This is a genomic window from Roseomonas sp. WA12 (assembly GCF_054165765.1).
This window is the reverse complement of record NZ_CM135108.1, coordinates 1,385,618-1,442,223: the sequence shown is the minus strand read 5'-3', so window position 1 is coordinate 1,442,223 and position 56,606 is coordinate 1,385,618. Positions and strand designations below refer to the sequence as shown.

The window sequence follows — 56,606 nt, the reverse complement described above, 5'->3', positions numbered from 1 at the left end:
AGCACGGAAACGCGCTCCGCGCTGAAGACCGGCGGGAACGGCTTGGCGAAGACCCCGAAGATCCACTTCATCAGCGCCTGGAAGAAGATGCCGAGCCCGATAGTCGCCATGATCACGCTGATCACGGGCTCTCCGATCAGCGGCCGCAGCACCAGGACCTGCAGGATGACACCAAATAGCGTCATGAACACAAGGGTGAAGAGGAAGCCGGCCCAGAAGGGCAGCTGCCAGTCCGTCAGCAGCCACCAGCACACCCAGGCGCCAACCAGCAGGAACTCGCCCTGGGCGAAGTTCACGACCTGACTGGCCTTGTAGATCAGCACGAAGGACATCGCGACGACGCCGTAGAGCGCCCCGACGATGAGCCCGTTCAGCACAAGCTGGAACAGCAGCGCGCCATCCATCAGGCCATTTCCTCTTGTCGCGCGCCACGGGCAACCTGCAGCACGGTGCGGATGCGCTGCTTCGTGCCATCCTGGAACGCGATGGTGGTGTCCACGGGGATGGCGCCCTCGCCCGCATAGATCGCGTCGATGATCGTGCCGTACTTCTCGTTGATCACGCCGCGCCGCACCTTGCGGGTGCGGGTCAGCTCATCATCGTCCGCGTCCAGCTCCTTGTAGAGAAGCACGAAGTCGCGGATGCGCTGGGCAGGCGGCAGGCTGGCGTTCACGCGCTCCACCTCCCCCCGCAGCAGCTCCAGTACCTGCGGGCGGGAGGAAAGGTCTGTGTAGGTCGTGAAGGCAATTCTGTTGCGCTCCGCCCATTTGGAAACGATGGGGAAGCGGATGCAGATCAGCGCGACGAGGTGCGGGCTTCCATGGCCCAGAACGACGGCCTCGGCGACATAAGGGCTGAACTTCAGCTTGTTCTCAATGAACTGCGGGCTGAAGCGCTCGCCATGCGAAGTGGTCGCTATGTCCTTGATGCGGTCGATCACCACTAGGTGCCCGGCCTTGTCGAAATAGCCGGCATCGCCAGTGTGCAGCCAGCCCTCGCGCATGTCGGGGATCCCCTCCACGCCATGATAGCCGTCGAACATGTTGGCGTGGCGTGTGAGGATCTCGCCCACGCCATTGCGGTCGGGATCCAGCACGCGCAGGTCCACGCCCTGGAAGGCGATGCCGACCGTGTCGAAGTCCACATCCTGCGGGCGGTGAATGGTGTAGGCGCCCAGGCTCTCCGTCTGGCCGTAAAGCTGGCGCAGCGGCACGCCCATGGCCTGGAAGAAGCGGAAGGTATCGGGTCCCAGCGCGGCGCCACCAGTTGCGGCCGAGGTCAGACGTGTGAATCCCATTCTATCGCGCAATGCGCGAAACAGCAGGAAATCCGCGAGCCGCGAGCGGCCGCCTTTTGCCTGCGCCGCAAGTCCGAGCTTCATGCCCCATTCGAAGGCCCGACGCTTGAGCGGGGAGGCATCCATCACCCGCGCCCGTACCTCGGCCGCGAGCGACTCCCACACGCGGGGTGCGAAAAGCACGAAGCTCGGTCCGATCTCGCGGAAGTCGGCCATCATCGTTTCCGGCTCTTCCACGAAGGAGACCCGCATGCGCGAGACCAGCCCGAAGCCGAGGACGTACATCTGCTCCATGATCCAGGGTAGAGGCAGCACGGAAACATACTCGTCCCGCGGTCCCTTGGGATCGGCAGCCAGATAGGTCTCGGCATGCCGCACCAGCGCGCGGCCGCACAGCATGGCCAGCTTCGGCCGCGCCGTCGTGCCCGAGGTTGTGCAGAGGATGGCGGTGCGCTCGCCATCGGTCGCGTCCACCAGCCGGTCCCAGGCCGCCGCGTCGACGGCGTGAACCGCCTCGCCGCGCGCGACCAGATCCGCCATGGGCAGCAGCCGGGGATCGTCATATTTCCGCATTCCGCGCCGATCGGAATAGATGATGTGCCGCAGCCCCGGCACCTGCTCCGCGATGTTGAGCAGCTTGTCGACCTGCTCCTCATCCTCGGCGATCACAGCGGTCGCGCCGGCATGGGAGAGAAGATAGGCCACCTCCTCCTCCAGCCCATCCCGGTACAGGCCGAGCGAGCGCGCCCCGATCGCATGGGCTGCAATCTCGCCCATCACCCAGTCCGGACGATTGTCGCCGATCAGTCCGATAACGTCGCCCTGTCCGAGCCCCAGCCCGTGCAGGCCCAATGCGATGGCCCGCGTCCGCGCCTCGTACTCCGCCCAGGTGAAGGCGTGCCAGATGCCCAGATCCTTCTCGCGCAGCGCGACCTCACCGCCATGCCCGCGCGCGTTCCGCCGAAGCAGCTTCGGCAGTGTGTCCTCGGCGCCGCTCATGCCGGCACCGTCTCGGCCGGCGCGGCGTCATCCTCGCCCAGATAGGCACGGCGCACATCCGGATGCGCCATCACCTCGTCCGGCCGGCCCTCTGTCAGCTTTCGACCGAAGTCGAGGACCATCACGCGGTGCGAGATGTCCATCACCACGCCCATATCGTGCTCGATCATCAGGATGGTCATGCCCCACTCCTCGTTGAGGTCGAGAATGGTCCGCGCCATGTCCTCCTTCTCCTCGAGGTTCATGCCGGCCATAGGCTCATCCAGCAGGATCAGCTTCGGCCGCAACGCTACCGCGCGCGCCAGTTCCACGCGCTTGCGCAGGCCGTAGGAGAGCGTACCGGCCTGCGCCTTGCGGATGTGCTGGATCTGCAGGAAGTCGATGATCTCCTCGACCTCGCGCCGATGCGCCAACTCCTCCTGCTGCGCGCCGCCGAGCCAGTACACCATGCCGGAGAGGAAGCCGGATTTCAGCAGGTGATGACGGCCGACCATGATGTTGTCGAGCACGCTCATATGCCCAAACAGCGCAAGGTTCTGAAACGTGCGCCCAAGGCCGAGCGCAGCGCGCTTGTTCGGCCGCACCCGCGTGATGTCGGCCCCGTCGAACAGGATTCGTCCCTCGGTCGGGCGATACCGGCCCGACACGCAATTGACCATGGAGGTCTTGCCCGCGCCGTTCGGCCCGATGATCGAGAATACCTCGCCGCGGTTCACGGCGAAGGACACATCGGTCAGCGCCCTGATTCCGCCGAAGCGCAGGGACACGGATTCCGCCTGCAGGATTGGCGCGTGATCGCCCACCCAGACGCTCCCTTATGACTTATCGTTAAGGGAAGCATGCGGGCCCGGGGCGGCCCCGGCAAGTACCGTTCTGCGAGTGGCCGTGGCGCCGCGCCCCAGGCAGGCCCGGGCCGCGCGTAAACTGGCCTAGCGGCCGTTCCGCATGGCGAGGGCGAGCACCGGGTCGTCCGTGGCGATCGCATCCAGCTCCAGCGACAGCATGCGCCCGATCGAATCCGCACGGTTCGCCGCCCAGGCGCCGACCCGCAACCCGGCCCCGCGCAGTGCGGACAGCAACGCCTCGTCCATCACCGACTCATGGGTCTCCACCATCGAGACCCCAGCTTGCCGCGCGACCGCCACCACATTCTTCACTCCGAGCTGCCGGAGGGTCGTCGGCCCGAAAAGCCAGGCCACGTTCCGCAGTCCCCCGGCCTGCACAGCTGCCGCCGCGATCTCGGCCTCGAACACGATGATCTCCGTCCGGGCCCGCAGGCCGAAGCGATCCAGCTCGGACAGGGTATGGGCGAGCAGGGCGGGGTCCGGCCGCCCGTGCCGATTTGCCTTCACCTCCACCTGAAGCCCGGTGGTTCCAGCCGCCACCAGGGCGAGGAGGTCGGACAAGCGCGGTAACCCCTGCCCCCCCGCCGAGATCAGCTTCACCTCCGCAAGTTCCGCCGCGCTTCGCTCCGCGATCGGCCCGCGGCCGTTGCTCGTTCGGTCGAGGGTTGCGTCGTGCATCACCATCGCCTCCCCGTCAGCCGACAGGTGAACGTCGCACTCCACCGCATCTGCCCCGGCGGCAATCGCGCCGCGAAACGCGGTCATGCTGTTCTCGGGCCAGAGAGTGGCGCCGCCGCGATGGGCGATGATCTCGGTCATTGGGCCTCCGGTTCAGCTTGATCCCGGCCGCGCGCCCTGGGATGCTCCCGCGGGCGGGCGACAGGTTGTTCTAGACGCCGCCCCAACCCTCGAAAAGAGATCGGGAATGTCCAGGGGGATCGCAAATTGGCCCTATGCCTCGTCATGCACGAGCTTCCCGCCGGTGGCGAGGAGGCGATCGAGGCCTCCCTCTGGCAGTTGAGCGAGAGTCACTGGGGCCTGCCCGGCGCGATGCTCGTCGAGACCGGCGTCTCGCCCAGTTATCTGCTCTCCTATCTCCGCCAGGCCCTCGCTCGAGAGGGGATCGAGGGCCGGCTTCTTGTCACCAGCTTTGCCGGGCAGGTGCACACCACTGGGCTCGACACGGGTATCCTTGCCTGGATCCAGGCCTCCCAGTCCGCTTTGGCGGAGTAGCGGCCGGTTCAGGGAAGCCGCGCGAGCCGCGTACCCAGCAGGGCGAAGAAGCCGTTCGCGTCCAGTACCTCCGGCAGCGTCACGTCCTGCGCAGCGCCGGTGCGGCCCCATCGGTCCAGATGCGTGCGGCCCCGCCCGGGACCGGGGCCGAGATCGACCTCCGCGGCGACCCGGCGCACCTCGAACAGCGCTGGCGCGACAAGCCATGCGATCGCGCAGGGGTCATGGAGCGCATGCCCCTTCCCGCCTAACCTTCGGGATGGCGGGACGGCGCCGAGGATGTCGCAAGCGGCACGGAGGCAGGCCCCGCCGCCCAGGGCGCGCATTGCAGCGACCCGGGCGGGGGTGACGAGCGCCTGCATCGTCAGGTCCAGCGTCACCATCGTCACAGGGGGCCCGGCGCGGAGAACGATGTCCAGCGCCTCCGGATCGCTGGCCGCGTTGAATTCGGCCGAAGGGGTCCAGTTCCCCTCCCCCCAGGCGCCCGTCATCAGCACGATCTCGGCCACCCGGTCGGCCAGCGCAGGCTCGGTGGCAAGCGCCAGGGCCAAATTCGTCGCGGGACCGATACCCACCAGAGTGTGGGAGCCCGGCCGTGCCACGCGCAGCAGCGCCCGGATCGCATCCGCGGCCACGGCCTGCACCGGCTCCGGCCCGGGCGGCAGGACCACCCCGCCCAGCCCATCCGCCCCATGCACGACATCGTCGCCCGCGAAGCCGCCCCGCAACGGGCGGTCGGCCCCTGGCACGACAGGCACTACGGAACCCGCCAGCCCGACCACAGCGCAGGCATTCGGCGCCGTTCGTGCCAGCCCGGCATTTCCGCCGGCCACGGTCACCATCCGCAGGTCGATCTCGGGCGAGGCCAGGGCAAGCCACAGCGCCAGGGCGTCGTCCGTGCCGGGGTCGCAATCCAGGATCACCTGACGGCGTTGGACACCGCTCACGCTCCCAGCTCCGCCTCGACCACGCCACAGAGGAAGGCGGCGCCGGTGGAGAGCGCGGCGTCGTTGAAGTCGAAATGCGGATTGTGGTGCCAGCCCTCGGGATGGGCGGGGTCGCCGGTGCCGAGCCAGGCATAGGCACCGGGACGCGCCTCCAGCATGCAGGCGAAGTCCTCCCCGGCCGTGATAGGCGGATGGTCGTCGCGCGCACCGTCCGGGCCCACGGTCGCCGCGGCGGCACCGTGCATGATCGCGGCCTGAGCGGCGTGGTTCACGGTCGGCGGAAGACGGCGGGTGTAGACCGGCTCAACCTCCACCCCGTGGGTGGCCGCGATCCCGCGCGCGATGCTGCCGATCCGCGCCTCCAGCAGGTCCCGAACCCCGGCCGAGAGGGCGCGGGCGGTGCCGCGCAGCAGGACCTCGGCGGGAATGACGTTCGGCGCCTCAGGGTTCCCGGCTGCCATATGGCCGACACTCACCACCCCGGTCAGCATTGGGTCCAGCTCCCGCGCCACGATGCATTGCAGGGCGGCGATGAACTGCGCGGCAGCCAAGGTGGCATCCGTGCCTTGATGCGGCTTCGCCCCATGTGTCCCACGGCCGCAGAAGGTGACCTGCCAGGTGTCGGAGGAAGCCAGCACCGCCCCCTTGGGCACCGCGATCGTGCCGAGCGGCAGCCCCGGCAGGTTGTGCAGGCCGTACACGGCATCAACCGGGAAGCGCTCGAACAGCCCCTCCACCAGCATGGCCTGCGCGCCGCCGCGCGACTCCTCAGCGGGCTGGAATATGAGGTGGACTGTCCCGGCATACCGGTCCCGGTTGGCGGCCAGCCACTTCGCCGCACCCAGCAGCATCGCCGTATGACCGTCATGACCGCAGGCGTGCATTCGCCCGGGCGCCCGGCTCGAATAGGGCGCACCGGTCGCCTCCGTCATCGCCAGCGCGTCCATATCGGCCCGCAGTCCGACGGCGCGATTGCCCAATGATCCATTGGGCCGGGTGCCGCGCAGGGATCCGACCACGCCGGTTCCGGCGATGCCCTCCGTAACCTCGATCCCGGCTTCCCGCAGCTCCCGCGCGACGAGGGCAGCGGTGCGATGCTCCTCGAAGCCCAGCTCGGGATGGGCGTGAATGTCCTGTCGCCAAGCGGTCATGGCAGGGGCGAGCGGCTCCAGGGCCTCGACGCTGGGCATGGGGCAGGCTCCGTTGCGGGGGGTGTGCCGAACATGCCAGCTTGCCCCCCTCTCCACCAGACATCGCCCAGATCCCCGAGGTTACCGCATGCGCCTGCGCGCCGCCCTTCTTGCCGCCGCCCTCACCACCCCGGCGGCGGCCAGTGCCCAGGATCTCCTCCGCATCGGCGTCGAATCGGGCCCGACCAGCTTGGATCCCCACTACGCCAGCCTCATCACCAACATCGCCTTTGCGCGCCACGTCTTCCAGCCGCTGGTGCAGCAGGACGCGCGGCAGGAGCTGCGCCCGGCCATTGCCAGCGCCTGGCGTGTGGTGGACGACCTGACCTGGGAGTTCACCCTCGACCCCCTGGCCCGTTTCCACGACGGCGCGCCGGTGACCTGGGAGGATGTGGCGTTCACCATCCAGCGTGCCGGCAACGTGCCGAATTCCCCCTCCTCCTTCGGCTACGCGACGCGCGTGGTGACGGCGGTCGAGGATGCGGGCGGCGGCGTCATGCGCATACGCACCCGCGTGCCTACGCCCCTGCTGGCGAACAACCTTGCCCTGGTGATGATCGTCTCGAAGAAGCACGGGGAGACGGCGACCACGGCGGATTACAATGCCGGCCGCGCCATGATCGGCACCGGCCCCTTCCGTCACGTCTCCTGGCAGCCCGGCAGCCCCTTCGTCGCGGCGCGGAACCCGGATTTCCACGGCCCCGCCCCCGCCTATGCGCGCGTGGAGTTCCGCCCCATCGCCGCCGCGGCCTCCCGCGTCGCCGCGCTGAATGCGGGCGATGTGGACCTGATAGAGATCGTCCCACCCGAGCAGTTCGAGCGGTTCCGTGCCGATCAGCGGTACACGACGAGCGAGAGCCCCTCCAACCGCCTTATCTTCCTCACCCTGGACAGCGACCGGGAGACCAGCCCCTTCGTTCGGGGGAAGGATGGTTCCCCCCTGCCCAATCCCATGCGCGATGCCCGCGTGCGTCGCGCCCTCTCCCTCGCCATCAACCGCCAGGCGCTGGCCGAGCGTATCCTTCGCGGCCAGGCGCTGCCATCAGGCGACCTCGGCCCGCCCGGATATTTCGGAACCTCCCCCGACCTCCCCGCCGAAGCGCTGGACCTCGATGCAGCCCGCAAGCTTCTGGCCGAGGCCGGGTACCCGCAGGGCTTCGCTGTGCAGGTGAACGGGCCGAACGACCGCTTCGTGAATGACGAGCAGGTGGTGCAGGCCATCGCCCAGATGTGGACGCGGCTGGGCATCACCGCCACCGTCGAAACCAAGCCCCGCGGGCTGTGGCTCAGCGAGGCGGCGGGGCTGCGCTACAGCGTCAACCTCGCCGGCTTCTCCCCTAACCCGGAGGTGCTGGGGATGCTGGAAACTCAAGTGCACGGCTGGGACACCGCGCTGGGACTGGGAACCGCCAATCGCGGCCGCTTCCGCGACGCTGGGGTCGATGCGTTGATCCAGCAGGCCCGACAGACCATGGACAACGACACCCGCGCCCGCCTGACTCGCGAGGCGACGCGTCAGGCGATCCGGGAGAAGACCGCCCTCATCCCCCTGTATTTTCAGGTTAACACCTGGGCCATGCGCCGCGGCGTCACCTATGAGGCGCGGACGGATGAGATGACCCTCGCCCAATCCGCGGGCATCCAGTCCGCTGGCCGCGCGCCGTGATCGACGGCCCGATCACCACCGAGACCCGCCGCGCCGCGATCCGCGCCGCCCGGGGCGAGGTGGCACTCGATCTGCTACTCACCGGCGGCACGGTGGTGGACGTGGCGCTGGGCGAGCTGCGTCCCGCCGATATCGGCATCACCGGCGGCCTCATCGCCTCCGTCCACCCGCCCGGCAAGCGCGCCGATGCGACGGAGATCCACGACCTCACCGGCCGCTTCCTCACGCCCGGCTTCGTGGACAGCCACCTGCACTTCGAATCCTCCCTCATGGCCCCGGCCGATTACGCATCGGTCGTCGTCCCCCACGGCACACTGACCGCCGTGTGGGACCCGCATGAGCTGGCGAACGTCCTCGGCGTGCCCGGGGTGCGCTGGGCGGTGGAGAGGTCGCGCAACCTCCCGCTCCGCGTCCTCGTCGCCGCTCCCTCCTGCGTCCCTTCCGCGCCCGGGCTGGAACTCGCCGGCGCCGAGATCGGGCCGGCGGACATGGCCGAGATGTTGTCCTGGCCCGAGGTCTCGGGCGTCGCTGAGGTCATGGACATGGCCGGCATCCTTGCTGGCACTCCGCGGATGGAGGGCATCGTCGGAGCCGGCCTGGCGTCGGGGAAGAACGTCAACGGCCATGCCCGCGACCTCTCCGGCCCCGCGCTGCAGGCCTATGCCGCCTCCGGCGTCACCTCGGACCATGAGATCATGGGCGCCGCAGACTTCCTCGAAAAATTGCGGGCCGGCCTCACCATCGAGCTGCGCGGTAGCCACGACGCGGTGCTGCCCGGGGTGGTCGCGGCCATCAACGCCCTTCCCTCCCTGCCCGCCACGCTCGTCGCCAGCACCGACGACGTCTTCCCGGACGAGCTGGTGGCCAAGGGCGGCCTGCGCGACACTCTCGCCCGCCTCGTCGGCCATGGCCTGCCTCCGATCCACGCGCTGCAGATGGCAACCCTCAACGCGGCCCTGCGCCTCAAGCGCGATGACATCGGCCTGATCGGCCCCGGGCGCCGGGCGGAGATCGCCGTGCTGTCGGACCTGCCCGGAATGGTCGTGGAGCGCGTCTACGTCGCGGGCAGGCTGGTCGCGCGCGCCGGCGCGATGCTGGAACCGATCCCGCGCACCCTGCCGGCCGACTCCCCCCGCGACACCGTCCGCATCCCGCCGCAGCCGGCCAGCGCCTTCGCCCTTCGCCCGCTTGGAATCACCAACGGCACCGCGCGCCTGCCCGTGGTGGGCGGTGCCCGGGTGGTGCACTGGGCCGAGGCCGAGGTGAATGTGCGCGACGGCGTGGCCGAGCTTCCGCCCGGTCACGCGCTCATTGCCATCCTCCACCGGCATGGCCGCCGCGACCCCGCGCCCGTGGTCTGCCTGGCGAGTGGCTGGGGCGAGCCGCGCGGCGCGGTCGCCACCACCATCGCGCATGACAATCACAACCTCCTCGTGCTCGGCCGCGACCCGGCCGACATGGCTGCGGCAGCCAACGCCCTGATCGCCGTGGGCGGTGGGATGGCGGTCGCGCGCGGCGGCAAGGCTGTCTCGGTCTTACCCCTACCCATCGCGGGCCTGCTGGCCGAGACACCGCCTGCCGAGACGGCAGCCGCCTTCGCCCGCCTGCGCGAGGCCGCGGATTCGGTGATGGACTGGAGCCCACCCTTCCGCGTGTTCCGGGGCATCACCGGCATCTCGCTCGCCTGCAATCCCGGCCCGCATCCCACCGATCTCGGGATTTCGGATGGTGGAACGAACGCACTCGTGGATCCGGCATCGCCGCTGCCTGCCGAACAGGCAGGTGTTGCCCCAGCGTAACGCTCGGCAGCGGGACGTACGTGCAGCCCCGTCTCATTTTCCCGACGCCGTTGCAGCAGCTTTGTATATTGCTCTAGATCGCGGCTCTGCGCCCGAGGCATGAGGCTGAAGCGGCGCTGGAGCTGTCCCGAATGCAGTCTGCCCTTGCCGGCCTCTCACTCCTGGTGCTCGGTGACAGCCATTGGGCAACGGCGGGCTATCTTGTCAGCAGCCTGCAGGACCAACTGATTGCGCGCGGCGCGACGGTGAACTCCTTTGCTGCCTGCGGCTCGCCGCCGAGCGTTTGGCTTTCGGTACGCGTCGCCTCCTGCGGCACGGCCCAGCGACTGCAGCGCGCCAGCATCGAGAACCGCACCGGCTCTGCCGCCCGCACGGTTCCGATCGAGGAGCTGGTGCGCCAGTACCGGCCGAACCTCATCGCCGTCTCCATGGGCGACACCATCGCAGGCTATGTCCAGCCCCAGATGCCGTCGGACAGTATTCGCGAGGAGGTCATGGCCCTCACGGACCGCATCAAGCGGCTGGGCATCCCCTGCGTCTGGATCGGCCCAGCCTGGGGCACCGAAGGCGGCCCGTTTCTCAAGAGCTTCGCCCGGGTGCAGGAGGTGAACGCCCTCCTCGCCCAGTCCGTCGCGCCCTGCGCCTATGTGGACAGCACGAAGCTATCCCGCCCCGGGGAGTGGCCGACCTTCGACGGGCAGCATTTCACGCTGGATGGATACCGCGCCTACGGCACCGCGCTCGCCCAGACGATCGCGCAAATGCCGGAAGTCCAGGCCGCCGCACAGCGTCACTAGATTACACTGAACGGCATGTCCGGCCTTCCGGGGGGAAGGTCGGGCGTGCCGAAACGGGCGCGGCTCCAGGACGGTCCGCGCCGATGTCGATGGGGGATGAGCATGACGGCGGTGGACGGCCCTGACAGGCAGCCAGCGCGCGGCCGGACCGGCTGCGTGAGCGGGGCGCACGCGCCATGATCTTCGCTTCCTTCGAATTCCTCTGCCTCTTCCTGCCGATCTTCTTCGCGGCCTATTTCCTCACACCCTTCCGGCACCGGAACTGGCCGATCCTTATCCTGTCCTGGGGGTTCTACGCCTGGTGGCGGGTGGACTTCCTGGCGCTACTCGTCTTCTGCACGCTCTTCACCTTCTACACCGTCCGATGGATGGACCAGGTGGGGCCGAAGACCCGGCAGGGCACCTGGCTGTTCGTCATCGGCCTGCTCGGCAATCTCGGCGTGCTGGCCTACTTCAAATACGCCAACTTCGGCGTCGCGGCCTTCAACGATATCAGGGCCTCGTTCGGGCTCGCCCCGGTCGCGTGGACCGAGATCATCCTGCCGATTGGCCTGTCCTTCTACGTCCTGCAGTCCGTCTCCTACCTCACGGACATCTGGCGCGGGACCGTGCCAGTGACGAAGAAGCTGCTGGACTACGCCACCTATAAGGCGATCTTCAGCCAGCTCATTGCCGGCCCCATAGTCCGCTACGCCGAGATCAAGGACGAGCTGGTCTCGCGCCCGCACACGCTGGCGCAGTTCGGCCTGGGCGCGCGGCGCTTCATGACCGGCTTCACGATGAAGGTGGTGCTGGCGGACACGGTGGCTCTGGTAGCCGATGCCGCCTTTGCCCTGCCGAACCCGACGCTGGCGGATGCCTGGACCGGCGCCATCGCCTACACGCTGCAGCTCTATTTCGACTTTGCCGGCTACTCCGCCATGGCAATCGGCCTGGCGCTGATGATCGGGTTCCACTTCCCCGAGAACTTCAACCATCCCTATCTCGCGGGCAGCATTCAGTCCTTCTGGCAGCGCTGGCACATGACGCTGTCGCGCTTCCTGCGCGACTACCTCTACATCTCACTTGGCGGGAACCGGAAGGGCGCGTTCCGCACCTATGTGAACCTGTTCCTAACCATGGTGATCGGCGGGCTGTGGCATGGCGCAAACTGGACCTTCATCGTCTGGGGAGCTTGGCATGGCGGCCTGCTCGCGATCCATCGGCTCTGGCAGCAGGCGGGCAACAAGCCCATGCCCTGGATCGTAGGCAACCTGCTCACCATGCTCGCCGCCGTCATCGGCTGGGTAGTCTTCCGAGCGCATGACAGCGGCAATGCCGCGACCATGTATGGCGGGATGGTCGGGCTCAACGGTGCGCCGCTCAGCGACGCCCTGGCCTGGCAAGTGACGCCCGACCAGTGGTGGACGATGCTGATCGCCGTGGTGATCGTGTATCTTCCCCTGCTCGGCGCCCGGCTGCCCTTCCTGCGGCCGCCGGAAGCGATGGGTGCCGTCTGGCGCGCGCTCTGGGTCGTCGGGCCGCTGCTCGGGTTCCTGCTGGGCATCGTGCTGCTGTACAGCCGCGCGGCCGTTCCCTTCCTCTACTTCCAGTTCTGAGAAGACGCAGATGAGCGAGACCTCCTGGAAAGGGCTCAGCACCGCAGCGAAGCTGCAGGGGGCGGCCGCGGTCGTCCTGCTCGCCCTCGGGGCGTGGCAGGGCGTGGCGGCCATTGCCAGTGCGCCGGGACAGCAGCGGCTGGGGCCGGTGCTGAACGTGGAGTCTTTCCTCTCCGGCAAGCTGACCGGGGCCGTGAACTACGTCATGGCCCATCAGCTTCCGGCAGACCCGCTGCTGCGCGCCACGGGCGGAGTATTCCGTTACGCGCTGTTCCGCTCCGGCGGGCCGCAGGTACGCGTCGGCTGCAACGACACGCTCTTCCTCACCGAGGAGCTGCGCCCGTGGCCCGAGCCGGAGGCCGCGATGGCGGCCCGTGCGGAGGGTGTGCGCCGCGTGCGTGACGCGCTGGCCGGGCGAGGCATTCAGCTGGTGGTCGCGATCGTGCCGGACAAGGCGCGCGTGAAATCCGCAGAGCTCTGCGGCGCGCCCTGGTCCGCGCAGGCGCAGGAGCGCTACGCGGCCTTTGCCGCCGCGCTCCGTGCGCAGCGCGTCGATCCCATCCTTCTTCTCCCCGCGCTCACAGCGCAGGAAGCACGCGGGGGTGCCTATTGGCGCACCGACACGCATTGGAGCCAGGACGGCGCGAAGGCCGCCGCCACCACCATTGCCGAGGCACTGCGGGAAGCCCCGCTCGCCCGAGCCGAGGCCTTCCGCACCATCGCCGCGCCGGAGGAGACGGACGGGCCGGGTGACCTGCTTCGAATCACCAGCCTCGACCGCGTGCCGAACGCGCTTCGCCCCGACCCCGATCGCCAACGCCTCGAGCGCACGGTGGCCCCGGAGACGGGCGGCGGCGGCCTGCTCGATGAAACGCCAGTGCCCGAGGTCGCGCTCATCGGCTCCTCCTATTCGGTCAATGCCAACTTCCACGGCGCGCTCCAGGAGGCACTCCGGAGCACTGTGCTGAACGCGGCCACGGCGGGCGGCGGCTTTGCCGGCAGTGCGTCTGCCTATTTCGCGGGCGAGACCTTCCGGGAGTCGCCGCCGAAGCTCGTGCTCTGGGAGATCCCGGAGCGCGTGGTCGCGCAGCCGCTCACTCAGGCTGAGCGCGAGTTCCTGGCGCGCTGGTGAGTTCGCCGGGATGTTGACCCAAACCGTGCCGGCAGGCTCCCGCCCGAAGCTCGCGCTAGGTGGCTGATCCCATTCAGTCCGCGCTCGTCGGCCTCTCGCTCCTGGTGCTCGGGGATAGCCATTGGGCTTCGCAGCAGAGTCTCGCTGGCGCCCTGCAGGACCAGCTGATCGCGCGCGGTGCCACAGTAAACTCCTTTGCGGCCTGCGGCTCGCCGGCCAGCATCTGGCTCTCCTCCCGCCCGGCTTCCTGCGGCACGACCAGGCGACTGCAGCGCAGCCGGCTTGAGGGACGGATCGGAGCGCCCGTAGCCGTCACTCCGATCGACGAGCTGATACGGCAATACCGCCCGAACATGATCCTCGTCTCGATGGGCGACACCATGGCCGGCTACGCCTCTCCCGCAACGCCGGCCGACGCGATCCGCGAGGATGCCGCGTCGCTGACCGACCGCATCCGTCGCATCGGCATCCCCTGTATCTGGGTCGGGCCGTCCTGGGGCACGGAGGGCGGACCCTTTCTGAAAACCTTTGCCCGGGTGCAGGAGGTGAGCACCCTCCTCGCCCGATCCGTCGCGCCCTGCACTTATCTGGACAGCACAAAGCTTTCGCGCCCCGGCGAGTGGCCGACCTTCGACGGCACGCACCACACGGTGGAGGGCTACCGCGCCTATGCGACGGCGCTGGCGGAGCAGATCACGCGGATGCCGGAAATACGCGCAGCCGCCCAGCACCGGTGAACACTCGGTAGCCGGCCCTGGGGCCGCGCCGCCCGTTCAGCGCGCCAGCAGGTAGCGGATCGACGGCTCCAGCCCAGCGGCGAGCACGGCGTAGCCTACGTAGGTCAGGTGCAGCCGGTCATACGCCATTTGGTCCGAAAGCCGTCCCTGCCCATCAACCAGCATGCCGCCGGGGTCGGTGAAGAAAACCGTCTGGTTGTCGGCGCATCGCGCGACCATCTCGTTCACCCGGACATTGGCGCGGCGCGCCGGGTCAGTCGCATCCGGCCCACGCGGCAGGATGCCTACGATCAACACCTTGGTGCCCGGCGACTTCTGCCGGATGAGCCGCACGATTTCCGCCACGCCGAGCGCCGTGTCCTCGGGCTTCTGCGCATTGAGCGCATTGTTGGTGCCGATCAGCAGAACCGCGATCTTCGGCCGCAGCGTCGAGGGCCACTGCCCACCCTGCTGCAGGCGCCACAGCATGCCCTGGGTGAAGTCGCCGGTGACGCCAAGATTGAGGGCGGCGCGATGGGCGTAAAACTGCTCCCAAATTACCGGAAACCAGCCCTGGGTGATGGAGTCACCCAGGAAGACGATCTGCGCGCGCGAGTAGTCGGCCGGCGTCAGCCGCCCCAGCTCCGCCACCCGGGCACGCCAATGCGCCTCCTCCAGAAAGGCGGGCAGCGCTTCCTTTGGCGCCGGATTGCGCGCAGGAATCGAGGCGCAAACCTCCTGGGCCAGCGCAGGCGCTGGCACGGCAGACAGGCCACAAAGGGCGAGCGCGGCAGAGAGACCCAGGGCCGGAAGGCGAAGGAGGCGCTTGCTCATCGCGGTGCAATCCGGTCCTGCACAAGAAAGGCCACCGGCTGCCCGGCCGGCGCCATCAGCCACACGCTGTAAAGCCCACCGGCCTGAAGCCTGCCGAGATCGACCGGCGCTGTCCGCTGCGTGCCGCAGCCGGCCCGCACCACGGCCTGAGCCGGATTCAAGCTGCGCGTGCGCCCCGTACCCGACGCGATGCGCGAGAAAATCGCCTGGCCGGAGGGCTCAAGCGTCAACGCGCCGCCGCCGCATCCCCGGACGGCGTTATAAAAGGTAACGCGGGCCCGGGTCTGATTGTACTCGCCCTGATCGGAGATGGCGGTTGCCACTACCCGGCTGCCCTCCCGCTGAAACAGCACGGTGTTGAGCCCGCCGGCCTTGATCTCGGCCTCCACCTCGGTGGTGGTACCGCCCAGCGTTACCTGAAACCTTACCGGCCGCTTCGCGACGTCCTCGGCAACGAAATATGGACTGACCCGATCCGCCCCAGCCTCTCCCAGATTGACCGGGTCACGGAAGTCGGGCCGCACCACCGCCGTGCCCTGCAGCGCGCTCGCTACCCGCACGAAGGCGAAACCTTCAGGCAGCCGCTGCTCGTACAGCATCGGCTGTCCCCGGGCAGCGCCGGACGCACCGAGGACGGCGCAGCCGACGATCAGGCTCAGGCAAAGTGCCTGGAAGCGGGGCGGAGACATGCGCATCCTTGGTTGGGGGCGGGGAACCGGCACCGCCTCAGGGATTGGCGGCACGCAGTTGCTCGCCCCGAAGGCGTGCCGCGGCCTCCAGCGCGCGACGGGCCCGCACCTGATCGTCCCGCGAGCGGGCGATTCGTGCCTCCAGGAGCGCCATTTGCAACTCGTCGGCACGCCGGGCGCGGCCTTCGGAGAGCAGCTGCTCTGCCCGCGCGGTCTGCCCGCGCACCACCGCCACCTCACCGGCCACTGAGCGCGCCTCGACGTTGTCCGGGTTTTGGCGGAGCACCGCCTCGGCCAGCTCGGTCGCCTCGGGGCCGCGGCCCGAGCCGGCATAGACCCGCGCCAGCGAGAGCTGCGCACGCCAGTTCTGCGGGTTCTCGGTCGACGTGGTCGGCAGCGTGCCGGCCACGGACGCCGGGCGGACGGAGGCAGCGACGGTGCGGCGCACATCCTCGGCAAGACGCGGATCGCGCTCCGCGCGCTGGGCCACCCCGTCTGCCGCCTGCTCGCGCCCGGCATCCAGAAGCGCGGCGGCGATGGCGGCTTTGGCAGGCCCAGGGGTCGCCGGACCCTCCGGATTCGCAGCGCGGCGGGCCGCCTCCAGGTTGTCGGACTGACGGAGCCGCCCGAAGGCGCGGAGCACGGCCGCCTGAGTGGCGCCGCTCTCATCCGGCTGCGCGGCGAGAGCGACCAGGCGCTGAGCCGCGGGCGAGGACGGGTTGCCGCGAGCCGCTACCTCCAGCCGCAGCACCTCCAGAGAACGGCGGTTACGCTCCAGCATCGTATTGATGTCGGGGTTGCGCGCGGCCGGCGAGATGGCGCTCAGCCGTGAGACTGTTTCTGCGACCCGCCCGTCATACTCCGAAAGCAGTGCGGAGGCGTAGAGCGCGTCCGTGCTGCCACGGCGGACTAGCTCTCCCTCCAGCCGCCGCGCCTCGGCCTGCTGGCCACGTGCCTTCAAGAGCCGGGCAAGGTCATGCGCCGCCCAGATACTGTCCGGCTGGGCCGCGAGCGCACTGCGGAGCAGCGCGATCCGCTGATCCGCATCGGCTTCCCGCTGCGCACGATTCCGCAACGCATCCGAGCGAAGGCCGTCGGTCCCAGTTGTGGGGCGAAAGCCGCTCTGCTGGGCGAAGCGGTCCGCGTCATCGAATCGGCCAAGCTGCACCAGCGCGCCGTAGAGGGAGGCCTGCACGTCCGTCTGGTTCGGCCGACGGCTCAGAGATTCGCGGAAGCGCAGCTCGGCCGTACCGTAGTCGCGGCGCCGAAGGGCGATCTGCCCGAGAAGGTTCGCAGCATCGGCCTGCTCGGCCGCCGTGCCGCGGGCGAGGCGCTGGCCCAGCGACTCCGCCCGGTTCAGATCGCCGCGCTGCAGCGCCCGCCAGGCCTCTACCGAAGGTCCGGTGCCCGTTCCGCTGCTGCCGCGTCCGCCACGCAAGCCGGCGGTGGCGGCACCGGCCGCACCGCGGCCACCCCGGCCGGAGGCGTAGGACCCGACCTCGGGATAGGGCACACCCTCGGGGCTCACATAGCCCATGGTGCGCAGGAAATCGTCGCGCCGGTCTGGCACCAGCGCGGTCGCGCGGTCGAGCAACTGCTTGGCCTCCGCCTCCCGGCGCTGAGAACGGCGGATCAGGCCAAGGCCGACAATGGCATCCACGTCGTCTGGATTGGCCGCAATCGCCTGCTCGAACAGGCGCTCGGCCTCGCGCTGGTTGGTGGACAGCACCTCGTAGGCCTGCATGCGGGTCGCGGCCATCGGGTCCTGCACCGACGTCCGCGCCTCCTCCAGCTTCTCCGCCATTTCGGGATCGGTCGGATAAACCTGCAGGTACTCTTCGATCTGAGTGAAGGTCTCGCCGCTCGGACCTTGCCAGAGCAGCGCCTGCCGCCAAGCCGCGCGCGCGCTGCCCGCCACGTCGGGTGAGCGGGACAGGGCGCGAAGTCGTTCGATGCCCTCGGGTCGGGTCGTCTCGCGCGTCGTCAGCATCGTCGCATAGGCGAGCTGGAGCGGCCGGTTTTCGGGGCTCCGCGCAAGCACCGCCTCCGTGGCCGCGCGCGCTTCCAAGAAGCTCTGGAGCGAGATGCTGGCGAGCGTCTGGTAGTACTCGGCCGCGTAGACATCCGGCACCTCCCCGTTGGGGAACAAGTCGCGGTAGCGCTGCACCGCCGCCTCACGCTGGCCGGCCTGAGCGAGGCGCCGGGCCTCGGAAAGCGCGGCTTGGTCGACGGTTGCGATTCGCAGCGAAGCCGCGCCCCGGGTGGCGGCCGGCGTGCCGGGCGCGAGCTGGTTGAGCCGCGCGACATAGGCCTCGGCCTGGGCACGCTCGCCGTTCTGGGCGGAGACCTCCGCGGCGGTGGCCAGCACGTCGGGATTGTTGGGCTCGACGAGCAGCAGCCGCTCCAGCGCCTGCTGCGCGAGCTCGGGGCGGCCCTGGGCACTCCAGTAGTTCGCCTGGTCGAGCAGGATGGCAGAACCGCGGCTCGCAGTTCGGGGCGGCCCGGCCGGTTGCCCAACCGGCGGCAGGGCGGCCGAGGGCACCGGGGCGGCAGGCGGCGGGGTTGCCGGCTGGGCCGAAAATGCGATCGGCGGCAGCCCCGGAGAAACAGGGGCCGACGCGGCCGGGTTCTGCGCCGTGGGAAGCGGCGCAGCGGGAGTGGTCCGGGGCTGGGACGAAGCCGTGCTGCCTGCTGCGGGAACGACAAGCGGCGGGATCGCTGGCGCCGGAGAGGCCGGGGCTCCGTTCAGCAGCGGCAGCGCGGGCTGGCTGACCAGCGATTGGGCGAAGGCCGGAGCGGCCGGGAAGAGCAGTGCGACTCCGGCCGGAACCGCTGTTGCGGCGAGGAGGAGGCGAATGGACACTTTGAATGCCGGAAGCGCGCGAAACCGCGCCGGGCCAGACGCATGTGGGTTGCGGAGCGGCACGACCGACCTCTCCTCAAACGCGACCTCTCTCAACCTCGCCTCCAAGGTACGGCATGCCCCGCCCGTGGCGGCGCCCCGCGTGGCTGGGGCAGGGTTGTTATACCTTTTTGGACGCGTACGGAAATAACCAACCGCGCTCCTGAGGCGTCGTTCAGGCCACGCGCAGCGTTTCCTGCTCGTCCGCGGCGTAAATGCCGCGCAGTGCGTTCACGAACTCCTCTCGCCCGATCACGTCCCGCAGGCTCGCAGAGAGTCGGGCGTGGTGCTCCGGCACCGCACCGTCCAGCATCGCCCGCGTGAGGTCGGGGGCGGAGCCGACGCGGATATGCAGCCCGTCCACCCCGTCCTGCACCTTCTCCGCCATGCCCCCGATCCCGGAGACAATGAGCGGCGTGCCGGCGCGCCGGGCCTCCTGGATGACGACGGGCGAGTTCTCCCACCAGATCGAGGGCATGATGACCCAGCCGGTGGAGGACATCAGCCCCAGCACATCAGCGGCATCGTAGCGCCCGGCGAAGGTCAGCCGGTCCGCGGCGGCCTCGATCGGGCGGTCGAGCTGGGGGAAGAAGCGCAGCGCTTCCGCCTCGGTCGCGCCGTAGATCGTCAGGCCAAGATCGGGATTCTCGGCCAACGCCGCGGCGAAGGCCGGGATGAGGACGTCCAGCCCCTTGAACTCGGTTGGCTGGCCGAAGAAGGCGAAGCGGCCCGAGAACCTCTCGCTGTTCCTGGCGGCGCGGGGCACTGCCAGCAGGTCGTCCCCAAGATAATTCTCCAGCACCGTCCCGCGATCGGGGGAAAGCCCCCAGGCGCGGTAGCGCTCGGCCACGAAATGGCTGGGATAGACGAATTGGTCGAACCGCCGGAGCCCCTGCAGCATCAGGGCCTTGCGCAGCCGCAGCCGCTCCAGATCCTGGTCAGGGAAGCACTGCAGGCAGCGCTGCGCGGTTTCCTTGCGGCACAGCTCGCGCGAGCGGGTGCGGATCATCTGGCCGTGATGGCTGCAGATGGCCAGCATCTCGTGCAACGTCACCACCATGCGCGCGTCCGGTCGCGCCTCCGCCAGCTCGGCGATCAGGTCCAGCCCGACGCGCCAGTAGTGGTGGAAGTGATAGACGTCGGACCCCATGCCCGCGAGCAGCCGCACCAGGGCGCGCCGCTCCTCGGCATTGCGCCACCAGAGCCGGTCATCCTCCATCCCGCCGACGGCATAGAGATACTCGCTCTCTCCGTAGCGAGCGAAAGCCTCCCCGCGGTCGGAGGGGGACTGCCCGCCCGGCAGCTCGATGGCCGCAACAAATCGCGCATCCCACCCCTCCCCAGCCAGCGTCTGGTATTGGCGATAGGCCGCGGTCTCGCCGCCGCCCTTCGAGAAATCCGGATGCGCGTGCGACACGACGCAGACCGAGGGGTTCCTCATCGGCGGATTCCTCATCGCGGCGTTCCTGAGACCGGTACCATTTCCCAAAGCTCGCGCAGATGTTCGGCCATCAGCCCGCCGATCGCATCCGCCCGGCCGCCGGCAGCGCCCGGCACGGGCAGGGCAGATGCATCCGCCCCCGCCATGAGCGCCACGACCCGCCGCAACGTTGCATCCATCTCGCCGACGCCGGCCAGGCCGTGCAGCGCCTCGATCAAGCCCAGCCGCTCCGCCGAGAGCGCATTGGCGGTCAGCCGCGCCGGATTGCCCTCGATCGCGGCATCGACCAGCGCTGCCGTGTCGATCGGTGCCACGTCGAAGGAGGCCAGCGGGCCCGCTCCGTAAAGCGCGGTCTGCAGCGCGTCGCGCGTGTCGCCCGCCACCGCAACGTCCAGCCGCCCGCGCCGCATCAGCGCGGACGCCGCCCCGGCGGCTGCCGTGCCACTCAGCACAATCCGCCCGAACCGGGCCTCGAGCTGCGGAGCCAGAAGCGCCAGCACGCGGGCGGCGTATTCGTCCTTCACGTCGAAGAGCAGGGCCGTCCCGCCCGGCCGTGCCGGAGCGCCAGCGAGGCCGAGAGACGCAAGGGTGCCGCGCAGGGCCTCGCCGCGCTCCTCCAGCCCCGCGCGCATCCAACCATGCAGCGCGGCCAGGTCCGGGCCCGAGAGGTCCACCCCGGTGAGAGACAGGGTTGCGAGGAACTCCGGCAAGGTCGCCGGCGCCGCCTCAGCCCGGAACCACCAGGATTCGCTGTCCCGCCGAACCTGTACAGCAGCCTCTACCCGCGTCCCCGGCGGCATCCCCTCCGGTGCGTGGACCCAGCCGGAGAGGGTGAACCCACCGTCGAGAGGCGCATACCGTTCGGCGAGCAAGGGCACCACCTCGGGTCCGGCATCCGGCCGATGCACCAACGCGCAGGCCAGGATGGTCGCACGACCACCTTCTGGTGAGGGCTGGTTGAAGGCGCCCGAGACCGTCAGCTCTCCATCTGGCAACAGGACGGCGGAGACCCGGCGGAAGTCCATGAACCACTCGGAGTTACCCTCAAGACGCGGCAGCCGGTCGAGCCAGCCCTGGAAGATGCCGAGTGGCCGGCCCTCCGCGGTGAGAGTCTGGATTTGGGCCGGGTCGAGTGCAGAGGCACGGAGAAGCTGGAACGTCGCGCCCCATTCCCGCTTCAGCGTCACCGCTTCCACATCCATGGGCAGCTCATAGGCGAGGAGGTCGATCGCCACCTCGCGCCCCTCAATCCCGATGATGAGGAGACGCCCGGGCGCATCGCGCGGAATATCGTGCAGAAGGCTGAAGCCGGACACGGCCATGCCCTCGGGCAGGTCCACGTCCCGCCGGGGATGCAGGTCCAGCAGCAGGGTCGGCATCGGCTCGCCCGGCCTGCCCTCGACCCTCAAGGTCAGAGCCATATCGGCCGGATGCCGCACCCAGCCGAAGACGGCTCCCTGGTCCGGGCTCAGGTCGCCGGCGCAGTCCAAGCCCGCCTGAAGGGTCTGTCCGAACTCGAAATACATAGGGGCTGCCGGATCTCTTCGGGGGCCGCATTAGATATACGTTGCAGTGCAGCATACAAGCGGGACGCGATGACAGACGCGCCATCGGGTCTCGCCGTGGTCGGGGAAGGCCCGGCTTGACCGCGATCCCCCCGGCCCGCCTATCCTGGGCCGCCGCAGCCCTTGCTTCGCCGGCCCCGCCGCGGCAATCCCTGCCAACCGCCCGGCCCGCCGGCCCGCAATGCCACAGGTCACCCCCGACCATCTCGCCCATGCGCTGCCTTGTAATCTCACCGACGCCGACGCATCCGCAGGATGCCGGCAACCGCCAGCGCATCCATGCCTTGCTCCGGGCTCTGCAGGGCTTCGGGCATCGGGTGGAATTCGCCTTCGTCGCCCGAGAGGCTGTTACCGCCGAGGCCATGGCGGCGATGACGGCCGCTTGGGACGACTTCCATCACATCCCCTACGATCGCACCGCCGAGACACCGGGACTGGGCGATACCTTCGCGCTGGACGACTGGTTTCCCGCAAATGTCGAGGCCGAGATCGCGGATCTGGCCTCCACCAGGACCTATGACCTGGTCCTGGCCGAGTACGTCTTCCTCAGCCGCGCGCTGGAACTGTTTCCCGCCAGCGCGCTGAAGCTCCTCGATACGCATGACGTCTTTGCCGACCGCCACCTGCGCCTGCAGGACCTGGGCCTGCCTGTTGGCTTCTTCCACACCACCCCCGAGGAGGAGGCACGCGGCCTCGACCGCGCCGACCTCGTCCTCGCCATCCAAGACGACGAGCGGCAGGTCTTCGAGGAGATGACGACCACCCCGGTCGTTACCCTCGGCTTTCTGCCGGACATCGAGCCGCTTGCCCCCGCCCCGCATGAGGGCCTGCGGATCGGTTATTTGGGCAGCGGCAACCCGCTGAACGGCCACGCCCTCGCCCGCTACCTCGAGGCGCTCGATCCCGGCAGCCTACCCGCGCTCGGCGGGGAGATGCGGGTAGCGGGTGGCGCCACGCGCTTCGCCGGGCCGGCGCGCGCCGGCCTGCAGCCCGTCGGTGGCGTGGCCCGGCCGGAGGACTTCCTGGCGGGGCTCGACCTTGTAGTGAACCCGCATGAGGGTGGCACTGGGTTGAAAATCAAGACGGTGGAGGCGCTTGCCTACGGCCTGCCCGTGATCGGCACGGCCGAGGCCTTCCGTGGCCTGCCCGCCCGCGCCGCGTTCCATGCCGCCCCTGATGCCGCTTCCACCGCCGCGCTCGCCCGCCGCTGGACCCGCGAGCCACGGTTCCGCCGCGATGTCGCGCGAGAAAGCGCGGCGCTGGCGGGCCGCTACGCGCGGGAGGTGCGTCGCCAGATCGCCCCCTTCCGCTCCCGCGCGGCGCTGGAGGTGCTGATCGCCCGCCCGCGTGCCCTCCTCGTGACCGACATCCCCTTCTGGCGGGAGAGCCTGGGGAACCAGGCCCGGATCGCGGCCATGCTGCGCGCCATGCGCGGCGAGATGGATGTGGACACCCTGTTCCTCGGCCCGCTGCAGCCAGGCGACGCGGAGGCCGCCGCCCGCATTCTCGGCCGCCGCGGAGAGCTCCTTTCCTCGCCGGGCGACCCGGAAGGGCGCGTCGCCGAGCCGGTTCCGCCGAAGCTCCGCCTCAGCACCTTCGAGCGCGGGCATTTCGACGCCCCGCATTTTGAGGTGCTCGAGGCGGTGCTCGCCGAGGAGCGCCACACGGTCCTCATCGCCGAATATATCAGGCTTTCCTGGGTCCGACACGCCCGCCTCGCCCCGCCGATGCGGGTGCTGGACACGCATGACGTCATGTCCCTCCGCACCCGCAATTTCGAGCACTTCGAGCGCGAGCACTTCCTCCGCATCTCGACGCTCGAGGAACTGGGCATCATGGACGGCTTCGAGCAGGTGCTCTCGATTCAGGAGGCAGAACACGCGCTGCTGCGCAGCGCCATGCCCGGCCGCGCCCTCCTCCTGCCCCACACCATCCCCGACCGCCCCTTCCCCGAGATCGCGCACCGGGTCCGCCGGATCGGCTTCCTGGGCGGCGACAGCCCGATGAACCGGGACGGGCTGCGCTGGTTCATCGACCAGGTCTGGCCCGCTATCGCCGATCTCGGCGCCGCGCTGCACGTGGCCGGCCGGGTCTGCGACAGCCTGAATGGCGTGGAGGTTCCGGGCCTGGTGCTGCATGGCGAGGTAGAGGATCCCGGTGAATTCCTCGACGCTGCCGATATTGGCATCAATCCCGTGTTTTACGGCGGCGGGCTGAAGATCAAGACGGTGGAATACCTTTGCCGCGGCCTGCCCGCAGTGCTGACCGAGGAGGGCGCCTTCGGCCTGAGCGGCGGCGAGGGCCGCGCCTACCTCATCGCCCGGTCACGCGCCGAGTACGTCGCCCATCTGCGCGCGCTGATCGCCGACGCGCCGCGCCGTCGGCGGCTGGGCGAAGGCGCCTTCCATTTCGGGCGCACCCATTTCTCCCCCGTCGCAGCACGGGCCGCCTGCCGCACCCTCGGCAGCCTCGTCCGCCCCTTCGTCACCCCGCATGAGACCTTGCCCACCCGTACCGGGCAGGTCATCGAGCGGCCTGACCCGGCCGCCCGCGCCGCCTGACCTCGGAGTTCCCATGCCTCTTGAGACCCCCAGCGACGGCCTGGACCTCTCCGCCATGCAGCGGGCTGGGGCAGCCGTGGACGCCGCCGCCGCCCGGATCCGCGCCGATGGCATCCGCGAGCGGCTGGCCCCCGATCTGGCCGCCCTGCCGCTGAGCGTGCGTCAGGCCTTCGAGGGATTGGTGGATGAAATTGGCCGCATCTCCGCCGAGGCCGAGGCCGCGCGCCAGGCCGCCACCGAGACGCGACGCGAGCGCGGCGATTGGCTACGCATCGACCCCCTCCGCCACATGCCAGAGGACCGCGGGACCAACCCTCCCCCTCCCCCTTCGAGCATCGAAATCCATGCTGCGGACGCCGACTTCGTGGGGTTCGGCTGGCATTCCGCCGAGGGCCGCGGGCGCGAGAGTTGGCGCTGGAGCGGGCTGTCCCCGGTGGCTTCGGTTGTGGTGCCCGATCTCGGCCCGGGTACCGTCGCCCTCGACTTCGATATCGAACTGCCGTTCCGCCACGCATTCGGACCGAACTCCCTGACAATCCTGGCCAATGGCGAACCGCTTGAACTGACGGCCTCGCTGCGCGAGGCGCATCGCGGGACTTTTTCAGCCCTGTGGGAGGGTGCTGAGGTTCCGGGCGCTAACCTCGGTCTCGTGCTGGTGGGGCCGCTGGTGAGGGATCCAGCCGGGCGCGACAGCCGCCAGCTCGGCTTGGCGATCCGCAGCGTAAAGGCGAGGCGGCTGGACAGCGCTGCGGGCTAGCCCGGGTCCAAGTCCCGCCGAGGTGTACACTGACCAAGGTCAGCGGCGCAGGCAGGAGGCTGGCGCAATAAGACCAGACGTGTAGGTCGCCAACGGTTCCCGACTACGTGCGCACCCAAATTCAGAGACGTTGGGTAGTTTGGGAAGCCTCAGATTCCGGAGATGAGGTCTCCAGGCATGCCGACGCATTCTTTGGCACGCGAAGCGCTCTGCCTTAGCCCACCCGCGCCGTCTCCCCGCCACGCCGGCCCAAGGCCACCTGGAAGTCGGTCGATAGCTCGTTGAAGCCCCAGAAGTTCCGCAAAGACGTCCGCAGGGCATTTGGCGCGCGGCGGAATCTTATGCCGTCCGGCCTCGTGACCGACATGAGCGGACCGAGCACCCGGCGCCAAAAGTCCGTCTCGCCCCAGGCATCCAGCACGCTCAGATGCTGGCCCGGCACGGCATCGGCGCGGCGGGCTGGCATATCGAAGGGAGATTGGTGGAGGAGATGGGCCTCCTGCCCGAAATACCGCGCCTCCAGCAGCACGGAGGAGCTGACGCCCACCACGCGCCGAATCTCGTCGGAGGCCATCAGCGCGTAGATGTTCTCGTAGGACACTCGCATGGAGCGCGAAGAAAGCCCGGCCGAGAAGGCGCCGAAGTCGCTGTTGGCATAGGGGTGTGGCTTGAAGGTCACCCCGTCACCGCCGACGACTTGGCGCAGCGCGGGTGCGAAATCCGATAGGTCCACAACTCGTCCACCCCGAACCAGCGACCGGTCGATCCGGGTCTGGCCGACAAGGAGCACCTCGCCTCGCACCCGCAGGTCCGGGCGGAATTTGAGGGCGGAGGCGGCCAGGAGGCCGGCGGGGCCGAGGAAGGCGCCGTCCTCGGCATGGTCCGGCAGCATTGCCTCGAAAACCGCGGCGTCGTTGGTCTGCACCGCAAAGAACACGTCGTCGAGGAAGCGCACGGGATGGATGCTGAAATCGAGAAAGGGAATGCCGAGCAGGCTGAGGATGCGCTTCATCGATTCCGCCAGCTCGAAGCCGACCACTACGGCGCCGCCAAAACACCGCTCCATTGCCTCGACAACGCCCTCGGGCACGAAGCCCGCGTCGAAGACCTGCGCCCAGCCGCGCCAACTCTTTTCCGCACCCCAGAGCTCGTAGAGTCGAGGCGTATCGATGCCGCGCCCCCAGGTCACCACCTCCTCCGGGCATCCCGACGCGGCCATGGCTTGTGCTCGGACCAGCCTGTGAAACCAGAGGATGTTCTCGGTCTGCGCAGGCCGGAAGCCCGCCTCCCCCGGGCGCAGCACGTCGCCCGTGAAGACGATCCGCCCGAAGCGCGGATTAACCATCCCGGCGCTAGCCCGTGGCCGCACGCGCGGGAGCGGTGGCGAGGAAGCCCAGGAACGCCCGAGCCGCGCGCTCCAGCGCCGGCAGGCCGTGCTGGGTCTCGGCATGGCGGCGGGCACGCGCGCCCATAGTCCGCCGAAGCCCCTCGTCGCGCATCAACAGTTCCACCGCTGGCCGGAGTGAGTGCGGCCCTACCATGAAACCGTGCTGACCCTCGGAGAAGCCACCGGGCACCGTCTCGCGATAGACCACGACGGGAAGGCCGCAGGCCATTGCCTCCACCACCGCGCGAGGCAGCCCGTCCATGCGGGAGGTGTGCACCATGATCCGGCACCGCTTCATCAGAGCAATCACCTCGGGCTGCTGCAGCCGACCGGTAAGCGTGAGCCGCCCGATGTCAGCAACCGCCGTCATTACCTCCTTGCGCGGAGAGCCGCCGCCGACCAGCGCGACGCGCCAGGAATCCGTGAAGGGCACCACGTCCTCCTGGTTCTTCCGCTTCTCGTGCAGCCCGCCCACATTGACGATATCGTGCAGCGGCGGCGAGGGCTTCTTCTCCGGCCGGCTTGCCTCCAGGTCCACGTATTTTGGCATGATGAAGGCTGCGCCACGGGCCACGAAGCCCTGAAAATGGCGCGATAGCTGCTCCTGGTACTCGCCGAAGACAAAATCCGCACGCTCGAGCAGCGGATCGACCACGCTGCCACCGACGACGAAGCCGATCCGGGGTCCTGTGCCCGGTTCCGCCCCGCCCCGCAGCGCGGCGTGCAGCGCAGCGTTGATGCGATAGCTCAACCCCTTGAACAGGATGGCGTCGGGCGCGAACCGCCGCACCGCCTCGATCAGCGCGGCCGAAACCTGGCGATGCGGGATCTCCTCCGGGTTGTCCGAAGGCGCGAAGGTGACGGGCACCTCCGCGTCCAGGAAGTTCTCGGACTCGACCTCACGCCCAGGATGCATGCGGAAGACCGCGATCTCCGCTCCCCCGCGCGCGAGGAACCGCATGAAGTGCATGTCGCGCAGCGCGCCCGCCATCGAGCGGTCGGCGTGGCTCATCAGCAGCGCGACACGCATGCTCAGGCAGCAGCCTCCGCCGCGGCCAGGCCGCGATAGCCCTCCGGGTGGCGCGCCCGCCAGGCATAGGCGGTGCCCACGATGTCATCGAGCGCGCCGAGCTTCGGCGTCCAGCCCGTCTCCTGCCGCAGCTTCGCATTCGAGGCCACCAGCACCGCCGGATCGCCGGCCCGCCGCGGGCCGAGGGTGTGCGGCACCGGCTTGCCGGCCGCGCGCTCGACGGCCGCAATCACCTCCAGCACCGAGGCACCCGTGCCGCTACCGACATTGTAGCGGCAGGACGGCCCGTCCTTCAGCTTGTCGAGCACGCGCAGATGCGCGTCAGCCAGGTCGGAAACATGAACGTAATCGCGGATGGCCGTGCCGTCGGGCGTATCATAATCCGTGCCGAACACCGTGAGTGGCGGGCCGAGGCCGAGCACGGCGTTCACCGCATTCGGGATAAGATGCGTCTCGGGATCGTGGTCCTCGCCCAGCCGCCCGCCCGGATCGGCGCCGGCTGCGTTGAAGTAGCGCAACGAGGCGGAGCGGAGACCATGGATGCGATCCGCCCATTCCAGCCCGCGCTCGGCCATCAGCTTCGATTCGCCATAGGGCGAGACCGGCGCCTTCAGCTCCTCCTCATCAATCGGGATGTTCTGCGGCAGGCCGAAGAGCGCAGCCGTGGAGGAGAGGACAAAGCGAAGCACGCCAGCCTTCACCGCAGCCTCCGCAAGCCCGAGCGTGTTGCCCAGATTCTCCGTAATGTAGCGGAGCGGCTCGCGCATGCTCTCGCCGACGAGCGAGAGGGCGGCGAAATGCAGAACGCCGTCGAACTTCCAGCCGGCGAAGACCTCGCCCAGCATTCTCCGGTCCGACAATTCGCCCACGACGAGCTCGGCCCCGGGCAGCACGGCGCCGCGATGGCCCTGCCGCAGGTTGTCCAGCACCACGACCTCGTCGCCGCGCTCCAGCAGCGCCAGGACGATGTGGCTACCCACATAACCCGCGCCGCCCGTCACCAGGTATCTCGCCATACGTCATCCTCAGCCAGGCCACGCGGGGCGTGGCGGTAGCGCGTTCAACGCCACTCGCGCGGCAAAATCATGACCACGCCGCCGAGGGGGCCGCCGGCGGGTCAGGAGCCCTGATCTTAGCGCAGGATCGCGCCTTGCCGAAGAACCCATGCTAGTCACCCCCGGACGCAATCTCGGGAGATGGCATGTCGGGAACCACGCGGATGCGGCGGCTGCTGGTTCTATTCCCCGGGGAGCGCTTCGGCGGCGCCGAGGCCCATACCCTCCGCATCGCCGATGCCGCCGCCGCAGCCGGGGTAGCGGTGACGCTCGCGGCCAGCCCCGGCCTGCACCCGACCCTGCGGGCGGCCAATACGGCGCTGCCAGCGAAGGATGCCAGTGCGGACACGGGACACACCCTGCTCGAACTCCCTGTCGCCTGGCGTCGCGGGCTGCCGGAGACCGCCAGGCGTGCCCAGGCCGGCGCGGTACGCACCGCCATAGCGGCCGCTCGGCCCGATGCCGCCCTGCTGCCACTGCCCTGGCCCGATCAGGCCGGAGGCGCGATGGAAGTTCTGGCCGAGTCTGGCCTTCCCACCCTCGTCGTCGGGCATCTCGCGCCGCATGGGGATGAGCCGCCTCCCGGCTTGGACGAGGTGGCGCTGGCTGCGGCCGGGGCGATGGTCGCGGACTGGGTGGCCGTTTCCGCCCCCACCGGCGAGCGCCTTGCCCGGTTCCTCGGCCTGCCACCCGGCCGGATCATCACCATCCCGAACGGGGTGGATCAGCCTCCTCTTCTGGATCCGGCGCCGTCGCGTGCTGCCCTTCGCGCCAGTCTTCGCCTTCCCAGGGACGCACCGGTTGCGCTGTTCCTTGGCCGGCTGGAGACGGCCAAGGGGGCCGACCTGCTTCCCGCCTTGGCGCAGGCCTTCGCTCGGCGCACGGGTGGTGTGATTGCCTGCGCCGGCACGGGCAGCCTGGAGGCGCAGCTCAGGGATGAAGCGCCGGTGGGTCATCCGCTGCGGCTGCTGGGCCATGTGCCCGACCCGGCCGCGCTGCTGGCCGGGGCCGACGCCCTCGTCATGCCCTCCCGCCTCGAGGGCGCCCCCCTCACCTTCCTTGAGGCGGCGAGCCATCTCCTGCCAGTGGCGGCCAGTCATGCCGCGCTGGAGGCATTAGGCGCGGACGCCTTCAATCTCGCCGCCCTGGCCGATCCAGAGGATATCGGCGAGATGGCTGACGCCCTGGCCGGCTGCCTGGACCCGAACGGCCCCGCCCCTGCGCGCGCCGAGGCTGCCTGGCGTAGGGCAACTGCCTGGGACGCTAGGGCGATGGCCGGCCTCTACCTCGCCCGGCTGCGGCGACTTGCGGTCCGGCCCGCCAGAACCCTCGTTCCAGCCGCGCGGCTTGGCGCGCCGGAGGGCCGGTGAGATACTTCCCCGCGCAACGGGACTTCGCGATGTCAGGGACACGGATCATTCGATGCGGGCGCCCGTGACGGCGGAGAGCACCGGCGCGCAGGCCGGCAGCGAACGGCAGGCTGACCCGGAGATCGCCGTCGTTGTCCCCACCTACCGCCAGCCCGCCCTGCTGGCGGAAGCCGTCGCCTCCGTCCTCGCCCAGCGTGGGTTGCGCCGGATTGCCACTGTGGTGGTCGATGACGGCTGCCCGATGCCGGAGACGCGGGAGACGGCGCTGCGACTGGCACGCACCCATCCCGGCCGGGTCCATGTTCTGCGCCGAGCCAATGGCGGACTCTCCGCCGCGCGCAACACCGGGATCGGCTTCGTGCTCCAGGCATGGCCAGGTTGTAAAGCCTTGTTCCTGCTTGATTCTGATAACCGTCTTGGACCGCGGCTGATCGAGCGCGCGGCGGCGCTGTTGGAACAGTCCGGTCCAGAAACGGGGTGGGTGTATCCGGATTTCGACTTCTTCGGCGTCCCCGAGCACGCCTCGGCCGCGGGCGACCACTCCCGCTTCATGCACTTGCTGGAGAATACGAGCGACGCCGGAAGCCTTGTCGCCCGCCGGGTGTTCGAGGCCGGGCTGCGCTTTGACGAGACGATGCGCGAGGGCTTTGAGGACTGGGACTTCTGGCTTCGCGCTGCCGGGGCCGGATTCCGTGGACGCCACCTTCCCATGGCCGGTTTCCGCTACCGCCGCCGTGCCGGTGGCATGCGGCAGGACGCCGAGCGGCGGCGGGTGGCCATCCTGGCCGGCATGCGCGGCCGGATGAAAGCGATGCTCGACCCCCGCCGGCTACTCGCGCTCGAGGCCGCCGAGCTACCTCGCCTCCTGCTGCACCGCACGGGGATGGACATCGCCGAGCCCGTGCTGGACCCGATGCGGGTCGTTCACCCTGCCCTGCCGCGTGAGGCGGGCCGGCGCCTCGTGGTCGAGTCCAGCCGCCATCCTCAGGCCGTTCACGCACCCCCCTTCCTTCTTTTCGCCTCGGACGAGGCGCTCGACGCGCTGGCTGCGGGCAAGCTGCTGCACAACACCTTGTGGCAGGCCGAAATCCTGCTGCGCCAGGCGGATTGCGTGGCTGTGTCCCTCGCTTCCGATGCTTCGGAGCCGGGCCGGCTCTCCCTGGCCCGCGCCGAAGGTCCGGTGCCCGAGGACGCTGCCCTTCTGCTGTTCCGCACGACTGCGTGGCAGGACTCCGCCAGCTTGGGCGCGGCCTTCGGGGCCACCACGCGCCGGACCGCGACGCTCCAGCTGACGCTTTCTCTTTCTGGCCAGCCGCCAGCAGTCCTGCCCGAGGCGATAGCAGAATACGCCGCCCTGGCCGAGGTTTTCGCGACCCGCCACACCGAGTATGGCGAGTGGCGGGGCGACTGGCGCCGCCCCCGCGCCCGCGCCCATCAGGGCTATGCCGAGTTGATCGGCGCCGGCGCGGTCCTGCCCTGGCTGGCGCCAGAGGAGGGCCGCGACATCGCGATGGCCGTCCCAATCTTCGAAATGGGAGGGGTCGAGCGGGTCATCACCAATTACGCCGTGGCCCTGCGCGAGCATGGATGGCGGCCGCATCTCGTCGTGACAGGTGCGGACAGTGCGCGACTGCCGCCAGACGCGCTGGCCGCTTTCGAGACCGTCCAGTTCCCCCAGCGCGGTGGGATCGAGGGAGCGGATCCCGATCTCGCCCATCTCGGCGCCCCAATGCCCGGCGTGACAGAGTCCCGGGACGCCCTCGGCCAGCTCGCGCCGATGCACGCGATGCTCGCCACCCATGCCCAGGGCGCCCATGCCCTGGCCGGGGCGCTGCGGGCGCTGGGCACAACGACGATCGCCGGCCTGCATGTGATCGAGCGCGACGCGGCTGGCGCCCCGCTCGGCAACCCGCACGCGCTGCTGGCGCATGAGGCTGCCTATGACGCCGTGGCGGTGGTCTCGCGCGGGTTGCGGGACTGGTGCGTCGCCCAGGGCATCCCGGCTTCCAAGGTCCTTCACATCCCGAACGGACCCGGCCATGCCGCGGAGCCCGGTGCCGCACGGGCGTCGATGGCGGAACGCGCCCGGCGGCAGGGTCCGCTCCGCGCGCTGTTCATCGGTCGGCTCGACCCCCAGAAGGGGATCGAGCGGCTTCGCGACATCGTGGCCCTTACCCCTGGCCTGACCTGGCGCGCCGCCGGCCGCGCGGTGCTGGACCGGGCACCCGAGCCGATCCCCGGCCTCGAGATCGAGCCGCCCGTCGATGCGACAGGGCTCGATGCCCTGCTCGCCTGGGCCGATGTCCTTGTCCTGCCCTCTCGCTTCGAGGGCTCTCCCCTGACCATCCCCGAGGCGCAGCGCCTGGGCTGCGTGCCCCTCGTGACGGGCACCGGCGCGGTGGCGGAGATGATCACGGACGGGGTGGACGGGTTCGTCATCCCCGCCCGGCCTTCCGGCCGCGACGATCCCGCAGTCGTCACTGCCTTTGCCGCTCGTCTGTCCGCGCTCGACGCCGATCGCGCAAGGCTGCGGGCGCTTGCCGCAGCAGCCGCTGCCCGTGCCGCCGCCCTGCCGGGCTGGGTCGTCCGGATGGCCCCCCTCATCGACCGCCTCGACCAGAACAAGGTGTCCGCCCCGTGACCCCTCGCACCGATCCCACCCTGCTCCCGCGCCTGGCCAGCGGTCTTCCGATCGTGCTGGTGGCGGAAGGGGTGATGGACCCCTCCCCCCTGTCGGTGCCGGGTTTGGAGGCCTGGGTGGTCTCCACCCGCGGCGGGGCCACCCTGATCCATCCGTTTGGAACCCGTGCGCCGGAGCCGGAGGCGGCGGTCGCGCTGGAGACGCCGCCGATGGGAGCGGTTGCGCTTGTCGCAAGCGAGCGGCTCCGCGTCGCGCCGCTCAGCCGTTGGTGGGCGGAGGCGTCGGGCCTGCCTGCGCCGCCCTTCCTGCTCGCCGCGACCGGCCACGCCGCCCTGCCCGGCCTCCTGGCCCTGCTCGCCGAGGCGCTGGCGGAGGCCCGGACGCGCGAGGCCGTGCCCGCGGGTGCCCTGACCGCGGCACGGGAGGAGATGGAGGAAACCCGCGAGTCGATGGCGGACACCGCCCGCTTCCTCGCCCACCGTCCGCCCGCTGCGCCGCGGCTGGTTCTGTCAGGTGAGGCTGGGGAAGCCGCGCCGATCTCCGGCGCGTGGCGGCACCAACTCGGCACCGGGCTCGCGGGGCTGGCGGCCATCGCCATCCACCTTGTCGGACCGGCCAGCGGCACGGGGCTGCTTCGAATCCGGCTGATCGGCGCCGAGAGCGACCGGGTGGTCGGGTCCTGGGCGATCCCTGCCACCGAGCTCGCCCCGGGCTGGCTCACACTCGACCTGCCGACGCCGCTCGGCCCGGTGCGCGAGACCGCCATGCTGGAGGTCATCCCCGAAGGCGAATCGCTCCCTGCCCTGTCCCGCGACGCGCGCTGGGCAGGGCCGGAAGGCGAGCATCCCGTCGCGTTGCGGGCCTGGGCCGGCGCCCCGGGCAGCCGGTACCTGGTGCCTGCCCACTGGCTGCCCGAGGAGGTCGGCCTTACCCTACCCGCGCCCGAAATCCCCCTCGCCCTTCCTGCGGAGAGTTGGGAGGCCGCCCGTTCGCTGGAGGGCGGGGTTGATCCGGTGGCGCTCGGGGACGAAGCCCAGCGTCCGCTGCTGCGCGCGGCGGCTGGCGGTAGGGCATTGGTGCTGCTGCCTCATCTTCACGCGCCAGGTCTCGATCGTCTCCGCATCACCTTCGCCGCCGGCACCGGCCGGGGCGCCTCCGTCGGAGCCTGGGTCCATCCCGTGGACGCCGAGCTGACAGATGCCGATGCGCTGGACCGCCCCGCCCCTGGCTTCGCCCGAACGGGATGGCGCGATCTGCCAGAGGAGGGAATCGAGCTCACCCTGCCGCTGTCGGCCCGTCTCTCCGGCCGGGCAAGCCTCGTTATCGGCCTTCGTGCTGGAGATAAGGACGCGGTGGTGGAGGTCGCCGGCGTGACCCTTTCCGCGGTTGGACCGGGACAAGCGTTGCCGGCTCCGGCCGTGCCCGAGGCTGCCGTCGGCAATCCCGCGCCGGCCCAGTCGAAACGCGGAGCTCCTTCCGGCTCGCCCGCATCCTCCGCTCCGCCGAGCCCGGCCGCGCCATCGGCCGCTCCGGCGGTACTACGGCAGACCTCAGAAGGAACGGCGCCGTCCGCCGAACCGGTGGGCGGGGCGCCCGCTCCGGTTAAGAACCCCGGTGAGGGTCAATCCGCAATGCCGGCGGTACCTGACCTCTCGCCAGCCGCGCCCGACATGCCAGCGGCATCTGAGCCGGCGCGCGAGCCTAACCCGCCGGCCGGCGCAGCCCCTGCAGCTCCGGTCCAGTCGCTTCCGACCGCACCTATCCGGATGGCGGTGCCAATTCCTCCAATCCGGCCTGCGCCGCCGCGGGCCACACCGGTCCCGCCCGCGCAGACACCGGCAAGCCCGGTGGACGCCCCGACCGTGAGTGCTCCGCCGCGCACTCCGGCAGCAGCCATTCCGCCGACGATGCCGCGCGTTCCTGTTGCGCCCTCGCTGCCGTTGCCACCGATGCCGCGCCCTCTCGGCTCACCTGTACCGGCCACTCCGGCCGGGCCCGCGGCGTCGGCGGTCGCTCCCGCTTCATCCCCGGCTATGTCCCCGGCCGCGGCGCAGCGGCCGGCGGCACCTCCTCCGCGCGCGGCGCCCAGCAATGCAGCGCCCGGCCGCGCGCCCGCCCGCTACGAGACCGTCCGCCTGCACCAGCACCTGCCCGGCGAATCCTACCGGCATATCGACATGACGGTGGCCAGCCTCGCCCAAGGTCCCACCCGCTGGGCCTCCGTCCGAGTGAAGCTGGCGAGCAAGGATGGTGAGCCGCGGCTGGAATTCCGTCAGGCGGCGGGCTGGCCGCACATGTTCAGGGACTGGCTTGGCCGGGGCAGTGACAAGTTCGGGCCCTTTCTCCGGATCACCTTGCCCGAACTCCGCGATTTCCTGGATTCCATCACGGACGAGCGGGATGCCGCGATGATGCAGGCGCTGCTCGCCGTGCTGCCGCAGGCTGCCGAAGAGGCCAGCCGCCAGGCCGGCCTTTCGGTCACGGACACCGGGGAGTGGGCGGAGGGCGCGCGGATGCTACAGGAGAAAGGCACTCCGGCCGCCTGAGGCGGCGGGAGCGGCGGGGCCGTTCTGGTCAGACCCGCTCGATCACCATGGCGATGCCCTGGCCGACGCCGATGCACATGGTGCAGAGCGCATAGCGTCCGCCGCGGCGGTGCAATTCATGCACCGCTGTCTGCACCAGCCGCGCGCCGCTCATTCCCAACGGGTGGCCGAGAGCGATGGCACCGCCATTCGGGTTCACGTGCTCCGCGTCATCCGGCAGGCCGAGGTCGCGCGTCACCGCCAACGCCTGGGCGGCGAAGGCCTCGTTCAATTCGATCACGTCCATGTCGGAGAGCGTCAGCCCAGCTTTTTCCAGCACCTTGCGGGTGGCCGGCGCGGGGCCGAAGCCCATGATGCGGGCAGGCACGCCTGCGGTGGCCATCGCCACCACGCGGGCGCGCGGGGTGAGGTTCTGGCGGCGCGCCATGGCCTCGTCGGCCAGGATAATGGCGCAAGCACCGTCATTCACGCCCGAAGCATTGCCGGCGGTTACGGTGCCGCCCTCCTTGCGGAACGGGGTGGACAACTTGGCGAGCGCATCGGCGGTGGTGTCGGGGCGCAGGTGCTCGTCGGCCGAGAACACCACCGGGTCGCCCTTTCGGCGAGGGATGATGACCGGGACGATCTCCTCGGCGAAGCGGCCAGCCTTCTGGGCGGCGGCGGCGCGCTGCTGACTGCGGAGCGCGAAGGCGTCCTGGTCGGCGCGGTTCACCTGGAAGTCCTGCGCCACGTTCTCCGCCGTCTCCGGCATGGAATCCGTGCCGTGCTCCTTCTTCATGAGTGGGTTCACGAAACGCCAGCCGATGGTGGTGTCGTAGATCTCGGCAACGCGGCCGAAGGCCTCCGTGCTCTTGCCCTGCACGAAGGGGGCGCGCGTCATGCTCTCGACGCCGCCGGCCAGCATGAAGGAGGCCTCGCCCGCCTTGATGGCGCGCGCCGCGATGCCGACCGCATCCATGCCGGAGCCGCAGAGGCGGTTCACCGTGCTGCCGCCGATCGTCTCGGGCAGGCCGGCCAGCAGGAGCGCCATGCGGGCGACGTTGCGGTTGTCCTCACCGGCCTGGTTGGCGCAACCGAAGACGACGTCATCCAGCGCGGCCCAGTCCACGCCCTCGTTGCGCGCCATCAGCGCCTTCAGCGGCACCGCGCCCAGGTCGTCGGTGCGCACGGCGGCGAGCCCGCCGGCATAGCGCCCGATCGCGGTACGGGCGGCGTCGCAGATGAAGGCCTCGGCCATGGCGTCCTCCGGTGGGCTTGGTCCGATGGGCAGGAAGCGCATCCAGGCCCTTCCAGCAAGAGGGTACTGACGCGGTGGTGCGCCTCCCGGCCGGTGAATCGCTGCTGCGGGCGCTAGCCCGCCGCGGCGCGCCTCAGCTGGCGGGCCAGCAGCTGGACCTGGACGTCCAGCGCCGTACGCAACCGCCGGACAGCCTCAGCCACAACAACTTCAGGGCCGGGCGCCGAGGCAGCGGGAACAGCCATGCCACCGCCGTGCTCGGTGGCGCGTCCGGGCGGGCGGGTCGCTGCTTCAGCTGGGGCGAGAGGGTGCGAGGCGCTGTCCATGGGCGCACTATGTTGCGAGCAGTCTGAATGGGCCCTTAATGACAGGACTTCCACAGACGATGACCACCCTTCCACGAACCCGTCACGCCGCTGTAGTCTAAACGTAACACGGGGCCGCTAACCCCGGGCGACCTCTGATTCCAGGGAAGGACACCTCTCCATGCGGCGACGCACACTTGCCTCCGGCGCTCTCGCGCTGGCCCTTGCTTCCGGCTGGCTCCCAGCCGCGGCCCAGGCGCCCGCTTCCAGCCAGCCTGTCGAGATCCAGTTCTGGCACGGCCTCGGCCAGCCCGCGGGCGGCCAGCTCGAGCAGATCGTGGCGGACTTCAACGCCAGCCAGCAGCAGTACCGCGTCATCCCCTCCTTCCGCGGCAGTTATGCCGAGACGGTGGTCGCCGCCATCGCTGCATTCCGCGCCAGCACCGCGCCCCACATCGTGCAGATGTTCGAGGTCGGCACCGGCACAATGATGTCGGCCGGCCGCGCGGTGAAGCCGCTGCACGAGATTATCGCCGAGAGCGGGGTCGCGATCGACACGCGCGACTTCATCGGCCCCGTCGCCGGCTATTACAGCACCGCCGACGGCCGGATGATGGCCCTGCCCTTCAACAGCAGCACGGCGATCACCTTCTACAACAAGGACATGTTCCAGCGCGCGGGCCTTGATCCCAACAGCTTCCCGGCCACCTGGGAAGGCGTTGAACAGGCCATGCAGAAGCTTAAGGCGGCTGGCATTGCCTGCCCGATGACCACCTCCTGGCCGAGCTGGCTCATGGTCGAGGAGCTGCTCGCCATCCATGACGTCCCGCTTGCCAGCCGCGCCAACGGCTTCGAGGGGCTCAACACCGAGCTGAACCTGACCAACCCCTTGATGACCAAGCACCTGGAAAACCTGGTGCGCTGGCAGCGCGAGGGCCTGTTCCGCTACGGCGGCCGCGACGCGACGGCCGACCCCCAGTTCTCGGCCGGCGAATGCGCGATCCAGTTCGGCTCCTCCGGCCTGCGAGGCCGCATTGAGCGCGAGGCGCGGTTCGGGTGGGGCGCGGCCATGCTGCCCTATTACGAGGGGACTACGCCCCGGAACTCCATCATCGGCGGCGCTGCGCTGTGGACGATGAACCGCGGCCCGAATGCTCAGCGCAGCGCGCAGGAGCTGCGTGGCGTGGCGGAGTTCTTCCGCTACATCACCAGCGCCCCCGTAATGGCAAAGTGGCACCAGGACACGGGTTACGTCCCCGTTACCCGCGCCGCTTATGAGCTGAGCCGGACCCAGCAATTCTACGCGAAGAACCCGGGCGCCGACGTGCCGATCGAGCAGATGCTGCGCGGCGGCGAGCCCACCCCGAACAGCCGCGGCATCCGCCTCGGCGGCTTCATCGAGATCCGCGGAATCATCCAGGAGGAGATGGAGCGGGCCTTCCAGGGCGGGCAGACGGCGCAGCAGGCGCTGCAGAACGCCAATACCCGCGGAAACCAGGTGCTGCGGAACTTCGAGCGCACCAACCGCAACAACTGACGATCGTGAGCCGGGCGGGGATGATCCCCGCTCGGATGCCTGAAGGGCGCCATGCAGAAAAAAGTCATCTTTCGCGGGCGCCTTCTGCCCATTGCCCTGCTGCTGCCGCAGCTGATCGTCACATTCGTATTCTTCTTCTGGCCTGCGGGCGCGGCCATCTACCAGTCGCTGCTGCGGGAGGACGCCTTCGGCCTTTCCCGCGAGTTCGTCGGCCTCGAGAACTTCCGCGAAGTACTGTCCGACCCGACTTGGCTGAATGCCGCCCTCAACAGCGTCATCTTCTCCGGCCTCGTCGCCGGCATCGCCCTCGGGCTCGCCCTCTTCCTCGCAGTGCAGGCGGACAAGTCGCTTCGCGGCGCCACGGTTTATCGCAGCCTGCTGATCTGGCCCTATGCGGTCGCGCCCGCCGTCGCCGCCGTGCTCTGGCTGTTCCTGTTCCAGCCGCAGGTCGGGATGATCGGGCGCGCGCTTAACGCACTTGGGGTGGGCTGGGACTACCGGCTGAACGGTACCCACGCGATGATCCTCGTCGTCATCGCCGCCGCCTGGAAGCAGGTGGCCTACAACTTCATCTTCTTCCTCGCCGGGCTGCAATCCATCCCAGCCAGCGTGCTGGAAGCCGCGGCCATCGATGGCGCGCGCCCCGCCCGGCGTTTCTGGACAATTATCTTCCCGCTGCTGTCGCCCACCACTTTCTTCCTGCTCGTGGTGAACCTGACCTACGCCTTCTTCGAGACCTTCGGCATCATCCACGCCCTCACCAATGGCGGGCCGGCCAAGGCGACGGAGACGCTGATCTACAAGGTTTACCAGGACGGGGTTGAGAATCTGAACCTCGGCAGCTCCTCGGCGCAGAGTGTGATCCTGATGATCATCGTGGTCGCGCTCACGGCCATCCAGTTCCGCGCCGTCGAGAAGAAGGTGCACTACTGATGGAGGCCGCCACCCTCGCGCCCGCAGCCACTGCCCTGCCCGAGCCGATCAGGGACGACGCGCTGCTGCGTGCAACGCGCCGGCGCAATCTTATTTCCCGCATCATCGCGCATGCCGCGCTGCTGGTTGGCGTGCTCATCGTCGCCTTCCCGATCTGGATGACGCTGGTCGGCTCCACCCATGATGCCGGTACGATCGGGCGGGGCGACGTGCCGCTGCTGCCCGGCACCCATGCAGTGGAGAACTTCGCGACGGCCTGGAACGAGGGCGGCGGCCGGTCCCGCACCACCCCCGCCTCCGTCATGCTGCGGAACAGCCTAATCATGGCGGTGCTAGTGGCGATCGGGAAAATCGCGATCTCCATCCTCTCCGCTTACGCCGTGGTGTTCTTCCGCTTTCCCGGTCGCATGGCCGCCTTCTGGGCCATTTTCATCACTCTGATGCTGCCGGTGGAGGTACGGATCATCCCGACCTTCCAGGTGATCGTGGACCTCAACCTCGGCAACACCTGGGCCGGGCTGGTGATCCCGCTCATCGCATCGGCGACGGCGACGCTGCTGTTCCGTCAGTTCTTCCTCACCATCCCCGACGAATTCGTGGAAGCGGCGAAGATCGACGGCGCGGGGCCGCTGCGCTTCCTCAAGGATGTCGTGCTGCCACTGTCACTGACCAACATTGCGGCGCTCTTTGTCATCCTCTTCATATATGGCTGGAATCAGTATCTCTGGCCGCTGCTCATCATTAACGACCGCTCTATGGAGACCATCGTCGTCGGCCTGTCCAAGATGATCGGCCGCGGCGACTCCCAGAACGAGTGGAACACCATCATGGCCACCGCCGTGCTGGCCCTGCTCCCCCCAGTACTGGTGGTGGTGTTGATGCAGCGCTGGTTCGTCCGCGGCCTGACCGAGACCGAGAAGTAACGCCCCATGGCAACTCTTTCCCTCCGCGACGTCAGGAAGTCCTTCAACGCCACCCAGGTGCTGCATGGCATCGACCTCGAGGTGCATGACGGGGAGCTGGTGGTGATCGTCGGCGCCTCGGGCTGCGGCAAGTCCACCTTGCTGCGCATCGTGGCGGGGCTGGAGACGCCCACCTCCGGCCAGGTGATCATCAGCAACCGCGACGTAACGGGCCTCGAGCCCGCCGATCGCGACATCGCCATGGTGTTTCAGAACTACGCGCTCTACCCGCACATGTCGGTCTTCGGGAATATGGCCTACGGGCTGAAGATCCGCGGCCTGCCGAAGCCCGAGATCGAGCGCCGGGTGCGGAACGCGGCGGGCATCCTTGGCATCGAGCCGTTGCTGGAGCGCAAGCCGAAGCAGCTCTCGGGCGGCCAGCGGCAGCGCGTGGCAATGGGCCGCGCCATCGTGCGCGAACCGGCGCTGTTCCTGTTCGATGAGCCGCTCTCCAACCTCGATGCGAAGCTGCGCGTGCAGATGCGGGCCGAGATCCGGCGTCTCCAGCGCCGCCTCGGCGTCACCTCACTCTTCGTCACCCACGATCAGGTTGAGGCAATGACGCTGGGTGATCGGCTAGTGGTCATGAACGCCGGCCGCCCCGCCCAGGTGGCGCCGCCGATGGAGATCTTCTCCCGCCCGGCTGACACCTATGTCGCCGGCTTCATTGGCAGCCCCGCGATGAACTTCATCCCGGCTACCCTCATGGCCGGCGGCACCGCGGCGCGGATGGAGGCCGGGGCGGAGATCCGCTTCGCCGATGGCCCGCGCACCGGGCCCGAGGGCATGCCCCTCACCCTCGGCCTCCGCCCTGAGCATGTGCGGCCCGGCGACGGACCGGGCTCCATCCCCCTCGCCGTCGAGTTGATTGAGCCACTGGGGTCGGAGACGGTGGTGCATGGGCGCGACCCCGCCGGCATGGCCGTGACGGCCCGGCTGCCTGGCGCCTTCTCCGGCGCCACCCTGCCTGTGCATCTCGACCCGACGCATCTCCATGTCTTCGACGCGGCATCCGGCCGGCGGCTGGATTCCTGAGGCGGCCGCGGCGCCCCCTTCCGGCGGCCGCCCTGGCCCGCTACCCATCGGGGTGATGGACGCCCGGCCCGACGAGACCCTCGCCCCCCTCCCGATGCAGCGGGATGCCGACCGGCTCTGGCATGCCGGCCGGTTTGCGGAGGCGGCGCGGCTTTATGCCGATGCAGCGGCCCAGGCGCCTGAACCGACCCCGCTGCTGCTCTGGCAGGGCCACGCGCTTCGCGCCGCCGGCGAGCCCGAGGCGGCTCTCGACGCCTATTCCCGCGCCGCGGCGGAGTCGCCCGCGGATCCCGCGCCCCACCGCCATCGCGGCGACGCCCTTCGGCTGATGGGCCGCAGCGAGGACGCACTGCGCGCCTATGCGATGGCGGTGGCGCTCGAGATCGGCGCGACCGGGGGCACCGAGGCCGAGGCCGCCATCCAGGCCCTGGATGCGGCAAGTCCCGCCGTGCCCGAGCCACCGCTTCCCCCGACCGCCCCTGTCCGCGAGCCGCAGCCCGCAGCAGTGGAAGCACCAGTTCGGGCCAAGGCTCCCTCCCCGCCGCCCGCTGCGCGACCGCCTGCGCGCCACGCCACCGTCCTCGCCCCGCCGCTGCGGCCGCGTATCGCCATGCTCCGCGCCGGCGGGGCCACAACGGCGCGTATGGCACCCGGCGGCGGCGCTGCCATCGCCTTCGATGTGAGCGATCTGCTCCTCCATTTTGGGAACAGGCGCACCCTCACCGGTATCCAGCGGGTCCAGGCCAGCATCCTGGGCGCCGCCCTCGGTAGCGGACAGGACGCCGTCTATGTCGTCTTCGACCGGAACCGCGCCGCTTGGCGCGCCGTCGCGCCCGATGCCCTCGCGCGGCTTCTTGCCATCTCCGGGGCCGGTGCCGACCCCACGGAGCCTGCCTGGACGGCGGCGCGCGACGCGGTGCAGGACATGGCCGCGGGCGGGCCGCTCCACGCGTTTCAGGATGGCGCCACGCTGATCAATCTCGGCAATTCCTGGGGCATCCCGGAGTATTTTCGCGGCCTGCGCTCCGCACAGCGTGCGACGGGGCTGCACTACGTCCCCTTCCTGCACGACTGCGTTCCGCTGGTGATGCCGGAGCACTGCGTGCGCACCCTCGTCGAGGATTATGCGCGCTGGTTCTCCTCGCTCGGCATCCATGCGCGAGGCGTGCTCTGCAACTCCGAATGCACCCGCACGGACGGACGCCGGTTCCTGGAAGCGCTGCTGCCCGGCCTCGACGTGCCGATGGCGGTGATCCCGCTGGATGCGGACCCACGGGGCAACGCTGCCCCAGATCCTCAAGCCCTGGAGGGCACGCGGGCGCCGCGTCCGCCCGAGCCCTACATCCTCTTCGTCGCCACCATTGAGAGCCGGAAGGACCATCTGACGGTCTTCCGCGCCATGCTCGCCCTGCTGCGCCGGCACGGACCATCGCGCATCCCGCGCCTGGTCTGCGTCGGCGCGATGGGCTGGCACGCCGAGGCCGCGATGAACCTGCTGGAGGGCAGCCCCGAGCTCTCCGCTCATGTGGTGCTACTGCACGACGTGTCGGACGGCGCGCTCGCGGCGCTTTATCGGGACTGCCTCTTCACAATCTACAACTCGCATTACGAGGGCTGGGGACTGCCGGTTACGGAAAGCCTCGCCTGGGGAAAAGTGCCGGTGCTGCCGCGTCACTCCGCCCTGCTGGAATCCAGCGAGGGCGTGGCCGTGATGGTCGATCCGCAGAGCGAGGCCGACATGGCAGCCGCCATCGAGCGCCTTCTCTTCGAGCCCGACGCGCTGACAGTGGCGGAGGCCGCGGTCGCCGCGCTTGGCCCGCGTCGACGGTGGGAGCAGGTGCTCGCGCAGGTGCTTCACGCCGTGCATGGCTTCTCCGGGGCCGAGGCGCCTGGCATTGCCGATCGCCTGTCCTTCCCGCTCGGCCACCGTCTGCCGCTGCGCCGTGCCGATTCCACTCGGCCGGATCTCGCTGCGGCGCTGGCGGATTCGGTGCGCGACGGCCCGGGCTGGCGGCCCCCGGAGGATTGGGGGGCGGCACTGGACGGCGGCCCGGCCCGTCTCCGTCTGCCCTTGCCGCCCGGCACCTCTGGACTGCTGCGGCTGCATCTGGAGATGCGAGCGGAAGGCGGCCGCTCGATCCAATTGGCCCTGTTCGCGGATTCTGCGCCGGCGGGTGCAGCCAGCATCCCCGACCCGCCCGCGGGAGACTTCGCCGCAGCCATCCCAGTCGACGTCGCGGAGGGCACGGCGGTGCTGGAACTGGAACTGGATGCCCCCTCGGGCACCGGGCTGCGCGGCCTTATGCTGTGCCGGGACGACGACCTGCTGGCGCGCCTCGACTTCCTCGAAGGCCAGCGGCTTCCCCCGGTTCGGGCTGGCTAAACCGCCGCAATTACAGCCAGAGATTGCTGGAGTGTTAACGGGCGAACCGGCGAGGCTGGGTTATGCTCGCCACCGCCCCTCGCCATCCCTTCGGCCGGTTAACCCGGGATTTACGCCTCTCGGGCACGATCCTGCGCATGATCAGCACGAACTCCCTCGCCGCTTTCACGCAGGATGTCTCCCGCGCGGCCGGCATCGGTGAGGTCCGCCCGGTGCGCTCCACCCAGGGACAGGGCGCCGGGGCCGCCCCGTCCCTCGGCGGTCAACGGACCCTGGAGTCGGTGCCCGCCGCCCCGGCTTCTCCGCTGCCGCGCGGGTCGCTGCTCGACCTTCGCGTCTGAGCCGGTACCGCCGGTCTCACCTCGTGCCGCAGGTGCGCCGGAGGGGTTGTGACGAAAGGGAACGGCCCTCATGCTCCCCCCATGGCCGGGAATTTCGACAGGATACGCCATGAAGGCGACGACCAGGACCGGCTGACCTGCCGGGACTGCGGGTTCATCGCCTATGAGAACCCCAAGGTCGTCGTCGGTTCCGTCGTTTCGGTTCCCGCGGCGGGGGACGGCGCCGTCCTTCTCTGCCGCCGCGCGATCGAACCGCGGCGGGGCTTCTGGACCCTACCGGCCGGCTATCTCGAGATGGGCGAGACAGTGGAAGAGGGCGCCCGGCGCGAGGCCTGGGAGGAAGCCCGGGCCCGGATCGAGACCCAGGGCGTGCTCGCCGTCTATTCCATCGCCCGGCTCGGCCAGGTGCAGGTCATGTTCCGGGCTCAACTCGACCCCCCGGAGTTCGCTGCCGGACCCGAGAGCCTGGATGTCCGCGCCTTCCCATGGAATGAAATTCCGTGGGACGAGCTCGCCTTCCCGACCGTTCGCTGGGCGTTGCATGCTTGGCGGGAGGGTGCCGGCCATCCCGGCCCCGCCGCTCTTAACCCGCCCGAGGACACGAGGGGAACACGCCCCTTGCCCGGGCCCGTCCTGGCGGAGGATGCCGGATGATCGCGAACCTTGCCCTCTCGGTGTTTCTGCTCGGCACTGCCCCGGCACCCGATGGCCCTGCCCCGTTCCATCTCGTGCAAGAAGGCGCCCCGGCGGCCGAACCGCCCGCGGCCACGCCGCCGGCTGCCACCCGCCGCGCGCCGCGCCGCCCGGTTCGCCGGCGTGCTGCCCGACGCGCGCCGCCGCCGCCCGTGGCCGAGGCTCCGCTTCCTGACATAATCCCGGCGCCCGCGCCGCAAGTTGAGGTCGCGCCGATGCCGAACCGCTCCATAGAGGCGCCGCGGGGGCCTGTGGCCCCGCAGACCACCCAGGTTCGCCCCGACCTGATCCGCCCACGCACCCTGCCGGATGCCCGGAACCAGCTCGACAACGAGTATGCGCGGGACCGCGACAACCTGTTCCGGGAGCCCGCGGCGGGCGCCCGGATGCAGATTCCCTTCTCCTACTGACCCCTCAACCGCGCTGGGCGCGGCCGGGCGTCCAAACGTCGTCCGGCGTGGCCCAGAGCGCCTGGTCGCGCAGGCCCCTCGCCAGCGCCTCGGCGATGGCGGCCAGGATCCGCTCGCCCTTCTCGGCCGTGGCCGCGCGCGGGTCGCCGCGCACGCCGGTGCCGGGGGCGCGCTCAGCGAACGACCAGAAGCGCTGAAAGGCGCTGCCGCCCACCGAGGGGCCGCCATTCGACAGCGCGTCGGCCACCTTGTCCTTGCGAACCTGATCGGGGTCGAGCGCCAGCCAAAGGCTCGTCTCGGCCTCGCAGGCATGCTGGGTGGCCGTCTGGGCTTCCAGGATCTCGGCGATGCTGCCTGCGGCGGCCTGGTGCACGGTGGTGGCCACCACGGGAATGCCCATCTCGGCTCCCAGCTCGCGCGCGATCACGGCGAGTGGCTCGATATTGCCGCCGTGGGAGTTCACCAGGAACAGCTTGCGGAAGCCGCAGGCCAGGATCGACTTCGCCACGCAGGCGATCACGGCCTGCATCGTCTTGAAGTCGAGGCTGATGGTGCCGCCGAAGGGCAGGTGATGCTCGCTGATGCCTTGCCACATGGGCGGCAGCACAAGGGCGGGCGCGTCCTCGGTCACCAGCTCGGCCGCGCGGATACAGGATGCGTGGCCGATGAGGCTGTCGGTCCAGACCGGCAGATGCGGGCCGTGCTGCTCCAGCGCCGCGACGGGAAGGATGACCACGGCGTCGCGCGCGGCCCATTCCTTGATCTCGGGCGCCGTCAGGCGTTCCCAGCGAACTTCACGCATCAGGAGAGCCCCACCAGCGAGCGGGCATAGTCCCGCGCCTCGAAGGGCCGCAGGTCGGCAGCGGTCTCGCCCACCCCCACGGCATGCACAGGGAGGCCGAACTCCTCAGCCAGCGCGACGACGACGCCGCCCTTGGCCGAACCGTCCAGCTTCGTCACCACAAGCCCGGTCACATCCACCATTTCGCGGAACACCTTGCACTGCTGCACGGCATTCTGGCCGGTGGTGGCGTCCAGCACCAGCAGGACGGCATGGGGCACCTCGCTGTCCAGCTTGCGGAGGACGCGCACCACCTTGCGCAGCTCCTCCATCAGCCCGGCCTTGTTGTGCAGCCGGCCCGCGGTGTCGATGAGCAGGATGTCGGCGCCCTCGGAACGGGCACGCTGCAGGGCGTCATGCGCCAGGCCGGCAGCATCCGCACCTTCCTTGCTGGGTGCGACCACAGTGCTGCCGGTGCGCTCGCCCCAGATCTGCAGCTGCTCCACGGCGGCGGCGCGGAAGGTGTCGCCGGCGGCCATCATCACGCTCCGGCCCTCGGCCCGAAAGTTCTGCGCCAGCTTGGCGATGGTGGTCGTCTTACCCGTGCCGTTCACGCCAACCACGAGCACGACATAGGGCTTCTTCCCCCAATCCGGCCGAAGCGGTTGGGCGACGGGGGCGAGGATAGCCGCGATCTCCTCGGCCAACGCCGCCTTCACCTCGTCCTCGCCAACCTCCTTGCCGAAGCGGGTGCGGCGGAAGCCCGCGACGATGCGCTGGGCGGCAGGCAGGCCGAGATCGGCCGTGATCAACGTCTCCTCCAGCTCCTCCAAGGCCGCATCGTCGAGGCGGCGCTTACGGAACAGGCCCGTGAGGTTCTCGGTCAGCCGCGCGGTCGAGCGGGACAGGCCGGCCTTGAGACGAGAGAAGAAACCGCCCGCGGGCTCCGCCCCGGCGGTCTCCGGCTCCGACTCGCCAGCATCCGGCTCAGGGGCGGGCGGCACGGGCGGAAGGTCCGCCTCACGTGCCGCCGGCGCCGGGGCCGGATCCTGGAAGCGGCTGAACAGGCTGGAGGCCAGACCGGACAGGCCCGTGCCGGGAGCCGCTGGCGCGGGCTCCTCCGGCAGCTGGGGCATCGCCGGCCTCGGCGCCCGGGGGAACTCGCCTTCCAGCGATGGAAGGGGCGCCGGGGCGGGCATGGTGAGACCCGGCACGCCCGAGACCGGCGGCAGCAGGTGGTCCGGCTGCAGCGCCTCAATCGCGGGAGGCGAGGCGGGCGGATCGCCAATGCCGGGCTCGGGTTCCGGGCTGTCCGGCATGGGATCCGGCTCGCGCATGGGCGCGGGCGGCGCCTCGGGCGGCGGGGCTATGGTGGGCGCGTCCGGCTCGCGCGCGGGCGGGGGCGCCTCGGGCTCAGGTGTGGCGGCGCGGCCGGTCAGCCGCCCCCAGAGATCCTTCAGCGCCATTCCTGTTCCTTCCCGGAGGCTCGCCTCACGCCCGAATCATTGGGGGTAGGCGTCGAGATCGATCATGCCCGTGAACGCCTGGGCGGTCGGGCCGGCCATCAGCACATGCCCGTCATCGCGCCACTGGATCCGAAGATCGCCACCAGGCAGCGAGACCGTCGCCTCCCGCACGGAGAGGCCGCGGCGAGCGGCATTCACCAGCGCGGCGCAGGCGCCGGAGCCGCAGGCCAGGGTCAGCCCCGCGCCGCGTTCCCAGACGACAAGGCGCAGATGGTCGGGCGCCAGCACCTGTACGAAGCCGATATTGGCGCGCTGGGGGAACAGCGGATCATGCTCCAGCGCCGGGCCGATACGGGCCATGTCCAGCGCGTCCAGATCCGGGACGAAGAAGGTGGCGTGGGGGTTTCCCATGGAGAGCGCGGCGGGATCGGAGACGCCATCGGCCAGGAGGGGCAGGTGCAGCGTGTCCATCTCCCGCACCAGCGGCACATCCTGCCAATCCAGGCGGGCGGGGCCCATATCCACGCGGATAGTGCCGTCCGGCAGGCGCTCGGCGGGCAGCAGGCCAGCGATGGTGCGGATGCGAAGCGCGCCCTTGCCGGATTCCGCCATGGCCAGCTCGGCCACGCAGCGCGTGGCGTTGCCGCAGGCGCCGGCCTCGGTACCATCGGGGTTGCGGATGCGCATGAACACCTCCGCGCCGTCAGTCCCAGGCTCCATGACAATGAACTGGTCGCAGCCGATGCCCTGGCGGCGGTCCGCGATTGCGGCGGCGCGAGCAGGGGTGATGGGCAGTGGCGCCTGGCGCGCGTCGAGCACGACGAAGTCGTTGCCAAGGCCATGCATCTTACGGAAGGGGATGATCATCGCGCTGCCGATATAGGCGCGGCCGCCCCGCGCCGGAAGCGGCCAGCCCGGCGCAGGGCGCATCCCGCCCCGGCGTACCGCCCTCAGCCGGAGGGGGTCGGCGTCGGATCCAGCGTGCTTGCGCCGCCCGCCTCGCCCGGCAGGAGGGTGGCGAGCAGGTCGTCAGGCACTGCATCGAAGCGCAAGCCGGCCTCGGAGAAGAGCCGGGCGGAGATGTGCCCGCGCCGGTCCCATTCCGAACGCGTGCCCACCCGCGGCGGAGTCGCCACCACCCGCCGGATTCCGGACTGGATGGAGAGAACGGCGCAGTGATTGCAGACCGGCTTGCCCACCACATAGAGCGTGCAGCCCCGCGCCTCCCGACCCGCGAACAGCAGGGCCGATTGCTCTGCATGCACCATCATGTCGAGCTTGGTGGGCTTGTCCGACAGGCGATCCATGTCGTCCTCGATCCGCGTCGGAAAGCCGTTGAAACCGGTGGCGACGATGCGGTTCAGTTCCGGCGCGACGATCACCGCGCCCACCCTGCCGCGCGGGTCCTTGGACCACTGCCGGATATAGGCCGCCAAGCCGAGGTAGCGCCGGTCCCAGCGGGTCAGCGTCGTGTCGGCTTCCTGCGTCATGCCGCGCCTTCCCGGGCTCGAACCACCGTTACGCTGCAGGGCGCGCGCGCCGCCACTTCGCCGGAGACCGAGCCCAGAACGCTCCGCAGCACCGAGTTTGCCCGCGCACCCATCACCACATGATCCACCCCATTCGCCTCGGCGTATTCGAGCAGGGCCTCGGCCGCCGAGGAACCCTCCAGCACGTGAAAGGTGATGCGCCCTTCCTCAAGCCCGAGGGGCGCGGCCCAGTGGCGCAGCTCCGCCAGGCGCTGCACCCGGGCGGAGCGGCCGTCCTCGTCATGCGGAAGGTCGCGGTTGAGATAGCCGTCGAGCAGCACGTTCAGGCAGGCCACGCGCGCCCCGGGCAGGGTGCGCAGGACGTTGCCCACGCTGGCGCGCAGCGCCTCGGCCAGCGGAGCGGGTCCGTCGCGGAGATCGATGGCCACGGCGACGATGGGCGAGGCATGGGCCGTCACGGCCGGGCGGCCGGCCCGAGGCGCGCGGTCACGGTTGAAACGCCGCTCCAGCACGGTGAGCCATCCGTCGCGGCTGCGGCGCGCGGCGCGCGGAGTGAGGCGCACGGCCTCGGGGTTGCGCAGGTCGAAGGCGAGCTGGGCGGCGGTGGGGTGGCGCCGGGCCGGGTCCACCTCCAGGCAGCGCAGGATCACCTCCTGAAGCCAGGGCGGGATTCCCGGGTTGAGGCGCCGGGGTGGCACGGGGTCTCGCCACAATCGTCGGCGGACAGCGCGGAGGTGGAGCGGCTCCCCGAAGGGCAGCGTGCCGGTGGCAAGCTGGTAGAGCACGACGCCGAGGGCAAAGAGGTCGCTGCGCGGCTCGCTCCGCTGCCCCATGGCCTGCTCGGGCGCCATGTAGGGGGCGGTGCCGTAGGGGATGCGGAACTCCTCCTCGATCAGGTCCGGCAGCCGGCCGTGATGGGAGAGGCCAAAATCAACCAGCACGGCGTCGCCGCGCAGCCCGTCCGGCGTGGCGCGGAACAGGATATTGGCGGGCTTGATGTCGAGATGGGAGACGCGCTGGCGGTGCAGCGCCGCCAACGCCAGCGCTACCTTGGCGCCGATCGCGGCCACTTCGTCGACCGGAAGGGGCAGGTTTCGAAGACGCATCTCAAGGGTGGGTCCGGGGATGCGCTCCATGACCAGATAGGCATGGGGCGCCTCGAAGCCCTTGGCGGCGACGAAGCGAGGAACATGCGGGCCGGTGAGGCGGGGCAGGATCATCTGCTCCATCTCGAAGGAGACGATATGCGCGGCGTCCGTCCCATCCAGCCGCGGCAACTTCATCAGCAGCGGGCCGGGATGGTCGGGGTGCGAGACCTCGAAGATCGTGGCCATGCCGCCCTCGTGGAGCGGCGCGTCGAGAAGGAAACCGTCGATCGTCCCGCCCGGCCGCGGGCGGCGGTGGGGCATCGTCAGCTCCCGGTGAAGAGGCGGTCGGCGAGGCTTTCCGGCAGGCCGGCGCGGCGGATCTTCGCGGCCGCGGTCTCCACGTCATAGGGCACGCGCATCCAGCGAAGCTCCGCGGTCTCGGGGTCCAGCAGGGCGTAGCAGGCGGAGGGGTCACCGTCCCGCGGCTGACCAACGGCTCCCATCACGGCGAGCCAGCGGCGGGCCCTGGACAGGGGAACCGGGGTGTCATGCGCAGGAACGAAGGCGCTGCATTTGTCGGTCGCTGTCAGTCCGAACAGGCGGGGGACGTGGACATGGCCGCAAATGGTCACCCGGGCGGGGCTGGCCTCCAAGCTGCGGCGGGCCTCCTCGGCGCCGGAGACGTAGCGCCATTCCTCCGGGGCCGAGGCGTCGGCATGGACGTAGAGGCGGTCCTCCTCCGTGCGCTCCATCGGCAGGGTCTTCAGAAATGCGGCCGCGTCGGGCGAGAGCTGGGCCCGAGTCCACTCCATGGCGGCGGCGGCGCGGCCATTCATGCGGTGACTACGGGAAAACACCGCCTGGTCGTGGTTGCCGAGCAGGGCGATAGCGCCATGGGCGATGCGGTCCATGACGGTACGGAGGCACCAGGCGGGGTCGGCGCCGTAGCCGACATAGTCGCCGAGGAAGACATAGCGGGTGGCGCCGGCGCGGTCGGCATGGTCGAGGCAGGCGGAAAGCGCCTCGCGGTTGGCGTGGATGTCGGAGAGGATGGCGATCATCTTGGGCCCAATCTGGCCCTGGCCAGGGTTGGATGCCAGGACCACCGCATCCCTTGCCGCGCGGCCGTGCATCCCCTATACGCCGCCCCTCCACGCGTCTCGGGCTTCTCTGGGCTGCCCGGCCGTGGTCCCGGCCCCCGCCGCATGGTGCGGCCTGTTCCCGTAAGGGAACGGCGCAAGGTGGGGTCGTCCATCCCCCGACCATTGAGGAGGACCAAATGCCCAAGATGAAGACGACGTCTTCGGCCAAGAAGCGCTTCAAGATCACGGCCACCGGCAAGGTTCTCGCCGGCCCGGGCAAGAAGCGCCACAACCTCTCCGCCCGTTCGCAGAAGGTGAAGCGCCAGAACCGCGGCAATCAGGTGCTGCGCGATCAGGACGCGAAGACCGTCATGCAGTGGCTGCCCTACGGCCTGCCCCGGTAAGCGAGAGGAGAAAGATCAATGGCTCGTGTTAAGCGCGGCGTAACCGCCCACGCCCGTCACAAGAAGGTTCTCAAGCTCGCCAAGGGCTATGTCGGCCGTTCCTCCACCGCCTTCCGCCCGGCCATCGAGCGGGTCGAGAAGGCGCTGCAGTATGCCTACCGCGACCGCCGCAACAAGAAGCGCGAGTTCCGTGGGCTTTGGATCCAGCGCATCAACGCCGCGTGCCGCGAGAACGGGATCGTCTATTCCCGCTTCATTGCCGGCCTGAAGGCCGCGGGCATCGAGCTGGACCGCAAGGTGATGGCTGCCATCGCCTATGACGACCCCACCTCCTTCGCGTCGCTCGTCGAGAAGGCCAAGGCGTCCATGCCCGAGCAGCTCAAGGCCTCGTCGCCGACGGTCTGAGCCGGCTGCCTCGCAGCAATGCGGGGCGTTGATTTGCACGAACGCCGGGGCCGCTCCGGCCGGGGGATACCCCGGCGGCGCGGCCCTTGGCATATCGGGGCCCTGCCGACGCGGCCGATCCCGGCCCGCGCCTGGCACCAGGATCAGGTTCGGGAATGCCCGTGGGAATGCCAGACGATCTCGACATGCTGCGCGCCTCGATCGAGGCCGCGATCGCGGAAGCCGCCGATCCCCGCGCGCTGGACGCCGTGCGCGTATCCGCCCTCGGCAAGAGCGGCGAGGTGACCGGGCTGCTCAAGGGCCTCGGCGCCCTGCCGCCCGAGGAGCGGAAGGCGCGCGGCGCCGAGGTGAACGTGCTGAAGGGCGAGATCGAGCGCGCGCTCGAATCCCGCCGCGTGACGCTGGACGCCTTCGCGCTGGATGCGCGGCTCGCGGCCGAGCGGATGGACATGTCCCTCCCCCCGCGCCTGCACGCGCCGACGGGGCCTGAGGCCGGCAGCATCCACCCGATTTCACGCACGATGGAGGAGCTGATCGCGCTGTTCGGCGCGATGGGCTTCGCGGTGGCCGAGGGGCCGGACATCGAGGGCGACTGGCACAACTTCTCCGCCCTCAACATTCCCGAGCACCATCCCGCCCGGCAGGACCACGACACCTTCTACCTCACCGCCCCGGAGGGCGGCCGGCGGCCGGTGCTGCGCACCCACACCAGCCCCGTGCAGATCCGCACCATGCTGAGCCAGGAGCCGCCGATCCGAGTGATCGTACCCGGCCGCACCTGGCGCGCGGATCATGACGCCACGCATTCCCCGATGTTCCATCAGGTCGAGGGTCTGGTGATCGGCCGCGACATCCACATGGGCCATCTGAAGGGCACGCTGGTGGACTTCCTGCGCGCCTTCTTCGGCATCGCCGACCTGCCCGTGCGCTTCCGCAGCAGCTACTTTCCCTTCACCGAGCCCTCCATGGAGGTGGATATCGGCTGGAGCCGGAAGACGGGCGAGCTGGGCCAGGGCGGCGACTGGCTGGAGATCCTGGGCAGCGGGATGGTGCACCCGAAGGTGCTGGCCAATGTCGGGCTCGATCCGCGCGTCTGGCAGGGCTTTGCCTTCGGGATGGGGATCGAGCGGATCACCATGCTGAAGCACGGCATCCCCGATCTGCGCCCCTTCTACGAGGCCGATCTGCGCTGGCTGCGGCATTACGCCACCAGCCCGCTCTCCCCCTTCACCCTGCACGACGCGGCGTAAGAGACGATGAAGTTCACCCTCTCCTGGCTGCGCGACCATCTCGAGACCGACGCGCCGCTCCAGCGCATCCTCGCCGCGCTGAACACCATCGGGCTGGAGGTGGAGGGCGTGGAGGACCGCGCCGCCGCGCTGGCGCCCTTCCGCATCGCCTATGTGGTGGAGGCCGAGCAGCACCCGAATGCCGACCGGCTGCGCGCGCTGAAGGTGGATGTGGGCGACGGCACGATCCGCTCCGTCGTCTGCGGCGCGCCGAATGCGCGGGCGGGGATGAAGGCCGTGGCGGCGCTTCCCGGCTCCTTCGTGCCGGGCACGGGCATCACGCTGAAGGCCGGCGAGATCCGCGGCGTGAAGAGCGAGGCGATGCTGCTGTCCTCGCGCGAGATGGGGCTGGGGGACGACCATTCCGGCATCGTGGATCTGCCGGAGGATGCGCCCGTCGGAACGCCCTATGCCGAATGGGCGGGGCTGGGCGATCCGGTGATCGAGATCAGCGTCACCCCGAACCGCGGCGATGCGCTGGCGGTACGGGGCGTGGCCCGCGATCTGGCGGCGGCCGGGATCGGCACGCTGGATCCGTGGAACCCGGAGCCGGTGGCGCCCGCCTATCCCACGCCGCTGGAATGGGTGATCGAGGATCCGCGCGCCTGCATCCAGGTGCTCGGGCGCGCCGTGCGCGGCGTGACCAACGGGCCCTCGCCGAAATGGCTGCAGGACCGGCTGGTGGCGATCGGGCTGCGGCCGATCAATGCGCTGGTGGATGTCACCAACTTCTTCACCTTCGACCTCGGGCGCCCACTGCACGTCTTCGACGTGGCGAAGGTGCGCGGCCGGACGCTGACGATGCGGCTGGGGCGCGAGGGCGACGAGTACCTGGCGCTGAACGGCAAGACCTATCGCCCGACCGGCGAGGACATCGTCATCGCCGACGAGGCGGGCGTCGAGAGCCTTGCCGCCATCGTCGGCGGCGAGTCGACGGGCTGCGACGAGGCGACGCGCGAGGTCTTCGTGGAATGCGCGCTGTTCGATCCCGTGCGGATCGCGCTGACCGGCCGCCGGCACCAGGTGCACTCCGATGCGCGCGCGCGGAACGAGCGTGGGCTCGATCCCGCCGCCCAGCGCCCGATGCTGGAAGCGGCGACGCGCATGATCATGGAGCTCTGCGGCGGCGAGGCGAGCAGCATCACTGAGGCCGGCTCTGAACCCGCCTGGCAGCGCGACGCCACGTTGCGCTTCGAGCGGATTGCGGGGCTCGGCGGTTCCTCCATCCCGGCCGAGGGCGCGGTGGCCTCGCTGGAGCGGCTCGGCTTCACGATCAAGGCGCATGACGCGGCGGCGGTGACGGTCGCGGTGCCGTCCTGGCGCAACGACATCGCATCCTCCCGCTCCGCCTATCGCGCCGGCGGCACGGAGCTGACGCAGGAGCCGGGGCTGGACCCGGCGCGCGCCCGGGCCGCCGCCGAGGGCGCGGATGCGGTGGAAGCCGAGTGCGACCTGCTGGAGGAGGTGCTGCGGCTGGAGGGGTTGGACGCCATTACCGCCGTGTCCCTCCCCGCCGAGGGGCGGCTTCCCCTGCCCTCCCTCGCCCCGCGCCAGTCACGCGCGGCGCTGGCCCGGCGCGTTCTGGCCTCGCGCGGGCTGCAGGAGGCTGTGACCTTCGGCTTCACCGCTCGCGGCACGGCCGCGCTGTTCGGCGAGGTGCCCGAGGTTCTGCGGGTGGAGAACCCGATCGCGGCCGATCTGGACCAGATGCGGCCGACGCCCGTCGCCACGCTGCTGCTCGCGGCGGGCCGTAACGCGGCGCGCGGCTTCGCGGATGTGTCGCTGTTCGAGCTTGGCGCCTCCTACCTCGCGCCCGGCCCGGACGGGCAAATGGCAACGGCGGCGGGCGTCCGCCTGGGCCGCACGCCGCGCCATTGGGCCGAGCCCTCCCGTGCCGTGGATGCGCTGGACGCCAAGGGCGATGCGCTGGCGGTGCTGCTGGCGCTTGGCGTGTCCCCGGCGGCGCTGACTGTCACCACCGATGCGCCCGGGCACTACCATCCCGGCCGCTCCGGCATCCTGCGCAGCGGGCCCAAGCTGCCGCTGGCGCGCTTCGGCGAGCTGCATCCGCGCGTGCTCTCGGCGCTGGGCATTGACGGCCCCGCGGTGGCGTTCGAGGTGCTGCTGGATTCCGTCCCCGAGCCGAAGCGGAAGAAGAAGTCCGCGCCGGATATCCCGGCCTTCCAGCCCGTGCGCCGCGACCTGGCCTTCCTCGTCGACTCCACCGTGCAGGCGGATGCGCTGGTTCGCGCGGCACGGAACGCCGAGCGGAGCCTGCTGGCCGATGTTTCGCTGTTCGACCGGTATGCCGGCGAGCGCCTGCCCGAGGGCAAGGTGTCGCTCGCGATCGAGCTGGTGCTGCAGCCGCGGGAGCGAACGATGACGGATGCGGAGATCGAGGCGACCGTCGCCCGCATCGTCGCGGCCGTCACCAAGGCGACCGGCGCGACCCTTCGGGGCTGACCGGCCGGCCGTGGCCGTCTAGCGTGGCGGCGCGCCCGGCTTCGGCCGCGCGCCGCACTGCACGGAAACGACCATGGCCAACGAAGCCCCTCGCCCTTTCCGCTACCCCGTCCCCGAGCTGGGCAGCCTGCCCGAGGATATCCGCGCCCGGATTCTCGTTGTGCAGGAGAAGGCGGGCTTCGTGCCCAATGTCTTCCTCCTCCTCGCCCGGCGGCCAGAGGAGTTCCGCGCCTTCGTCGCCTATCACGATACGCTGATGGAGAAGCGCGAGGGGCTGACGGCGGCGGAGCGCGAGATGATCGTCGTCGCCGTCTCGGCCGCGCATTCCTGCCAGTACTGCGTGGTCGCCCATGGCGCGATCCTGCGGGTGCGGGCGAAGGACCCGGTGGTGGCGGACCTGGTGTCCACCAACTACCGCAAGGCCGGCCTGCCGCCGCGCCAGCGCGCCATGCTGGATTACGCGCTGAAGGTGGCCACGCAGTCCCACCTCGTCGGGGACGAGGACCACCAGGGGCTGGCCGCGGCCGGGTTCACCGAGGACGAGGCCTGGGACATCGGGGCGATTGCCGCCTTCTTCTCCATGTCCAACCGCCTCGCCAACGCGACCGACCTGCGACCGAACCCGGAGTTCCACATGCTCGGGCGGCGGTAGCCCGCCCCAGGCGCCGCTGGCGCGTCAGTCCTCCACCGCCTCGTGGGAGGCGGCGGCGCCGCGCCGCCAGTAGCCGGCGGCCTTGATGCGCTCCTTCGGCAGGCCGTGCCGTTCCACCAGGATGCGGCGCAGGCGACGCGCGACCTCGGTTTCGCAGCCGACCCAGGCATGGCCGCTGCCTTCGGGCACGGCCCAAGCCTCCAGAGCCCTGGTCAGGCGATCCGGCTCACCCGCCGGGGCGCCGCCGCGTTCCAGCCAGGTCACGGTGAGGCCGGGACGTTCGGGGAAGGGCTGGCGTTCGGCGGCATCCGCCACCTCGACAACGGCAGTCACGCTGGCTGTTGAAGGCAGCTCCTCCAGCCGGCGGCCGATGGCGGGCAGCGCGGTTTCGTCGCCGACCAGCAGGTACCAGTCAAGGTCGTCTGGCAGCACGAAGGAGCCGCGTGGGCCGCCGACCCCGATCCGGTCACCGGGCCGGGCAGCGGCGGCCCATTCGGTCGCGGGGCCGGCCTCATGCAGGGCGAAATCGATCGAGAGCTCGCCCCGGACCGCGTCGAAGTGGCGGGGGGTGTAGTCCCGGGCCACCGGGCGGACGCCTTCCGGGTAGACCGGCCCGTTCGGCCCGAGCTCCGGCATCACCGGCTCGGCCTCGC

Annotated in this window: 47 protein-coding genes (2 of these 47 running past the window's edge); 25 read left to right on the top strand and 22 right to left on the bottom strand. The window is 70.1% G+C overall.

Features of this window, described 5'->3' with window-relative positions; all coding sequences use genetic code 11:
- The 4 genes from ACVBD7_RS06855 to ACVBD7_RS06840 form a co-directional block, all read right to left on the bottom strand.
- Nucleotides 1-404: the start of a branched-chain amino acid ABC transporter permease gene (locus tag ACVBD7_RS06855; protein WP_458096747.1), read on the bottom strand. 490 nt of this gene lie to the left of the window's left edge; only the first 404 of its 894 coding nucleotides appear in the window; the start codon lies at nucleotides 402-404; the stop codon falls past the left edge of the window.
- Nucleotides 404-2,296: an AMP-binding protein gene (locus tag ACVBD7_RS06850; protein ID WP_458096746.1), complete on the bottom strand. Its 1,893-nt coding sequence runs from the start codon at nucleotides 2,294-2,296 to the stop codon at nucleotides 404-406. Before ACVBD7_RS06850 ends, ACVBD7_RS06855 begins: the two co-directional genes overlap by 1 nt.
- Nucleotides 2,293-3,099, bottom strand: coding sequence for an ABC transporter ATP-binding protein (locus tag ACVBD7_RS06845; protein WP_458096745.1), 807 nt, complete (start codon nucleotides 3,097-3,099; stop codon nucleotides 2,293-2,295). Before ACVBD7_RS06845 ends, ACVBD7_RS06850 begins: the two co-directional genes overlap by 4 nt.
- Before the next feature lie 126 nt (nucleotides 3,100-3,225).
- Nucleotides 3,226-3,960, bottom strand: coding sequence for a glycerophosphodiester phosphodiesterase (locus ACVBD7_RS06840; protein ID WP_458096744.1), 735 nt, complete (start codon nucleotides 3,958-3,960; stop codon nucleotides 3,226-3,228).
- A gap of 144 nt (nucleotides 3,961-4,104) precedes the next feature.
- Here ACVBD7_RS06840 and ACVBD7_RS06835 point away from each other — a divergent pair, with 144 nt between their 5' ends.
- Nucleotides 4,105-4,374 carry a hypothetical protein gene (locus ACVBD7_RS06835; RefSeq protein ID WP_458096743.1) on the top strand — a complete coding sequence of 90 codons (270 nt, stop codon included), beginning with the start codon at nucleotides 4,105-4,107 and terminating at the stop codon, nucleotides 4,372-4,374.
- Nucleotides 4,375-4,382: 8 nt separating this feature from the next.
- Here the strand turns inward: ACVBD7_RS06835 and ACVBD7_RS06830 are convergent, their stop codons facing one another.
- Both ACVBD7_RS06830 and ACVBD7_RS06825 read right to left on the bottom strand, forming a co-directional pair.
- Nucleotides 4,383-5,321, bottom strand: coding sequence for a nucleoside hydrolase (locus tag ACVBD7_RS06830; protein ID WP_458096742.1), 939 nt, complete (start codon nucleotides 5,319-5,321; stop codon nucleotides 4,383-4,385).
- Nucleotides 5,318-6,511: a M20 aminoacylase family protein gene (locus ACVBD7_RS06825; protein WP_458096741.1), complete on the bottom strand. Its 1,194-nt coding sequence runs from the start codon at nucleotides 6,509-6,511 to the stop codon at nucleotides 5,318-5,320. Before ACVBD7_RS06825 ends, ACVBD7_RS06830 begins: the two co-directional genes overlap by 4 nt.
- Before the next feature lie 88 nt (nucleotides 6,512-6,599).
- Between ACVBD7_RS06825 and ACVBD7_RS06820 the strand changes: the two genes are divergently transcribed.
- The 6 genes from ACVBD7_RS06820 (at nucleotide 6,600) to ACVBD7_RS06795 (ending at nucleotide 14,240) form a co-directional block, all read left to right on the top strand.
- Nucleotides 6,600-8,177 (top strand): ABC transporter substrate-binding protein, encoded by a 1,578-nt coding sequence (locus ACVBD7_RS06820; protein WP_458096740.1) that lies wholly within the window; start codon nucleotides 6,600-6,602, stop codon nucleotides 8,175-8,177.
- Entirely contained in the window at nucleotides 8,174-9,976 is a 1,803-nt protein-coding gene (locus ACVBD7_RS06815) for an adenine deaminase (protein ID WP_458096739.1), read from the top strand. The genes ACVBD7_RS06820 and ACVBD7_RS06815 overlap by 4 nt, the downstream gene beginning before the upstream one ends.
- Nucleotides 9,977-10,107: 131 nt before the next feature.
- Entirely contained in the window at nucleotides 10,108-10,773 is a 666-nt protein-coding gene (locus ACVBD7_RS06810) for an SGNH/GDSL hydrolase family protein (protein WP_458096738.1), read from the top strand.
- A gap of 176 nt (nucleotides 10,774-10,949) precedes the next feature.
- A complete protein-coding gene (locus tag ACVBD7_RS06805) occupies nucleotides 10,950-12,371 on the top strand; it encodes an MBOAT family O-acyltransferase (RefSeq protein WP_458096737.1) in 1,422 nt (473 codons plus the stop codon).
- A gap of 10 nt (nucleotides 12,372-12,381) precedes the next feature.
- Complete coding sequence (locus ACVBD7_RS06800; protein ID WP_458096736.1) at nucleotides 12,382-13,503, top strand: alginate O-acetyltransferase AlgX-related protein; 1,122 nt, start codon at nucleotides 12,382-12,384, stop codon at nucleotides 13,501-13,503.
- 59 nt (nucleotides 13,504-13,562) lie between these two features.
- Nucleotides 13,563-14,240 (top strand): SGNH/GDSL hydrolase family protein, encoded by a 678-nt coding sequence (locus ACVBD7_RS06795; protein WP_458096735.1) that lies wholly within the window; start codon nucleotides 13,563-13,565, stop codon nucleotides 14,238-14,240.
- A gap of 36 nt (nucleotides 14,241-14,276) precedes the next feature.
- Here ACVBD7_RS06795 and ACVBD7_RS06790 read toward each other — a convergent pair whose 3' ends face one another.
- The 5 genes from ACVBD7_RS06790 to ACVBD7_RS06770 all read right to left on the bottom strand — a co-directional run bounded on the left by ACVBD7_RS06790 (nucleotide 14,277) and on the right by ACVBD7_RS06770 (nucleotide 21,611).
- Entirely contained in the window at nucleotides 14,277-15,053 is a 777-nt protein-coding gene (locus tag ACVBD7_RS06790) for a GDSL-type esterase/lipase family protein (RefSeq protein WP_458096734.1), read from the bottom strand.
- Complete coding sequence (locus ACVBD7_RS06785; RefSeq protein ID WP_458096733.1) at nucleotides 15,050-15,652, bottom strand: ABC transporter permease; 603 nt, start codon at nucleotides 15,650-15,652, stop codon at nucleotides 15,050-15,052. Before ACVBD7_RS06785 ends, ACVBD7_RS06790 begins: the two co-directional genes overlap by 4 nt.
- Nucleotides 15,653-15,779: 127 nt before the next feature.
- On the bottom strand, nucleotides 15,780-18,605 hold the full coding sequence (locus ACVBD7_RS06780) for a tetratricopeptide repeat protein (RefSeq protein ID WP_458096732.1): 2,826 nt from the start codon (nucleotides 18,603-18,605) through the stop codon (nucleotides 15,780-15,782).
- Between the two features lie 214 nt (nucleotides 18,606-18,819).
- On the bottom strand, nucleotides 18,820-20,085 hold the full coding sequence (locus ACVBD7_RS06775) for a glycosyltransferase (RefSeq protein WP_458096731.1): 1,266 nt from the start codon (nucleotides 20,083-20,085) through the stop codon (nucleotides 18,820-18,822).
- An 11-nt stretch (nucleotides 20,086-20,096) separates the two neighbouring features.
- Complete coding sequence (locus ACVBD7_RS06770) at nucleotides 20,097-21,611, bottom strand: hypothetical protein (RefSeq protein WP_458096730.1); 1,515 nt, start codon at nucleotides 21,609-21,611, stop codon at nucleotides 20,097-20,099.
- Nucleotides 21,612-21,862: 251 nt separating this feature from the next.
- On the opposite strand from ACVBD7_RS06770, the gene ACVBD7_RS06765 reads away from it, so the two are divergent.
- Both ACVBD7_RS06765 and ACVBD7_RS06760 read left to right on the top strand, forming a co-directional pair.
- Entirely contained in the window at nucleotides 21,863-24,211 is a 2,349-nt protein-coding gene (locus tag ACVBD7_RS06765) for a glycosyltransferase (RefSeq protein ID WP_458096729.1), read from the top strand.
- 13 nt (nucleotides 24,212-24,224) lie between these two features.
- Nucleotides 24,225-24,968: a hypothetical protein gene (locus ACVBD7_RS06760; RefSeq protein WP_458096728.1), complete on the top strand. Its 744-nt coding sequence runs from the start codon at nucleotides 24,225-24,227 to the stop codon at nucleotides 24,966-24,968.
- Nucleotides 24,969-25,182: 214 nt separating this feature from the next.
- Here the strand turns inward: ACVBD7_RS06760 and ACVBD7_RS06755 are convergent, their stop codons facing one another.
- From ACVBD7_RS06755 to galE, 3 genes are read right to left on the bottom strand one after another with little or no spacing between them, the layout of a single operon-like run.
- Nucleotides 25,183-26,313, bottom strand: a complete 1,131-nt coding sequence (locus ACVBD7_RS06755; RefSeq protein WP_458096727.1) for a hypothetical protein — start codon at nucleotides 26,311-26,313, stop codon at nucleotides 25,183-25,185.
- 7 nt (nucleotides 26,314-26,320) lie between these two features.
- Nucleotides 26,321-27,385 (bottom strand): glycosyltransferase family 4 protein, encoded by a 1,065-nt coding sequence (locus ACVBD7_RS06750; protein WP_458096726.1) that lies wholly within the window; start codon nucleotides 27,383-27,385, stop codon nucleotides 26,321-26,323.
- A 2-nt stretch (nucleotides 27,386-27,387) separates the two neighbouring features.
- Entirely contained in the window at nucleotides 27,388-28,401 is a 1,014-nt protein-coding gene (gene galE / locus ACVBD7_RS06745) for a UDP-glucose 4-epimerase GalE (RefSeq protein ID WP_458096725.1), read from the bottom strand.
- Between the two features lie 185 nt (nucleotides 28,402-28,586).
- Here galE and ACVBD7_RS06740 point away from each other — a divergent pair, with 185 nt between their 5' ends.
- Genes ACVBD7_RS06740 through ACVBD7_RS06730 form a run of 3 tightly spaced genes read left to right on the top strand, consistent with a single transcriptional unit; the run spans nucleotide 28,587 to nucleotide 34,997 of the window.
- A complete protein-coding gene (locus ACVBD7_RS06740) occupies nucleotides 28,587-29,810 on the top strand; it encodes a glycosyltransferase family 4 protein (RefSeq protein ID WP_458096724.1) in 1,224 nt (407 codons plus the stop codon).
- Between the two features lie 52 nt (nucleotides 29,811-29,862).
- Nucleotides 29,863-32,451: a glycosyltransferase gene (locus tag ACVBD7_RS06735; protein ID WP_458096723.1), complete on the top strand. Its 2,589-nt coding sequence runs from the start codon at nucleotides 29,863-29,865 to the stop codon at nucleotides 32,449-32,451.
- Complete coding sequence (locus tag ACVBD7_RS06730) at nucleotides 32,448-34,997, top strand: DUF6212 domain-containing protein (protein WP_458096722.1); 2,550 nt, start codon at nucleotides 32,448-32,450, stop codon at nucleotides 34,995-34,997. The genes ACVBD7_RS06735 and ACVBD7_RS06730 overlap by 4 nt, the downstream gene beginning before the upstream one ends.
- A 28-nt stretch (nucleotides 34,998-35,025) precedes the next feature.
- Here ACVBD7_RS06730 and pcaF read toward each other — a convergent pair whose 3' ends face one another.
- Nucleotides 35,026-36,234: a 3-oxoadipyl-CoA thiolase gene (gene pcaF, locus ACVBD7_RS06725; protein ID WP_458097652.1), complete on the bottom strand. Its 1,209-nt coding sequence runs from the start codon at nucleotides 36,232-36,234 to the stop codon at nucleotides 35,026-35,028.
- Nucleotides 36,235-36,720: 486 nt separating this feature from the next.
- Here pcaF and ugpB point away from each other — a divergent pair, with 486 nt between their 5' ends.
- The 8 genes from ugpB to ACVBD7_RS06685 all read left to right on the top strand — a co-directional run bounded on the left by ugpB (nucleotide 36,721) and on the right by ACVBD7_RS06685 (nucleotide 44,833).
- Nucleotides 36,721-38,076, top strand: coding sequence for a sn-glycerol-3-phosphate ABC transporter substrate-binding protein UgpB (ugpB, locus tag ACVBD7_RS06720; RefSeq protein WP_458096721.1), 1,356 nt, complete (start codon nucleotides 36,721-36,723; stop codon nucleotides 38,074-38,076).
- Nucleotides 38,077-38,127: 51 nt separating this feature from the next.
- Nucleotides 38,128-39,009, top strand: coding sequence for a sn-glycerol-3-phosphate ABC transporter permease UgpA (ugpA, locus tag ACVBD7_RS06715; protein WP_458096720.1), 882 nt, complete (start codon nucleotides 38,128-38,130; stop codon nucleotides 39,007-39,009).
- Entirely contained in the window at nucleotides 39,009-39,932 is a 924-nt protein-coding gene (gene ugpE / locus ACVBD7_RS06710; RefSeq protein ID WP_458096719.1) for a sn-glycerol-3-phosphate ABC transporter permease UgpE, read from the top strand. The genes ugpA and ugpE overlap by 1 nt, the downstream gene beginning before the upstream one ends.
- A 6-nt stretch (nucleotides 39,933-39,938) precedes the next feature.
- Nucleotides 39,939-41,006 (top strand): sn-glycerol-3-phosphate ABC transporter ATP-binding protein UgpC, encoded by a 1,068-nt coding sequence (gene ugpC / locus ACVBD7_RS06705; RefSeq protein WP_458096718.1) that lies wholly within the window; start codon nucleotides 39,939-39,941, stop codon nucleotides 41,004-41,006.
- Nucleotides 41,007-41,061: 55 nt separating this feature from the next.
- Nucleotides 41,062-43,389, top strand: coding sequence for a glycosyltransferase (locus ACVBD7_RS06700; RefSeq protein ID WP_458096717.1), 2,328 nt, complete (start codon nucleotides 41,062-41,064; stop codon nucleotides 43,387-43,389).
- A 137-nt stretch (nucleotides 43,390-43,526) separates the two neighbouring features.
- The gene (locus tag ACVBD7_RS06695) at nucleotides 43,527-43,730 is read left to right on the top strand and encodes a hypothetical protein (RefSeq protein ID WP_458096716.1); all 204 of its coding nucleotides are present in this window, start codon (nucleotides 43,527-43,529) and stop codon (nucleotides 43,728-43,730) included.
- 81 nt (nucleotides 43,731-43,811) lie between these two features.
- Nucleotides 43,812-44,384 (top strand): NUDIX hydrolase, encoded by a 573-nt coding sequence (locus ACVBD7_RS06690; protein WP_458096715.1) that lies wholly within the window; start codon nucleotides 43,812-43,814, stop codon nucleotides 44,382-44,384.
- The gene (locus tag ACVBD7_RS06685) at nucleotides 44,381-44,833 is read left to right on the top strand and encodes a hypothetical protein (RefSeq protein ID WP_458096714.1); all 453 of its coding nucleotides are present in this window, start codon (nucleotides 44,381-44,383) and stop codon (nucleotides 44,831-44,833) included. The genes ACVBD7_RS06690 and ACVBD7_RS06685 overlap by 4 nt, the downstream gene beginning before the upstream one ends.
- Before the next feature lie 4 nt (nucleotides 44,834-44,837).
- Here ACVBD7_RS06685 and ACVBD7_RS06680 read toward each other — a convergent pair whose 3' ends face one another.
- The 6 genes from ACVBD7_RS06680 to ACVBD7_RS06655 all read right to left on the bottom strand — a co-directional run bounded on the left by ACVBD7_RS06680 (nucleotide 44,838) and on the right by ACVBD7_RS06655 (nucleotide 50,719).
- Nucleotides 44,838-45,635, bottom strand: a complete 798-nt coding sequence (locus ACVBD7_RS06680; protein WP_458096713.1) for a creatininase family protein — start codon at nucleotides 45,633-45,635, stop codon at nucleotides 44,838-44,840.
- The gene (ftsY, locus tag ACVBD7_RS06675) at nucleotides 45,635-46,522 is read right to left on the bottom strand and encodes a signal recognition particle-docking protein FtsY (RefSeq protein ID WP_458097651.1); all 888 of its coding nucleotides are present in this window, start codon (nucleotides 46,520-46,522) and stop codon (nucleotides 45,635-45,637) included. The genes ACVBD7_RS06680 and ftsY overlap by 1 nt, the downstream gene beginning before the upstream one ends.
- 594 nt (nucleotides 46,523-47,116) lie before the next feature.
- Nucleotides 47,117-47,947, bottom strand: a complete 831-nt coding sequence (dapF, locus tag ACVBD7_RS06670) for a diaminopimelate epimerase (protein WP_458097650.1) — start codon at nucleotides 47,945-47,947, stop codon at nucleotides 47,117-47,119.
- A gap of 83 nt (nucleotides 47,948-48,030) precedes the next feature.
- Nucleotides 48,031-48,570 (bottom strand): deoxycytidylate deaminase, encoded by a 540-nt coding sequence (locus ACVBD7_RS06665; RefSeq protein ID WP_458096712.1) that lies wholly within the window; start codon nucleotides 48,568-48,570, stop codon nucleotides 48,031-48,033.
- Nucleotides 48,567-49,979 carry a protein kinase domain-containing protein gene (locus tag ACVBD7_RS06660; protein ID WP_458096711.1) on the bottom strand — a complete coding sequence of 471 codons (1,413 nt, stop codon included), beginning with the start codon at nucleotides 49,977-49,979 and terminating at the stop codon, nucleotides 48,567-48,569. The genes ACVBD7_RS06665 and ACVBD7_RS06660 overlap by 4 nt, the downstream gene beginning before the upstream one ends.
- A gap of 2 nt (nucleotides 49,980-49,981) precedes the next feature.
- Entirely contained in the window at nucleotides 49,982-50,719 is a 738-nt protein-coding gene (locus tag ACVBD7_RS06655) for a metallophosphoesterase family protein (RefSeq protein WP_458096710.1), read from the bottom strand.
- A gap of 218 nt (nucleotides 50,720-50,937) precedes the next feature.
- Here ACVBD7_RS06655 and rpmI point away from each other — a divergent pair, with 218 nt between their 5' ends.
- The 5 genes from rpmI to ACVBD7_RS06630 all read left to right on the top strand — a co-directional run bounded on the left by rpmI (nucleotide 50,938) and on the right by ACVBD7_RS06630 (nucleotide 55,953).
- A complete protein-coding gene (gene rpmI / locus ACVBD7_RS06650; protein WP_073132793.1) occupies nucleotides 50,938-51,144 on the top strand; it encodes a 50S ribosomal protein L35 in 207 nt (68 codons plus the stop codon).
- A gap of 18 nt (nucleotides 51,145-51,162) precedes the next feature.
- Nucleotides 51,163-51,549 (top strand): 50S ribosomal protein L20, encoded by a 387-nt coding sequence (rplT, locus tag ACVBD7_RS06645; RefSeq protein WP_458096709.1) that lies wholly within the window; start codon nucleotides 51,163-51,165, stop codon nucleotides 51,547-51,549.
- Between the two features lie 167 nt (nucleotides 51,550-51,716).
- Nucleotides 51,717-52,799 (top strand): phenylalanine--tRNA ligase subunit alpha, encoded by a 1,083-nt coding sequence (pheS, locus tag ACVBD7_RS06640; protein ID WP_458097649.1) that lies wholly within the window; start codon nucleotides 51,717-51,719, stop codon nucleotides 52,797-52,799.
- Nucleotides 52,800-52,805: 6 nt separating this feature from the next.
- Nucleotides 52,806-55,301 (top strand): phenylalanine--tRNA ligase subunit beta, encoded by a 2,496-nt coding sequence (gene pheT / locus ACVBD7_RS06635; RefSeq protein WP_458096708.1) that lies wholly within the window; start codon nucleotides 52,806-52,808, stop codon nucleotides 55,299-55,301.
- 73 nt (nucleotides 55,302-55,374) lie between these two features.
- Nucleotides 55,375-55,953 carry a peroxidase-related enzyme gene (locus ACVBD7_RS06630; protein ID WP_458096707.1) on the top strand — a complete coding sequence of 193 codons (579 nt, stop codon included), beginning with the start codon at nucleotides 55,375-55,377 and terminating at the stop codon, nucleotides 55,951-55,953.
- Between the two features lie 24 nt (nucleotides 55,954-55,977).
- Here the strand turns inward: ACVBD7_RS06630 and ACVBD7_RS06625 are convergent, their stop codons facing one another.
- Nucleotides 55,978-56,606, bottom strand: partial view of a siderophore-interacting protein gene (locus tag ACVBD7_RS06625; RefSeq protein WP_458096706.1) — the 3' portion only. The gene runs 190 nt beyond the window's last position; only the last 629 of its 819 coding nucleotides appear in the window; its start codon lies beyond the right edge, outside the window; the stop codon is at nucleotides 55,978-55,980.

Excerpts from the sequence above, each read along its gene's own strand:
- ACVBD7_RS06850 (WP_458096746.1), bottom strand. The coding sequence starts at position 2,296 with ATGAGCGGCGCCGAGGACACACTGCCGAAGCTGCTTCGGCGGAACGCG.
- ACVBD7_RS06820 (WP_458096740.1), top strand. The coding sequence starts at position 6,600 with ATGCGCCTGCGCGCCGCCCTTCTTGCCGCCGCCCTCACCACCCCGGCG.
- ACVBD7_RS06750 (WP_458096726.1), bottom strand. The coding sequence starts at position 27,385 with ATGCGTGTCGCGCTGCTGATGAGCCACGCCGACCGCTCGATGGCGGGC.
- dapF (WP_458097650.1), bottom strand. The coding sequence starts at position 47,947 with ATGATCATCCCCTTCCGTAAGATGCATGGCCTTGGCAACGACTTCGTC.
- ACVBD7_RS06660 (WP_458096711.1), bottom strand. The coding sequence starts at position 49,979 with ATGCCCCACCGCCGCCCGCGGCCGGGCGGGACGATCGACGGTTTCCTT.
- ugpE (WP_458096719.1), top strand. The coding sequence starts at position 39,009 with ATGGAGGCCGCCACCCTCGCGCCCGCAGCCACTGCCCTGCCCGAGCCG.
- ACVBD7_RS06685 (WP_458096714.1), top strand. The coding sequence starts at position 44,381 with ATGATCGCGAACCTTGCCCTCTCGGTGTTTCTGCTCGGCACTGCCCCG.
- pcaF (WP_458097652.1), bottom strand. The coding sequence starts at position 36,234 with ATGGCCGAGGCCTTCATCTGCGACGCCGCCCGTACCGCGATCGGGCGC.
- ACVBD7_RS06680 (WP_458096713.1), bottom strand. The coding sequence starts at position 45,635 with ATGCGTGAAGTTCGCTGGGAACGCCTGACGGCGCCCGAGATCAAGGAA.
- galE (WP_458096725.1), bottom strand. The coding sequence starts at position 28,401 with ATGGCGAGATACCTGGTGACGGGCGGCGCGGGTTATGTGGGTAGCCAC.
- ACVBD7_RS06755 (WP_458096727.1), bottom strand. The coding sequence starts at position 26,313 with ATGGTTAATCCGCGCTTCGGGCGGATCGTCTTCACGGGCGACGTGCTG.
- ACVBD7_RS06665 (WP_458096712.1), bottom strand. The coding sequence starts at position 48,570 with ATGACGCAGGAAGCCGACACGACGCTGACCCGCTGGGACCGGCGCTAC.
- ACVBD7_RS06700 (WP_458096717.1), top strand. The coding sequence starts at position 41,062 with ATGGACGCCCGGCCCGACGAGACCCTCGCCCCCCTCCCGATGCAGCGG.
- ACVBD7_RS06825 (WP_458096741.1), bottom strand. The coding sequence starts at position 6,511 with ATGCCCAGCGTCGAGGCCCTGGAGCCGCTCGCCCCTGCCATGACCGCT.
- ACVBD7_RS06785 (WP_458096733.1), bottom strand. The coding sequence starts at position 15,652 with ATGCTGTACGAGCAGCGGCTGCCTGAAGGTTTCGCCTTCGTGCGGGTA.
- ACVBD7_RS06800 (WP_458096736.1), top strand. The coding sequence starts at position 12,382 with ATGAGCGAGACCTCCTGGAAAGGGCTCAGCACCGCAGCGAAGCTGCAG.
- ACVBD7_RS06735 (WP_458096723.1), top strand. The coding sequence starts at position 29,863 with ATGCGGGCGCCCGTGACGGCGGAGAGCACCGGCGCGCAGGCCGGCAGC.
- ACVBD7_RS06655 (WP_458096710.1), bottom strand. The coding sequence starts at position 50,719 with ATGATCGCCATCCTCTCCGACATCCACGCCAACCGCGAGGCGCTTTCC.
- pheS (WP_458097649.1), top strand. The coding sequence starts at position 51,717 with ATGCCAGACGATCTCGACATGCTGCGCGCCTCGATCGAGGCCGCGATC.
- ACVBD7_RS06760 (WP_458096728.1), top strand. The coding sequence starts at position 24,225 with ATGCCTCTTGAGACCCCCAGCGACGGCCTGGACCTCTCCGCCATGCAG.
- ACVBD7_RS06810 (WP_458096738.1), top strand. The coding sequence starts at position 10,108 with ATGCAGTCTGCCCTTGCCGGCCTCTCACTCCTGGTGCTCGGTGACAGC.
- ACVBD7_RS06840 (WP_458096744.1), bottom strand. The coding sequence starts at position 3,960 with ATGACCGAGATCATCGCCCATCGCGGCGGCGCCACTCTCTGGCCCGAG.
- ACVBD7_RS06690 (WP_458096715.1), top strand. The coding sequence starts at position 43,812 with ATGGCCGGGAATTTCGACAGGATACGCCATGAAGGCGACGACCAGGAC.
- ACVBD7_RS06740 (WP_458096724.1), top strand. The coding sequence starts at position 28,587 with ATGTCGGGAACCACGCGGATGCGGCGGCTGCTGGTTCTATTCCCCGGG.
- ACVBD7_RS06765 (WP_458096729.1), top strand. The coding sequence starts at position 21,863 with ATGCGCTGCCTTGTAATCTCACCGACGCCGACGCATCCGCAGGATGCC.
- pheT (WP_458096708.1), top strand. The coding sequence starts at position 52,806 with ATGAAGTTCACCCTCTCCTGGCTGCGCGACCATCTCGAGACCGACGCG.
- ACVBD7_RS06835 (WP_458096743.1), top strand. The coding sequence starts at position 4,105 with ATGCACGAGCTTCCCGCCGGTGGCGAGGAGGCGATCGAGGCCTCCCTC.
- ugpC (WP_458096718.1), top strand. The coding sequence starts at position 39,939 with ATGGCAACTCTTTCCCTCCGCGACGTCAGGAAGTCCTTCAACGCCACC.
- ugpB (WP_458096721.1), top strand. The coding sequence starts at position 36,721 with ATGCGGCGACGCACACTTGCCTCCGGCGCTCTCGCGCTGGCCCTTGCT.
- ACVBD7_RS06775 (WP_458096731.1), bottom strand. The coding sequence starts at position 20,085 with ATGAGGAACCCCTCGGTCTGCGTCGTGTCGCACGCGCATCCGGATTTC.
- rplT (WP_458096709.1), top strand. The coding sequence starts at position 51,163 with ATGGCTCGTGTTAAGCGCGGCGTAACCGCCCACGCCCGTCACAAGAAG.
- ACVBD7_RS06695 (WP_458096716.1), top strand. The coding sequence starts at position 43,527 with ATGATCAGCACGAACTCCCTCGCCGCTTTCACGCAGGATGTCTCCCGC.
- ACVBD7_RS06770 (WP_458096730.1), bottom strand. The coding sequence starts at position 21,611 with ATGTATTTCGAGTTCGGACAGACCCTTCAGGCGGGCTTGGACTGCGCC.
- ACVBD7_RS06790 (WP_458096734.1), bottom strand. The coding sequence starts at position 15,053 with ATGAGCAAGCGCCTCCTTCGCCTTCCGGCCCTGGGTCTCTCTGCCGCG.
- ACVBD7_RS06805 (WP_458096737.1), top strand. The coding sequence starts at position 10,950 with ATGATCTTCGCTTCCTTCGAATTCCTCTGCCTCTTCCTGCCGATCTTC.
- rpmI (WP_073132793.1), top strand. The coding sequence starts at position 50,938 with ATGCCCAAGATGAAGACGACGTCTTCGGCCAAGAAGCGCTTCAAGATC.
- ugpA (WP_458096720.1), top strand. The coding sequence starts at position 38,128 with ATGCAGAAAAAAGTCATCTTTCGCGGGCGCCTTCTGCCCATTGCCCTG.
- ACVBD7_RS06630 (WP_458096707.1), top strand. The coding sequence starts at position 55,375 with ATGGCCAACGAAGCCCCTCGCCCTTTCCGCTACCCCGTCCCCGAGCTG.